Annotated in this window: 57 protein-coding genes (2 of these 57 cut by a window edge); 28 read left to right on the forward strand and 29 right to left on the reverse strand. The window is 66.1% G+C overall.

All coding sequences use genetic code 11. The features are described 5' to 3' along the window. From ARTH_RS16280 to ARTH_RS16290, 3 genes are all read left to right on the forward strand, one after another. On the forward strand, positions 1–1,591 hold the 3' portion of the coding sequence (locus ARTH_RS16280; protein WP_156810694.1) for a DUF4012 domain-containing protein. It extends 275 nt beyond the left edge of the window; the window shows 1,591 of its 1,866 coding nt (coding positions 276–1,866); its start codon lies off the left edge, out of view; the stop codon is at positions 1,589–1,591. Positions 1,592–1,763: 172 nt separating this feature from the next. Next, positions 1,764–2,366, forward strand: coding sequence for an LPXTG cell wall anchor domain-containing protein (locus ARTH_RS16285; RefSeq protein WP_011693036.1), 603 nt, complete (start codon positions 1,764–1,766; stop codon positions 2,364–2,366). 345 nt (positions 2,367–2,711) lie between these two features. Next, positions 2,712–3,134 carry a VanZ family protein gene (locus ARTH_RS16290; protein WP_156810695.1) on the forward strand — a complete coding sequence of 141 codons (423 nt, stop codon included), beginning with the start codon at positions 2,712–2,714 and terminating at the stop codon, positions 3,132–3,134. Between the two features lie 6 nt (positions 3,135–3,140). Here the strand turns inward: ARTH_RS16290 and galU are convergent, their stop codons facing one another. Further along, entirely contained in the window at positions 3,141–4,034 is an 894-nt protein-coding gene (gene galU, locus ARTH_RS16295) for a UTP--glucose-1-phosphate uridylyltransferase GalU (RefSeq protein ID WP_043429985.1), read from the reverse strand. 142 nt (positions 4,035–4,176) lie between these two features. Between galU and ARTH_RS23225 the strand changes: the two genes are divergently transcribed. Further along, complete coding sequence (locus ARTH_RS23225; RefSeq protein WP_011693039.1) at positions 4,177–5,184, forward strand: hypothetical protein; 1,008 nt, start codon at positions 4,177–4,179, stop codon at positions 5,182–5,184. Between the two features lie 15 nt (positions 5,185–5,199). Here the strand turns inward: ARTH_RS23225 and ARTH_RS16305 are convergent, their stop codons facing one another. Genes ARTH_RS16305 through paaA form a run of 6 tightly spaced genes read right to left on the reverse strand, consistent with a single transcriptional unit; the run spans position 5,200 to position 10,073 of the window. Further along, positions 5,200–5,982 carry an enoyl-CoA hydratase/isomerase family protein gene (locus ARTH_RS16305; RefSeq protein ID WP_011693040.1) on the reverse strand — a complete coding sequence of 261 codons (783 nt, stop codon included), beginning with the start codon at positions 5,980–5,982 and terminating at the stop codon, positions 5,200–5,202. Positions 5,983–6,023: 41 nt separating this feature from the next. Further along, a complete protein-coding gene (gene paaE / locus ARTH_RS16310) occupies positions 6,024–7,250 on the reverse strand; it encodes a 1,2-phenylacetyl-CoA epoxidase subunit PaaE (RefSeq protein WP_011693041.1) in 1,227 nt (408 codons plus the stop codon). 15 nt (positions 7,251–7,265) lie between these two features. Then, complete coding sequence (gene paaD / locus ARTH_RS16315) at positions 7,266–7,826, reverse strand: 1,2-phenylacetyl-CoA epoxidase subunit PaaD (RefSeq protein WP_052309806.1); 561 nt, start codon at positions 7,824–7,826, stop codon at positions 7,266–7,268. An 11-nt stretch (positions 7,827–7,837) separates the two neighbouring features. Further along, the gene (paaC, locus tag ARTH_RS16320) at positions 7,838–8,770 is read right to left on the reverse strand and encodes a 1,2-phenylacetyl-CoA epoxidase subunit PaaC (RefSeq protein ID WP_011693043.1); all 933 of its coding nucleotides are present in this window, start codon (positions 8,768–8,770) and stop codon (positions 7,838–7,840) included. Next, on the reverse strand, positions 8,767–9,069 hold the full coding sequence (gene paaB / locus ARTH_RS16325) for a 1,2-phenylacetyl-CoA epoxidase subunit PaaB (RefSeq protein WP_011693044.1): 303 nt from the start codon (positions 9,067–9,069) through the stop codon (positions 8,767–8,769). Before paaB ends, paaC begins: the two co-directional genes overlap by 4 nt. Further along, positions 9,066–10,073 (reverse strand): 1,2-phenylacetyl-CoA epoxidase subunit PaaA, encoded by a 1,008-nt coding sequence (gene paaA, locus ARTH_RS16330; RefSeq protein ID WP_011693045.1) that lies wholly within the window; start codon positions 10,071–10,073, stop codon positions 9,066–9,068. The genes paaB and paaA overlap by 4 nt, the downstream gene beginning before the upstream one ends. Before the next feature lie 179 nt (positions 10,074–10,252). Here paaA and ARTH_RS16335 point away from each other — a divergent pair, with 179 nt between their 5' ends. Then, positions 10,253–10,660: a VOC family protein gene (locus ARTH_RS16335; RefSeq protein ID WP_011693046.1), complete on the forward strand. Its 408-nt coding sequence runs from the start codon at positions 10,253–10,255 to the stop codon at positions 10,658–10,660. On the opposite strand, the gene ARTH_RS16340 is transcribed toward ARTH_RS16335, so the two are convergent. The 5 genes from ARTH_RS16340 to ARTH_RS16360 all read right to left on the reverse strand — a co-directional run bounded on the left by ARTH_RS16340 (position 10,629) and on the right by ARTH_RS16360 (position 15,396). Continuing rightward, complete coding sequence (locus tag ARTH_RS16340; protein WP_232223535.1) at positions 10,629–11,600, reverse strand: nucleotidyltransferase family protein; 972 nt, start codon at positions 11,598–11,600, stop codon at positions 10,629–10,631. The genes ARTH_RS16335 and ARTH_RS16340 overlap by 32 nt on opposite strands. An 8-nt stretch (positions 11,601–11,608) precedes the next feature. After that, complete coding sequence (locus ARTH_RS16345) at positions 11,609–13,198, reverse strand: polysaccharide biosynthesis tyrosine autokinase (RefSeq protein ID WP_011693048.1); 1,590 nt, start codon at positions 13,196–13,198, stop codon at positions 11,609–11,611. Positions 13,199–13,299: 101 nt separating this feature from the next. Then, positions 13,300–14,589 carry a hypothetical protein gene (locus ARTH_RS16350; protein ID WP_011693049.1) on the reverse strand — a complete coding sequence of 430 codons (1,290 nt, stop codon included), beginning with the start codon at positions 14,587–14,589 and terminating at the stop codon, positions 13,300–13,302. Positions 14,590–14,614: 25 nt separating this feature from the next. Next, positions 14,615–14,893 carry a PqqD family protein gene (locus ARTH_RS16355; protein WP_011693050.1) on the reverse strand — a complete coding sequence of 93 codons (279 nt, stop codon included), beginning with the start codon at positions 14,891–14,893 and terminating at the stop codon, positions 14,615–14,617. 2 nt (positions 14,894–14,895) lie between these two features. Continuing rightward, positions 14,896–15,396: a hypothetical protein gene (locus ARTH_RS16360; RefSeq protein WP_232223536.1), complete on the reverse strand. Its 501-nt coding sequence runs from the start codon at positions 15,394–15,396 to the stop codon at positions 14,896–14,898. 360 nt (positions 15,397–15,756) lie between these two features. Here ARTH_RS16360 and ARTH_RS16365 point away from each other — a divergent pair, with 360 nt between their 5' ends. Next, entirely contained in the window at positions 15,757–17,442 is a 1,686-nt protein-coding gene (locus ARTH_RS16365) for an HNH endonuclease signature motif containing protein (protein ID WP_011693052.1), read from the forward strand. A 108-nt stretch (positions 17,443–17,550) separates the two neighbouring features. Here ARTH_RS16365 and ARTH_RS16370 read toward each other — a convergent pair whose 3' ends face one another. Further along, the gene (locus tag ARTH_RS16370) at positions 17,551–17,856 is read right to left on the reverse strand and encodes a hypothetical protein (protein ID WP_043429988.1); all 306 of its coding nucleotides are present in this window, start codon (positions 17,854–17,856) and stop codon (positions 17,551–17,553) included. 620 nt (positions 17,857–18,476) lie between these two features. On the opposite strand from ARTH_RS16370, the gene ARTH_RS16375 reads away from it, so the two are divergent. Then, positions 18,477–19,100: an arsenate reductase/protein-tyrosine-phosphatase family protein gene (locus ARTH_RS16375; RefSeq protein WP_011693054.1), complete on the forward strand. Its 624-nt coding sequence runs from the start codon at positions 18,477–18,479 to the stop codon at positions 19,098–19,100. 52 nt (positions 19,101–19,152) lie between these two features. Beyond that, on the forward strand, positions 19,153–20,286 hold the full coding sequence (locus ARTH_RS16380) for an LCP family protein (protein ID WP_011693055.1): 1,134 nt from the start codon (positions 19,153–19,155) through the stop codon (positions 20,284–20,286). Between the two features lie 181 nt (positions 20,287–20,467). Here the strand turns inward: ARTH_RS16380 and ARTH_RS16385 are convergent, their stop codons facing one another. Further along, complete coding sequence (locus ARTH_RS16385) at positions 20,468–20,782, reverse strand: hypothetical protein (protein WP_011693056.1); 315 nt, start codon at positions 20,780–20,782, stop codon at positions 20,468–20,470. Positions 20,783–21,308: 526 nt separating this feature from the next. Here ARTH_RS16385 and ARTH_RS16390 point away from each other — a divergent pair. Further along, entirely contained in the window at positions 21,309–23,528 is a 2,220-nt protein-coding gene (locus ARTH_RS16390; protein ID WP_011693057.1) for a S9 family peptidase, read from the forward strand. 99 nt (positions 23,529–23,627) lie between these two features. On the opposite strand, the gene ARTH_RS16395 is transcribed toward ARTH_RS16390, so the two are convergent. Beyond that, positions 23,628–24,812: a metallophosphoesterase family protein gene (locus tag ARTH_RS16395; protein ID WP_011693058.1), complete on the reverse strand. Its 1,185-nt coding sequence runs from the start codon at positions 24,810–24,812 to the stop codon at positions 23,628–23,630. 224 nt (positions 24,813–25,036) lie between these two features. Between ARTH_RS16395 and ARTH_RS16400 the strand changes: the two genes are divergently transcribed. Together ARTH_RS16400 and ARTH_RS16405 are read left to right on the forward strand one after the other, a co-directional pair. Continuing rightward, entirely contained in the window at positions 25,037–25,741 is a 705-nt protein-coding gene (locus ARTH_RS16400) for a hypothetical protein (protein WP_043430965.1), read from the forward strand. 36 nt (positions 25,742–25,777) lie between these two features. Beyond that, entirely contained in the window at positions 25,778–28,216 is a 2,439-nt protein-coding gene (locus tag ARTH_RS16405; protein WP_011693060.1) for a hypothetical protein, read from the forward strand. Positions 28,217–28,343: 127 nt separating this feature from the next. On the opposite strand, the gene ARTH_RS16410 is transcribed toward ARTH_RS16405, so the two are convergent. Then, positions 28,344–28,901, reverse strand: a complete 558-nt coding sequence (locus ARTH_RS16410; RefSeq protein WP_011693061.1) for a GNAT family N-acetyltransferase — start codon at positions 28,899–28,901, stop codon at positions 28,344–28,346. Positions 28,902–29,024: 123 nt separating this feature from the next. Between ARTH_RS16410 and ARTH_RS23955 the strand changes: the two genes are divergently transcribed. Then, positions 29,025–29,246 (forward strand): hypothetical protein, encoded by a 222-nt coding sequence (locus tag ARTH_RS23955; protein WP_156810696.1) that lies wholly within the window; start codon positions 29,025–29,027, stop codon positions 29,244–29,246. Positions 29,247–29,271: 25 nt separating this feature from the next. On the opposite strand, the gene ARTH_RS16415 is transcribed toward ARTH_RS23955, so the two are convergent. After that, positions 29,272–29,622: a hypothetical protein gene (locus tag ARTH_RS16415; RefSeq protein ID WP_011693062.1), complete on the reverse strand. Its 351-nt coding sequence runs from the start codon at positions 29,620–29,622 to the stop codon at positions 29,272–29,274. Between the two features lie 195 nt (positions 29,623–29,817). Here ARTH_RS16415 and ARTH_RS16420 point away from each other — a divergent pair, with 195 nt between their 5' ends. Both ARTH_RS16420 and ARTH_RS16425 read left to right on the forward strand, forming a co-directional pair. Further along, on the forward strand, positions 29,818–30,024 hold the full coding sequence (locus tag ARTH_RS16420) for a DUF2945 domain-containing protein (protein WP_011693063.1): 207 nt from the start codon (positions 29,818–29,820) through the stop codon (positions 30,022–30,024). A 4-nt stretch (positions 30,025–30,028) separates the two neighbouring features. Continuing rightward, entirely contained in the window at positions 30,029–31,231 is a 1,203-nt protein-coding gene (locus ARTH_RS16425; RefSeq protein ID WP_011693064.1) for an NAD(P)/FAD-dependent oxidoreductase, read from the forward strand. A 100-nt stretch (positions 31,232–31,331) separates the two neighbouring features. On the opposite strand, the gene ARTH_RS16430 is transcribed toward ARTH_RS16425, so the two are convergent. Continuing rightward, the gene (locus ARTH_RS16430; RefSeq protein WP_011693065.1) at positions 31,332–32,492 is read right to left on the reverse strand and encodes an acetate kinase; all 1,161 of its coding nucleotides are present in this window, start codon (positions 32,490–32,492) and stop codon (positions 31,332–31,334) included. 123 nt (positions 32,493–32,615) lie between these two features. Here ARTH_RS16430 and ARTH_RS16435 point away from each other — a divergent pair, with 123 nt between their 5' ends. Then, positions 32,616–32,879: a hypothetical protein gene (locus tag ARTH_RS16435; protein ID WP_011693066.1), complete on the forward strand. Its 264-nt coding sequence runs from the start codon at positions 32,616–32,618 to the stop codon at positions 32,877–32,879. Positions 32,880–32,917: 38 nt separating this feature from the next. Here ARTH_RS16435 and pta read toward each other — a convergent pair whose 3' ends face one another. Together pta and ARTH_RS16445 are read right to left on the reverse strand one after the other, a co-directional pair. Continuing rightward, on the reverse strand, positions 32,918–35,029 hold the full coding sequence (pta, locus tag ARTH_RS16440; protein ID WP_011693067.1) for a phosphate acetyltransferase: 2,112 nt from the start codon (positions 35,027–35,029) through the stop codon (positions 32,918–32,920). A 48-nt stretch (positions 35,030–35,077) separates the two neighbouring features. Then, positions 35,078–35,989 carry a helix-turn-helix transcriptional regulator gene (locus tag ARTH_RS16445; protein ID WP_052309720.1) on the reverse strand — a complete coding sequence of 304 codons (912 nt, stop codon included), beginning with the start codon at positions 35,987–35,989 and terminating at the stop codon, positions 35,078–35,080. Between the two features lie 135 nt (positions 35,990–36,124). On the opposite strand from ARTH_RS16445, the gene ARTH_RS16450 reads away from it, so the two are divergent. Further along, entirely contained in the window at positions 36,125–37,402 is a 1,278-nt protein-coding gene (locus ARTH_RS16450; protein ID WP_011693069.1) for a multidrug effflux MFS transporter, read from the forward strand. Between the two features lie 22 nt (positions 37,403–37,424). Here the strand turns inward: ARTH_RS16450 and ARTH_RS16455 are convergent, their stop codons facing one another. The 3 genes from ARTH_RS16455 to ARTH_RS16465 all read right to left on the reverse strand — a co-directional run bounded on the left by ARTH_RS16455 (position 37,425) and on the right by ARTH_RS16465 (position 39,109). Then, positions 37,425–37,676: a hypothetical protein gene (locus ARTH_RS16455; protein ID WP_011693070.1), complete on the reverse strand. Its 252-nt coding sequence runs from the start codon at positions 37,674–37,676 to the stop codon at positions 37,425–37,427. Between the two features lie 115 nt (positions 37,677–37,791). After that, positions 37,792–38,481, reverse strand: coding sequence for a PAS and ANTAR domain-containing protein (locus tag ARTH_RS16460; protein WP_011693071.1), 690 nt, complete (start codon positions 38,479–38,481; stop codon positions 37,792–37,794). A 97-nt stretch (positions 38,482–38,578) separates the two neighbouring features. Further along, complete coding sequence (locus ARTH_RS16465) at positions 38,579–39,109, reverse strand: flavodoxin domain-containing protein (RefSeq protein ID WP_011693072.1); 531 nt, start codon at positions 39,107–39,109, stop codon at positions 38,579–38,581. 228 nt (positions 39,110–39,337) lie between these two features. Between ARTH_RS16465 and ARTH_RS16470 the strand changes: the two genes are divergently transcribed. The 4 genes from ARTH_RS16470 (at position 39,338) to ARTH_RS16485 (ending at position 43,076) form a co-directional block, all read left to right on the forward strand. Further along, a complete protein-coding gene (locus ARTH_RS16470) occupies positions 39,338–39,856 on the forward strand; it encodes a hotdog fold thioesterase (protein ID WP_011693073.1) in 519 nt (172 codons plus the stop codon). Between the two features lie 15 nt (positions 39,857–39,871). Next, the gene (paaK, locus tag ARTH_RS16475) at positions 39,872–41,206 is read left to right on the forward strand and encodes a phenylacetate--CoA ligase PaaK (RefSeq protein ID WP_011693074.1); all 1,335 of its coding nucleotides are present in this window, start codon (positions 39,872–39,874) and stop codon (positions 41,204–41,206) included. A 322-nt stretch (positions 41,207–41,528) separates the two neighbouring features. Further along, positions 41,529–42,134, forward strand: a complete 606-nt coding sequence (locus ARTH_RS16480; RefSeq protein WP_011693075.1) for a TetR/AcrR family transcriptional regulator — start codon at positions 41,529–41,531, stop codon at positions 42,132–42,134. Between the two features lie 90 nt (positions 42,135–42,224). Continuing rightward, positions 42,225–43,076 carry a DUF427 domain-containing protein gene (locus ARTH_RS16485; protein ID WP_011693076.1) on the forward strand — a complete coding sequence of 284 codons (852 nt, stop codon included), beginning with the start codon at positions 42,225–42,227 and terminating at the stop codon, positions 43,074–43,076. On the opposite strand, the gene ARTH_RS16490 is transcribed toward ARTH_RS16485, so the two are convergent. Both ARTH_RS16490 and ARTH_RS16495 read right to left on the reverse strand, forming a co-directional pair. Then, positions 43,068–43,439: a hypothetical protein gene (locus ARTH_RS16490; RefSeq protein WP_011693077.1), complete on the reverse strand. Its 372-nt coding sequence runs from the start codon at positions 43,437–43,439 to the stop codon at positions 43,068–43,070. The two genes, ARTH_RS16485 and ARTH_RS16490, sit on opposite strands and share 9 nt — an antisense overlap. 113 nt (positions 43,440–43,552) lie before the next feature. Continuing rightward, positions 43,553–43,960: a VOC family protein gene (locus ARTH_RS16495; protein WP_011693078.1), complete on the reverse strand. Its 408-nt coding sequence runs from the start codon at positions 43,958–43,960 to the stop codon at positions 43,553–43,555. 229 nt (positions 43,961–44,189) lie between these two features. Between ARTH_RS16495 and ARTH_RS24305 the strand changes: the two genes are divergently transcribed. From ARTH_RS24305 to ykgO, 3 genes are read left to right on the forward strand one after another with little or no spacing between them, the layout of a single operon-like run. Then, positions 44,190–44,897 carry a hypothetical protein gene (locus tag ARTH_RS24305; RefSeq protein ID WP_232223537.1) on the forward strand — a complete coding sequence of 236 codons (708 nt, stop codon included), beginning with the start codon at positions 44,190–44,192 and terminating at the stop codon, positions 44,895–44,897. Continuing rightward, complete coding sequence (locus ARTH_RS24310; RefSeq protein WP_232223665.1) at positions 44,885–45,322, forward strand: GTP-binding protein; 438 nt, start codon at positions 44,885–44,887, stop codon at positions 45,320–45,322. Before ARTH_RS24305 ends, ARTH_RS24310 begins: the two co-directional genes overlap by 13 nt. Continuing rightward, a complete protein-coding gene (ykgO, locus tag ARTH_RS23585; RefSeq protein WP_011693081.1) occupies positions 45,319–45,441 on the forward strand; it encodes a type B 50S ribosomal protein L36 in 123 nt (40 codons plus the stop codon). Before ARTH_RS24310 ends, ykgO begins: the two co-directional genes overlap by 4 nt. 137 nt (positions 45,442–45,578) lie before the next feature. Here the strand turns inward: ykgO and paaZ are convergent, their stop codons facing one another. Continuing rightward, positions 45,579–47,690, reverse strand: coding sequence for a phenylacetic acid degradation bifunctional protein PaaZ (paaZ, locus tag ARTH_RS16505; RefSeq protein WP_011693082.1), 2,112 nt, complete (start codon positions 47,688–47,690; stop codon positions 45,579–45,581). A gap of 184 nt (positions 47,691–47,874) precedes the next feature. On the opposite strand from paaZ, the gene ARTH_RS16510 reads away from it, so the two are divergent. Together ARTH_RS16510 and ARTH_RS16515 are read left to right on the forward strand one after the other, a co-directional pair. Further along, positions 47,875–48,291, forward strand: a complete 417-nt coding sequence (locus ARTH_RS16510; protein WP_043430976.1) for a PaaI family thioesterase — start codon at positions 47,875–47,877, stop codon at positions 48,289–48,291. Positions 48,292–48,398: 107 nt separating this feature from the next. Further along, the gene (locus tag ARTH_RS16515) at positions 48,399–49,106 is read left to right on the forward strand and encodes a DUF4397 domain-containing protein (protein WP_011693084.1); all 708 of its coding nucleotides are present in this window, start codon (positions 48,399–48,401) and stop codon (positions 49,104–49,106) included. Positions 49,107–49,231: 125 nt separating this feature from the next. On the opposite strand, the gene ARTH_RS16520 is transcribed toward ARTH_RS16515, so the two are convergent. Continuing rightward, positions 49,232–49,822: a ferritin gene (locus ARTH_RS16520; protein ID WP_011693085.1), complete on the reverse strand. Its 591-nt coding sequence runs from the start codon at positions 49,820–49,822 to the stop codon at positions 49,232–49,234. Positions 49,823–50,020: 198 nt separating this feature from the next. Here ARTH_RS16520 and ARTH_RS16525 point away from each other — a divergent pair, with 198 nt between their 5' ends. Further along, positions 50,021–50,596, forward strand: coding sequence for an RNA polymerase sigma factor (locus ARTH_RS16525; protein WP_011693086.1), 576 nt, complete (start codon positions 50,021–50,023; stop codon positions 50,594–50,596). After that, positions 50,583–51,563 carry an anti-sigma factor domain-containing protein gene (locus tag ARTH_RS16530; RefSeq protein ID WP_011693087.1) on the forward strand — a complete coding sequence of 327 codons (981 nt, stop codon included), beginning with the start codon at positions 50,583–50,585 and terminating at the stop codon, positions 51,561–51,563. The genes ARTH_RS16525 and ARTH_RS16530 overlap by 14 nt, the downstream gene beginning before the upstream one ends. Positions 51,564–51,704: 141 nt before the next feature. On the opposite strand, the gene ARTH_RS16535 is transcribed toward ARTH_RS16530, so the two are convergent. Together ARTH_RS16535 and ARTH_RS16540 are read right to left on the reverse strand one after the other, a co-directional pair. After that, positions 51,705–54,176: a S1 family peptidase gene (locus ARTH_RS16535; protein WP_011693088.1), complete on the reverse strand. Its 2,472-nt coding sequence runs from the start codon at positions 54,174–54,176 to the stop codon at positions 51,705–51,707. A gap of 19 nt (positions 54,177–54,195) precedes the next feature. Further along, positions 54,196–54,909, reverse strand: coding sequence for a tyrosine-protein phosphatase (locus ARTH_RS16540; protein ID WP_011693089.1), 714 nt, complete (start codon positions 54,907–54,909; stop codon positions 54,196–54,198). A gap of 195 nt (positions 54,910–55,104) precedes the next feature. Here ARTH_RS16540 and ARTH_RS16545 point away from each other — a divergent pair, with 195 nt between their 5' ends. Then, a protein-coding gene (locus tag ARTH_RS16545; protein ID WP_011693090.1) for an SGNH/GDSL hydrolase family protein crosses the window boundary here: on the forward strand, positions 55,105–55,243 show its start. It continues 758 nt past the right edge of the window; the window shows 139 of its 897 coding nt (coding positions 1–139); its start codon is at positions 55,105–55,107; the stop codon falls past the right edge of the window.

Below are 55,243 nucleotides of genomic sequence, written 5' to 3' on the forward strand. Positions count from 1 at the left end.
AAAAGCGGCACGCGAAGCCGTCGAAGACCCAATCTGGACATTAGCGTCCGTGGCACCCGGTGTTGGCCCGAACTTCAGTGCAATCGCTGAAGTTGCTCGCTCAGCTGACGACGTATCAACATTGGGCGTCGCCCCACTGGTCAGGGTGTTTGATTCGCTCAACTGGGACAGCCTTGTTCCGAGCAGCGCAGGGACCGACTTGAGCGGCCTCCAAAGGGCATCGCCCAGTATCGTGTCAGCGGCTCATGCTGTTCGCGTATCGGCGGATCGGCTCGAGCGAATCGATGCCGGCAATCTCTTGCCCCAGGTCGCTGAACCACTAGCGCAAGCTCGCGAGCAGCTCGAGGCAGTGACCGGAGCGCTGGACGCTTCGGCCGATGCCTCACAGATTGCCCCCGACATGCTGGGGGCACAAGGCCCTCGGAACTACTTGCTGATGATCCAGAACAACGCTGAAGTCCGCGCTTCTGGCGGCATTCCGGGAGCTCTTGCCGTGCTGACCCTCGACCAAGGAAAACTGTCGCTGGGTGCTCAAAGCAGCGCTGCAGAACTTGGCATAATGCAACCGCCTCTGCCTGTTGACGCCGAACAGCAACAGATCTACTCGGGGCGCCTCGGCAAGTACATGCAAGACATCAACCTGACTCCTGATTTCCCCACTTCGGCCAACACGGCACAGGCGATGTGGGAGAGAAAAACAGGACAACGAGTGGACGGCGTAATCTCAATGGACCCCGTCGCCCTAGGCTACATCCTGGACGCAATGGGCCCTGTGAAAATTAGCAACCCCGAATCACTAGCATTAACGGACGGGCTCCCGACAGAGCTGACCGGCAAGAATGTTGTGCCAACCCTACTCTCTGACGTCTATGCCAAGATCGAACAGCCTGAGCTTCAAGACGCCTACTTTGCCGGTGTTGCCCAAGAAATCTTCGCTGCTCTCTCCAGTGGAAAGGGCGATGCCAAGGCCCTTGTCGACGGCATGACGCGCGGAACGGCAGAGGGGCGAGTAGTCGTATGGTCCGGTAAGACCGATGAACAGGACATCATCGCGAAGTATCCACTCAGCGGCTCAATCGCGGGCTCCAGCGTCTCTCCCGCCCAATTCGGCGTCTATTTCAATGACGGCACTGGCGCCAAGATGGACTACTACGTGAAGCGCACCGTGCAACTCGTCGAAGGATGCACGGGTGATGAGTACGGGCAAGTAAAAGTCCGGATCACAAGTACCAACACCGCCCCCGCGGACGCCGCGAGCTCCCTGCCCGCTTACGTGACCGGAGCCGGAGTCTTCGGTATCCCCCCGGGTACAGTCCAGACAAACGTCATAGCTTATGGTCCTGTCCAAGCCAACGTTGAAACGGCAGTGGTTGACGGCAAGAAGACGGATTTTGCCGCATACAGACACAGCAACAGGCCCGTTGGATCCGTGACGGTCTCCTTGGCCCCCGGACAAAGCAGCACCGTAGAACTCACATTTGGGAAGATCGTCCAGCACGCCGAACCTAACTTGGTTGTCACACCCACAGTCCAGGCCGTCAAAGACGTCATACTTGGCACCAAGTCAGCAGAATGCGTTCCGGGGAAGTAGACATCGCGTTAACAGTATGTAAAGCGACTTGATTCACTTTGGTAACACCCGTCACGGGATGTTACCGTTTACTCGGGCACATCAAATGAGATTTCAACCTACGGTCACTCGGGGGATCGGAAATCTCCACCACATCACGTGACACATCGTAATTACGGTCTCAGGGGGACTCATGAAGAAATCACTTGCAGCAATCGCACTTGCAGGTTCCATCGCACTTATCGGCGCAGCTCCTTCCATGGCTGCAACCTACCCGGCACCGCCGGCCAACGCCGCAGTTTCTGACGGCACCGTTGGCCCCGGCGAGCAGTTCGTCTTCCGCGGCAACGGCTTCCTGGCCGGCGAAGGCCTGTCCATCACCGTGACCCCGGGAAGCGCTCCGGCAGCAACCGGCTCCAGCGTCTCTAACGGTAGCCGCACGGTACCCACCAAGATCACCCTGCCGCTGGCACCGCAGACCTTCTCCACAACGGCTGACGCCAACGGCGCTTTCGCCTTCCCGCTGACCATCAGCGAAACGGGCACTTACACGCTGACCGCAACGGGCCTCACCTCCGGCAAGACCGCAACCGCCGTCGTTACCGTTGCTGGTACGGGCACCGGTCTGGCAAACACCGGCGGTGCCCCGCTGGCTAACACCGGCGCCGGCCTGGCCAACACCGGTGCAGACGCAAGCCTGGTTCTCTGGTCCCTGGTAGGCGCCGGCGCACTGGCCGCAGGCGCAACCTCGGTAGTTGTGGTTCGCCGCCGCGCCAAGGCTGAGGCCGCAGCGTAAGGCTAAGCCAACAAGCACCAAAGAGGGTGGGTGGTTCTCCGGGAAACCGGAGAACCACCCACCCTCTGCTTTTAAGGTTTCGACAAGCTCAACTACCGACGCGGCACTTACTCAACCACCGCAATGTGGTATTCATAAGAGTTATGGGGAGACATTGGCGCAGACCACGCTGGCAGTTCGACTTCGCGGTGCCGCTTCCTCCTCCACAGGCACTCCCCTACATCCTCTTGGGGCTCCTAGCCATCGCTGCGCTGGGAGTGGCAGCCCTGGCACTCCTCCGGACAACCTGAGGCCCGTTTGAGGCGCCTGGACCAGCCGCGGCTATGGCGGGGAGTCCTTCTCGCAATGCTGGTACCGCTGGCGACGGTCGCCTTCTGGCCCAGCCCCGTAGACAAACCCGTGCAGGGCGAACTCGCGGGCGTCCTCATCCTTATCCATGCCCTCGGAATTCCGCGATGGGTCAATTACTCCTTTATAGAGGCCGCAGCAAACATAGTGCTGTTCGTACCAGTGGGCGTCGTTGCTTCACAAGCCTTCCCGAGCAAGCACATTTGGCAGCTTGGCTCCTTTGGGCTGGCGGTCTCCGGCTGCATGGAACTGGGGCAACAGCTATTTCTTCACGACAGGTTCGCAAGCCCGCTGGACCTTGTCACTAATACCGCAGGCTGTGTCATAGGTGTCTTGGCAGCCCGGATTGGTATCCGTGAGCTTAAACGCCAACAGGCTCACCGCCAACTGACGATGAGCCTGCCGAAAAACACTCTGTGAACCGGCTTAGTCGTTCACGAATTCCTTCATCCAGGCCTTGAGGTCCTCGCCGAAGTCGACGCGCTCCGAGGCGATGGAAATAACCGCCTTGATGTAGCTGAGCTTGTCTCCGGTGTCGTAGCGGCGCCCGCGGAACACCACGCCATAAACGCCCCCGCCTTCGCCGTCAGACGTTGCCAGGGTCTGCAGGGCGTCCGTCAGCTGGATCTCACCGCCGCGGCCCGGCTCGGTTTCTTCCAGCACATCAAACACGGCCGGGTGCAGCACGTAACGGCCGATGACTGCCAGGTTGGAGGGGGCTTCGTCTACAGAGGGCTTTTCCACCAGGCGGTTCACCTGAAAATAGTTCTCGCCGTCCACGGGCGTGATGTCCGCGCAGCCGTAGGCGCTGATCTGGGACGGGTCCACTTCGATCAGTGCGATGACGGAGCCTCCGGTCTTGGCCTGCACGTCGATCATGGTGCTCAGCAGCTCATCCCGTTCGTCGATGAGGTCGTCACCAAGCAGGACGGCGAACGGCTCGTCCCCCACGTGCTGGCGCGCGCACAGCACCGCGTGGCCCAGACCCTTGGGATCTCCCTGGCGCAGGTAGTGCAGCGGAGCGAGGCTGGAGGCGTGCTGGACAGCCTCCAGCCGGTCCAGGTCGCCCTTAAGCTCCAAGGTCCGCTCCAGGGCAGGTGCCCGGTCAAAGTGGTCCTCCAGGGCCCGCTTCTGGCGTCCGGTGATCATCAGGAGGTCCGTCAGCCCTGCCTTGACGGCTTCCTCCACCACGTACTGGATTGCGGGCTGGTCAACAACCGGCAACATTTCCTTCGGCATCGCCTTGGTGGCGGGCAGGAAGCGAGTTCCCAAACCGGCAGCAGGAATGACGGCTTTTCTTACTGATTTCCCCAAAGTCATAGCTGAACCATACAAATCGTTTGAGGAAACTGGCAATTCACGGCCAAGATTACGCGGCTCATGGGGAGGCCTGCCCATCGCAGGGGTCCTTCCTTTTGGGACATACTTCTGGTTGCAGCTTTCACAAATATTGGGGGACATCTTGAATAACGACCAGCAGCCCGGCGAACCGCAACAGCCGGAACACAACGCATGGCAGCAGCCCGGCCAGCAGAACCAGCAGGGGCAACCGGGCTACCCCAACCACCAGGGCCAGCCCGGCTACCAGGGTCAGCCCGAGCAGCCGGCATATGGCCAGCCGCCCTATCCCCCGCGCGCGGACCAGTACAACGTCAACCAGCCGCCCTACGGCGAGCCCGGGCAGGGCCAGTACAGCCAGCCTCCATACGGCCAGCCGGGACCCGCACAGTTCGGCCAGGCCCCGCCCAAGGGCGGTTTCCCCGTCTGGGGCTGGGTGGCAAGCGGCATCGGTGCAGTGGCAGTCCTGGCAGTGGCCGGCGTGATGGTGCTCGGCGGCCTCGATTCAAACAAACAACAAGAAGCCGCTCCTGGCCCCACAGAGACATCCGGCAGTTCGGAGTCGGCCGGGGCAACCGACGGCGCATCTGGCGAGTCCTCGGCCGCAGCCTCGGGCGAAGAGGACCTCTACATCTTCCAGGACGCCGACTTCACCTCGGCACCTGTCTGGTCCACCAAAATGCCGGAAGGCTGGACCATGTCAGAGGTCAAAGGCGGGACCATCCAGTACCGCAGCAAAGAGAGCCCCTGCAACTTCACCACGCACCAGGCCATCCTGCCGCCCCGTGATGAAACCACCGACGAAGCAGCCACCAAAGCCTCGATGCAGCTCGAAATCGACGGCATCAAGTCAACGGTGGGAAAGCCGGTCACGGTCGTGACCGACGCGGACTCGCTCTACACCAAGCTGCGGAACGCCGATGGCCGCGTCATCGAACTGCAGGAAGCCGAGCTTCGGTTCAAGAACAAGAGCGACGTGGACGTGGTGTACCGCATCGCCGTGCGCTCCATGCCGGCCGGCGACGGCCTGATGGAACTCATCCTTGCGTGCCCGGCAGACCTGCCCACGGAATCAGAGCTCTGGACGGAACTGACAGACAGCGTCACCATGGTTGACGATCCCGCGGCCTGATTTCGGCGGGCTCAATCACCGGTTCCTGAAGACCGGGTTCCGCTTCTCCTGGAACGCCTTGAAACCTTCTGAATAGTCCTCCGACTTGCACAGCCGGGCCTGCTCCGCGTTTTCCTCTTCCATGGCCTCCCAGAGGCCAAGGCGCTGGTCGCGGATGTGGGCCACCAGGTCCTTGCTGGCGTTGAAAGCACCCGTGGCGCCCGTGGCAACCTTCGCCACGACGCCGCGGGTGTTTTCCAGCAGCTCGCCCTTGGGCATCGCCCGGCTGAACATCCCCTGCGCCACGGCCTCGGCGCCGGTCATCAGCTCGGCCGTGTAGATCAGGTCCAGCGTCCGGTGCATGCCCAGCCGCTCCGTGAAGTACCAGTGGCCGCCGGAATCCAGCGTGGCGCCCAGCTTGGCGAACGGCGAGCCGAACTTGGCGTCCTCCGCCACATACACCACGTCCGTGGCCAGCAGCAGGCCCAGCCCCACGCCCAGGCAGGCGCCCTGCGCCGCCGCGAACGTAGGCGCCGGGAACTCGGTCATCTTCTTCAGCAGCGGCTGCAGCAGGCCGCCCAGATACCCCTGCACGTCGTCGGTTTCCGGCGTCACGCCGGCAATGTCCCGGCCCGCGCAGAAGGCGCGTCCCTCTCCCCTGAGCAGCAGCGCCCGCACCTCACCGCGGGAGGCGGCGTCAGCGGCGTCGTCGTACGCCTGTGTTAAATCCTTCAGCGCCTGCTCGTCCAGTGAGTTCAGCTTGTGCGGTGCGTTCAGCACAACCTCGGCGATGCCGCCGGCGATGGAGAGGGAGATCATGGGGCTCCTGTTCGTGGCCGTGACAGCCGGGTTGAAAAGGCTTAGACGTCGAAGTCGACGGTGACTTCCGGGGTGGTGGGGTGGGACTGGCAGGTGAGCACGTAGCCCTTGTCCAGCTCATCCTGCTCCAGGGCGTAGTTCTCGTCCATGGTGACGGCACCCGTGACCACCTTGGCGCGGCAGGTGCCGCACACTCCCCCGGCGCACGCGAACGGCACATCCGGACGCACACGCAGGGCGGCGTTGAGCAGGGATTCGCGGGCATGGGTGGGGCTCTCCACCTTGCCCTCGAGGCCGTCCAGCTTGAACGTGATCTTGTAGGTGTCCTTGGACTCGTCCGCGATCACCGGACGCCCGATGTTGCCTTCGGGGCGGTCCGGCTTCCCGGAGGTAAAGAGCTCAAAGCGCACATGCTCGGGCTGCACGCCGCGGGCTGCCAGGGTGTCCCGGCACAGCTGCACCAGCTCGAACGGCCCGCACAGGAACCACTCGTCCACATCGTCCGCGTGGATGGCGGTGCCCAGCAGCGCCTGGAGCTTCTCGGCGTCGATCCTTCCGCTCAGCAGCGGCGCAATGCGCTGCTCTCGGGAGAGCACATGGTGCAGGGCCAGGCGGGACGGGTACTTGTCCTTCAGGTCCGCCAGCTCCTCCAGGAACATCACGTCCATGGCGGCCTTGTTGGCGTAAATCAGGTCGAAGCGGGTCTCCGGGTTGGCCGCCAGCAGCGTGCGGGCAATCGCGATCACCGGGGTGATGCCGGAACCGGCGGCGATGGCCACGAAGCTGCCGGGCTCCCCCACCAAATCCTCCGGATGGTTCATGGAGTTCATGACATTCTGCTCCACAGCCTTGCCGTCGCGGCCGTGCTTCGAGACGAACGCGCCCATGGGGCTCATCACGTCCAGCTGGTCGCCGGGCTTCAGCTCGGCGTTGGCCCACGTGGAGAAGAGCCCGCCCAGGTCCTTCTTGATGGCCACGCGGATCTCGCTGCTGCCGTCCGCGAAGCTGCGCGGCTCGGCGCAGATGGAGTAGCTGCGGCGCACCTCGTGCGGCTGGCCGTTCTCATCCGGCATGGTGGTCCGCAGGGCCACGTACTGCCCGGGCAGGTAGTCGTACTGGCCGGCAAGCTCCGCCGGGACCCCGAACGTCACCTCGATGGCATCGTCCGTGAGCCGGCGGACTTCCGCCACCGTCAGCGTGTGGAAGGACGCACGACGGCGGCCGGTGGCCGTTGCCTGTTCGGCGGCAGTCTGGCGGACAACAGTCATGGGAGCACCTGTTCCTTACAAAACTTTGAAGTAGTCGAACGGTTCCTTGCAGTCCTGGCAGACGTACAGCGCCTTGCAGGAGGTGGAACCGAAGCGGGTGAGTTCCTTGGTGTTCAGGCTGGAGCATTGGGGACACTTCACAGCCATTTGCAGGCGGATCGGGCCTGCGTGGCGGGCCGCGTCCGAGCGGCCGGTGGGCGGCGCAATGCCGTATTCCTTGAGCTTGGCCTTGCCGGACTCGGTCATCCAGTCCGTGGTCCACGCCGGGGAGAGCACCAGCTCCACGTGCACGTTGGGGTAGCCCTCCTTCGCGAACGCCGCGCTCAGGTCATCACGGATGGCGTCCATGGCCGGGCAGCCCGAGTACGTGGGCGTAATGGTGACCTGCACGGCGGGCACCATGCCGCCGTCGTCGAACAGCCTGACGTCCCTCAATATGCCCAGGTCCGCGATAGTGAGAACAGGAATTTCGGGATCGCACACCGTGGCGGCGAGGTCCCAGGCCTTCTGCTCCGCGGACCTGGTGTCCGCAGTGTTCGCGGTGTCGTTGTCCGCGGTGGGGTGGCTGACATACATGTCCGGCATGGCTACCAGCTCGCTCCGGGGTGCTGGCGGGCCAGTACCTGCATCTCTGCCAGCATGTATCCCAGGTGCTCGGAGTGCTTGCCCTGGCGTCCGCCGCCGAGGGCGGCCGGAACCCGCGGAAACTCGAGTTCCGCCTCGGCCAGGACCTCGCCGGTGAGCCGGTCAAAGTCCGCGCGCAGGCTGGAAGGTTCGACGGCGGCACCCGCCGCCGCGAGGCGGGCGGTGAGGTCGTCGTCGCGGAACAGTTCGTCCACGTAGGGCCAAATGACCTTGAAGCCGTGGATCATCCTGCGGCGCGATTCGTCCGTGCCGAGGGCCAGGCGCAGCACCCACTGGGCGCTGTGGTCACGGTGGTAATCCACTTCCTTGACGGCCTTGGCGGCGATGCCGGCCAGGGTGGCGTCCGTGGACTTGGTCAGCCGGCTGTAGAGCTCGAACTGGTAGTAGCTCACCACGAACTGCCGGGCAATGGTGACGGCGAAGTCCCCGTTGGGCTGCTCGAAAAGTTCGATGGAGCGGAATTCGTCCTCGGAGCGGAAGTAGGCAAGATCGTCCTCGCTCTTGCCGTTGAGGCCGCCGGCGTAGCTGAGGAAGGAGCGGGCATGGCCCAGCTGGTCCAGGGCGATGTTGCCCAGGGCGATGTCCTCCTCCAGCTCCGGTGCCCGGGAGATCCAGTGGCCCAGGCGCTGGGCCAGGATCAGGGCGTCGTCGCCCAGGCGCAGTGCGAACTCGGCCACGTCCTCGGAGGGCTTGGCGGTGCCGCGGCTGACGGCGAGCGCGATATCCTCCGGGCGGAGGGCGTTGCCCGGCGTGATGCGGGTGGCGCTGGCGGTGGCGTCACCGCTGGTGCCGGCAGTGGCGACGCCCACGGAGATGTCCCCGTGGCCGCCGTCGTGCGTTGTTTCTTCGGTGGTGGTTTCGGGTGAGGTGCTCACAGGTGCTTCACGCCCTCGCTCTTGGTGTAGTACGTCGCGTGCCGGTAGTCCTTGCCCTGGGGCGATTCGAAGAAGGCGCCCTTGGCGTCCGGATCGCTGGACGCGATGGCCTCCGCGGGGACAACCCAGATGGACACACCCTCGTTGCGGCGGGTGTACAGGTCGCGGGCGTTGCGCAGCGCCATCGCTGCGTCCGGCGCGTGCAGGGATCCGGCGTGCACGTGGGACAGGCCGCGGCTGGAGCGGACAAAGACTTCCCAGATGGGCCAGACGTTGCCGGCGGGGGTTTCGGGGCTCATGCTGCGGATTCCTTCTCTGCTTGCTTGCGGGCGTACGCTGCGGCCGCTTCGCGCACCCAGGTACCGTTCTCGTGTGCTTCGCGGCGCCGTTCCAGGCGCTGGGCGTTGCAGGGGCCGCGGCCCTTCAGGACTTCGTGGAACTCGTCCCAGTCCAGCGGGCCGTGCTCCCATTTCTTGGTTTCTTCGTTGAAACGGATGTCCTTGTCGGGGAGGGTGAGCTCCAGGACCTTGACCTGCTCCATCATCATGCCGACGAAGCGGTTGCGGAGCTCATCGTTGCTGAAGCGCTTGATGTTCCAGGCCATGGACTGCTTGGAGTTGGGTGAATCGTCATCCGGCGGGCCGAACATCATCAGGGCCGGGGCGTACCAGCGGTTCACGGCTTCCTGGGCCATCTGCTTCTGCTCCGGGGTGCCGTGCGAGAGTTCCAGCAGGATCTCGAAGCCCTGGCGCTGGTGGAAGGACTCTTCCTTGCAGACGCGGACCATGGCCCGGCCGTAGGGGCCGAAGGACGCGCGGCACAGCGGGACCTGGTTGGCAATGGCGGCGCCGTCCACCATCCAGCCGATGGCGCCCATGTCCGCCCAGGTGCGTGCCGGGTAGTTGAAGATGGAGGAGTACTTGGCCTTGCCGTCCATCAGGTCCTGCATCATCTGGTCGCGTGGCTGGCCCAGGGTCTCGGCGGCCGAGTACAGGTACAGGCCGTGGCCTGCCTCGTCCTGCACCTTGGCCATCAGGATGGCCTTGCGCTTCAGGCTGGGTGCACGGGAAATCCAGTTGGCTTCCGGCTGCATGCCGATGATCTCCGAGTGCGCGTGCTGCGAGATCTGGCGGATGAGGGTCTTGCGGTAGGCAGCGGGCATCCAGTCGCGGGGTTCGATGCGCGAATCCTCCGCCATAACGCGGTCAAAGTACGCCTGACCTTCTGCCTCGTGCCGGGCTGCTGCCTCAAGCTGTTCAGGTGTCAGATCAGCGGGCACTGACTGCAGGGTCTGCGATGCCATGGTTGCTCCTATGCATATCCGATAAATAATTACCGACCGTTCGTTCAGGATATGCGGAAGCCGTGAGATGCGTCAAGCACATGCGGCGTTTGGTGGGGTAGTTTCGGGGCGTGAACGGAACCGGCGACGGAGCGCGCGCGTCTCACCGGCCACGAAATCCGCGTGTGTAGGCTGTGGGCATGACGGCACCGCAGATCTATGTCAGTTTCCCCGGCACGGCCCGCGAAGCACTCACCTTTTACCGTGACGTCTTCGGTGGAGAGCTATCGCTATTCACCAAGGAGGACTTCGGTAGCAGCGACGGCCCGCCGGACCACATCGCCCACGGAGTCCTCAGCGGCACTGTGGCCCTGGCCGGATCGGATGCGCCAGCCGGTGGGAAGACGGTCCGGTTCGAAGGCCTCATGCTCTCGTTGCTGGGGACCGCCTCACCCGAGACCCTCCACGAGTGGTTCGACAAGCTCGCGGGCGGCGGCCAGGTGGTGGATCCCCTTGCCCCCAAGCCGTGGGGTGCATCCGATGGCCAAGTGATCGACCGGCACGGACTTCACTGGCTTATCGGCTACGAACCCGGCGGAGCTGACTGAGGTCTTTGACCATCTTTGGTGCCGACCGCAGGAACCTGGCCCACCGGGCACGGTGCTGCCGGAGGCGGCCCCGGAGCGACATGTCCGCGTAGATGTTGCCGGTCAGGAACACTTCCGTAGGCGGAAAGACCGCACGGAACAGCATCTTTGGTTTTTCGCGCAGCGGGGCCTGGGCAATCGCAATGATCCGGGCGCTGCCCGGCTCCTTGGACAGCAGGCGGTTGCGCCATTCCGTGGACGGTTGGGGCCACGCTATTGCCGCTTCCTTCTGCGGCAGGCGTTCCTCGAGGAAGGGGCGCATTGCTGCCAGGGAGCCGGTGGCGTCGGAGATCTCCAGGATGGCGGCCGCGAGTGATTCCCGTTCCGTGAGCTCCGCCAGGTAATCGAGTTCCTGCCGGCACGCCGGCAGGTGGGGCGAGCGAAGGGCATGCAGGGCAAGGATGAGGATGCCCAGCGCCTTTGACGGGACCCGCACCTCCTGCCCTGCAAGTTCAAGGGCCTCCGTGTGCGCCCACATCGCCTCGAAGCAGTCCCCGGGGGAAGCTTCCATGCCGGGGAACCGGAAGTGGACGTCGATGCAGCAGGGCCATTCGGGATGATCGATGGTGACGGAGTGCTTCGGAAAAGTCCTGCTGTCCGGGTCCACCGGGCGGTCCCGCCAGCCCCGCGCCCGGAGGCCTGCGAGCAGCGGTTCCAGGTCCGCCGGGGGCACAAAGACATCCACGTCCACGGAGATCTTGGGCAGGCGCAGGCCCTGGACCACGCTGGCCGGGCCCTTGATGAAGAAGGCCCTGATTCCCAGGCTGTCCGCCACCCGCTGCACGAGGGCATGGCCCAGGAGCACGGCTTCGGGAACGCTCAGCTGCGTTTCGTCGGCGGGGTCCTCCGTTACGTCGGCCCGGTTCCCCATGGTCCGGTTCTGCATGGCGGGGGTCTGCATGGCGGGGCCTAGGCCCGTGCGCGGCGGCCGGCCGCGGCGGGTTCCAGGACGTCGTCGTGTTCGGTGTCCCACTGCGGTTCGTGCGCCACGGCGTCGGGATGGGCGAGCTCCGGGAGGTCCTGCGTTTCAGGAGCCGAGGTGTACGTCCCGTAGTAGGAGTAGGCGTCCGTGCCCTTGGTGGGCACGTAGTTCAGGACGGCGCCCAGGATGCGGCCCTTCACCTTTTCCAGGTTGCCCAGGGACTGGCCCAGTTGCTCCTGGGTGGTCCGGCCCGTCCGGATCACCACGATGGCGCCGTCCGCCACGCGGGAGAGTACCGCAGCATCCGTGACCGGCAGCAGCGGCGGGGCGTCGATCAGCACGATTGCGTTCTCTGCCAGGGCGTTGAGCATGTTCTTCATGGCCTTGGAGCCCAGCAGTTCGCTGGGGTTCGGCGGAATGCGGCCGGAACCGAGGACCGAGAGGTTCGGCAGGGCACCCCAGGGCTGGAGGACATCCTCCAGTTCAGCGGTGCCGGTGAGCACGTCGGTAACCCCGACTCCCGGAACCAGGTTGAAAACGTCCACCAGCGTGGGGCGGCGGAGGTCGCCGTCGACCACTACGACGTTCTCGCCGGCGGCCGCCATGGTGACCGCCAGGTTGGCGGTGACGGTGGACTTTCCTTCGGCCTGCATGGAGCTGGTGACCACGATGATCCGCGGCGGCTGGTCCACGTCCAGGAAGCTGAGGTTGGTGCGCAGTTCGCGGAGGGCCTCGGCCATCGCCCCGCCGGCGTCGTGCAGCTGGGCTGCGGCTCCAGCGTCCAGGATGGTGCTTTTCTCGTCCAGGCGGTGGTCCACGGGGAGGGTGCCGATCACCGGGACGTCGAAGAGCCGTTCGATTTCGGTGGCGTTGCGGATGCGCCGGTCCAGGTGCCGGCGGACCAGGGCATAGGCCACGCCGAGGGCCAGACCGATGAGTGCACCGAGCGCCAGGGTGAGCTTGACGTTCGGGGACACCGGGCTGGTGGGAAGGACCGCTTTGCCCAGCGGGAGGATCCTGACGGCGGAGGCCGTCGCCGCTGGTGCGGTGGCAGCGTCCGGCGAGGTGCCGGCGTCGGGCGTTGCTGTTCCGGGTGTGGCTGTTTCGATCGCTTCCACCTGGGCGGCGAGGCCGTTGACCCAGGCATCGGCCACGCGCTGGGCGGTTGCCGGATCGGGCGACTGGGCCGTCACCCGGATCTCGGCGGTATCCAGCGGAACCTTGACGCTGATGGTGCCGAGTAGCGCGTCTGCGGTTGTTTTAAGTTCCAGGGAGGCGATGACCCGGTCAGCCACGAGGCGGGACTTGGCCACGGACTCGTAGTTCTTGACCTTTGCCTTGGCCAGGCTGTCCCCGGCCAGTGAAAGGCTCACGTTGTCCGAGCCCGGTGTGACCACAATGCCGCTGGAATCGGACGAGTAGATCTTGGGCTGAAGGACGGTCCAGCCGAACGCCGTCAATGTGGCCAGCAGGGTGAAGGCGACGATGGCCTTCCAGTACACCCGCACCACCCGAAGGTAGTCTGCCAGGTCCAGGCCGGCAGGTGCTTCTGCGCCGGCCGCAATGTTGACGCTCATGGTGGATCCTTCCAAGTTTGTATGTTTCTCTGCCCGGTCTTCGTTGCCGGGTTACTGCGTCGAGTGGTCCCCCACGGAGTGGTCTCCCACACGGTCGGCGGCTAGTCGCCGCCCTGCTCCAAGACTGATTTGGCGATGAGCTGCCCCGCGGCTGCGGCGACGGCGGCCCGGTAGTCCTCCGGGCGGCCGTGCACTTCGCCTACTTGTTCTGCCAACTGGTCCAGCGGAACTGCGCTGGCCGTGGCGTCCCAGATGGCCGGTCCGATCCCGCTCAGGCGCACGATCTCGGATTCCAGCATCACCAGCAGGTCGCCCTCGACAGCCACGGCATCCAGTGGTTCCACCCGGCGGATCCAGCCGTCCGGAATCTCTCCCGCTTCGGCTTCGGCTGCCGCCGCTGCCGCGCGGGCTTCCCACGCGGGCTTCGAGCGGCGCTGCTTTTTGAAGAGCGGTTCCAGGGCCTGGGTCAGGTCCGCGGCCTCCGAGTACGTTACTTGCCAGACTCCGCCCACACGGTCAATCAGCCGGCACAGTGACTGCAGCGGCTCGTCAATCTCGGCCTGCGAGGACGAATCCGGGATGAGGGCGAGCAGTGCGTCCGCCAGTGGGAGTTGGCGGAGGGTTGGTTCGTGGTGCGCTTCTTGGTGTGCTTCTTGGTCTGGTTCAACCCGGTTGAGGTCGATCCGGTCGAGCTCGATCCGATCGAGCAGGACGATGGACTGGATGAACGGCTTGGGCGGTGCCGGCTGGAGCCCCAGCTCATCCGGACCCACCTGATGCTTGGGTGAACCGGGCCCCCGCTTCACGGACAACGGCTTGGGGTAGGGCAGCACCGAACCGTCGGGCCCGATGGCGACCGTTTCGTCCGTGACATACCCGTACGTCCCGGCCAGCACCGAGGCCGCGGTGGTCTTTCCCGTTCCGGATTTGGCAACGAGCGCCACCACGGCGCCGGTAGCCAAGTCCGCGACGCCGCAGGCGTGGAGCATCATGAACTCGCCCGCGTTCTCCAGGATGGCCGCGACCGTGAGCCGGGAGGTCAGGTTCTCAGCCAGCTCCTCAAAGGAGGCTGCCTGCAGGGGGAACGTCCCGCCGTCGTGCATTAACGACAAGTACGAAACGGAGGCGGAGAACGGAAGGGATTCCGTGGGCTCCTTGGCGAGCGGCGGGATCAAGGCGTCCCGGGTGCTGGCACAGCGCGACCAGGCCGAGCGCATGCTGTGCTGCTGTTCGAGGGTGACCGAGCGGCCCCAGCGGACGGCGAACTGCGTGCCCAGGACGTCGACCCTGAGCAGTTCGCCGCCGCCCTTGAGGTCCTCAAAAATCCACTCGCCGGGGAAGTCCCAGTCGAGCTGCGGATTGGCTCCGCGCTCTTTGTCCTCGCCTTTCATGACTCCCCCATCAGTCCTGCCGGTGTTAGTTTGCGGTGGCTGCGGTCTCGATGAGGCGCTGGGCCTCAAGGCTGGCCAGGAAGGCTTCGACCTGAGGCGCCAGCTCGCCAGCCGCGTCCTCGAAGGCGGCTTCCAGTTCGGCGATGACGTCCGACTGGTCGCGACGGCCGTCGATCAGTTCCCAAATCGTTGCCGCCGTACCTTCGAGGACCACCGGCTGGGTTGCGTCCAAGTGGAGCAGGGCAACCCTGTTTGTTGACTCGGTGCGGACTTCGGCGACGAGGGTGGAGTGGTGGTAGATCATGGCTAGTATGTGACCGTCAGGGCGCCCGTCATTACCCGGTCCGTGCCATCCGGAAGCCTGAGGGTAATGGTCAACGTGTAGGAGAACTGCGTACCCTTCTTGGGTGCCGGGTTCACAGACTGGTACTGGAATGCGACAGGGAAGTTTGCGGTCTGACCGCTCGCTATGTTTACCGCCGAGGTGAAGGAACCGCTGTAAACGTGCGCGGCCGAATAGGACGGCAAAGTCGGCGGCACCTGTGAAATGGACTGCATCCCGACACCCGCATCGACCGTCCCAGCGGGAGTGATGTTGATGGTTCCACTTATCGAGCCGTTAATGGCACTGCCGGTGTTTTGGATCTGGAAGCCCGTGGGACCCGTACCCGAGCGGTTGGTGCCCGAACCTGTGCCCGCTGAACTGACATACGTGATGATCGAAGCAGGGCCCACCAATGCTGCGGTGGCACTAATCCCCGACGCCGCTGCGGCCGGAGCCGCGATGGCCGTAACGATAACGGGCACTGACCAGGCCACACCTTTTACTACCCTGCGGCGGCTGAACCCGCCCTCTTCGATGCTCGTGACCTTTGAGTTCAGAACCTCAGACAATTGCGCCCCCACATAGATCTCGACTGGGGCCAGCCCTCATGGACCGGCCAGATGCTTTCACCGCGTTTCCGCCGGTTGCACCCACTTTCCCCAACGACGCCAAAGGTTCACGCAACCGTTTTGAAAGATTCCGTCAAGGTTTTCTGTGCATGGAGAATTGAGCGTTAGGGCGGAATTGAGATTTCACCGCCGCCAGGACGGGCCACGGCTTTCTCGGTTTTGCACCGCGATGAAGCGGGCTTAAATGTCGGACCCCTTTGGCAGAGTTATCCCATGGAAGCCGTTGGAGAATTCGCCCCGAACCAGGCCTTGCGCCTAGGGCGGATTTCCGACGCGCCTTTCGAACCGGCCGCGCCGAAGCGGACGCTGAGGGCCGTGCCGCCGGCTGAGCTCACCGTCGGCCGGCCAAAGCCGTTAGCGTTCGACGGCGGCGGGTCCCGTGGTCTGGCCAGGTGCCTTGCGCTGCTGGAGGCCATCAGTTCGACGGCGGTTGCCGACGCTGCGGGGATGCGCTTCCCGGAGGCTGCTGACTTCGCTGCCAGGGTGGAGGACATCTCCCGCGCCGCTGAATATTTGCAGGTGGTTGCTGCCGGGGCTGTGGACCGGTCCCGGCGGGAGGCTATTTCTGCTGCTGTGCGGGCTGGTGCGGGCCGTGGCGCGGCGGTTGGCTGGACCACCGGGTGGGGCAACGAGACGGCTGTTCACGGGCCGATCGGCTGGGCGGCCGGAACGGAGGCCCAGCCCGCGGACGCCGGAAGTGACGCGGCTGAAGGGATACCTGCGGCAACGCCGAAGACGAACGATCCGGATCCGGCCGATGACGGGTGCCGGAACACTACCGGGTTCCTCCGTATGAGGTTGCGGATCGGTGCCGGCGAAGCCCGCCGCCGGCTCGCCCTCGCCGAAGCCGTGTTGCCCCGGGCCGGGATCACCGGCCACCCCCAAGAACCGGAACGGCCCGAACTGGCAGCGGCCGTCGCATCCGGGTCCGTGGGCTCCCGGTCCGCGACCATCATCACCCTCGCCCTGGACCGGGTCCGCCACCACGCCACCGAAGACACCACGGCCCGGATGGAACACGCCCTGACCCGCACCGCGGCAGAGCACGACACCGATTTCGTGACCCGCATCGCCCGGCAGTGGACAGAGGCGATCGACCAGGACGGCAGCGAACCCTCCGAGGAGGAACTCCGCCACCGGCAGGGCGTGTTCATCCGGAAACCCCGCCGCGGACTACAGCACGTGGAATTCTTCGCCACCCCGGACCAGTACGAACCCCTCCTGACCGTCATGAACACCGCCACCAACCCCCGCACCCAACCAGAAGCGGCTGAAGGCAACGACGGAACCATTAGCGGCGAGGGCGGCCTGGACCGGCGGACCCGGCCCCAGCAACTCCTGGACGGCCTCGTCAGCGCCGCCAAAACCGCCCTCGCCACCGGATCACTTCCGGCTGCAGGCGGTTTGCGTCCCCAGGTCATGGTCACCATCGACTACCGCGACCTCCTCGACACACTCGAACAGGGCACCCCAGGCAGGGGCACCGGCTCATTCACGTTCACCGGGCCCGTCACCGCCGCCACGGTCCGGAAGATCGCCTGCGACGCCGACATCATCCCCGTCCTGCTCGGCGGCCAGGGCCGCGTCCTGGACATCGGCCGCACCACGAGGATCTTCCCGCCCCACATCCGCAAAGCCCTCACCGCCCGCGACCAGGGCTGCGCCTTCCCGGGCTGCACCATCCCCGCCCCGTGGTGCGAAGCCCACCACACCACCTACTGGTCACACGGCGGAACCACCAGCACCGACAACGGCACACTGCTCTGCTCCCATCACCACCACCTGATCCACAAAGAGCAGTGGCACATCCAGGTCAAAACCGGGATCCCCTGGTTCATCCCGCCACCCCACATCGACCCACACCAACAACCACGAAGGAACAGCTACTTCAGATGCTGATCGTTCAGGCGCTGAATAGAGGACTCAGCACGGGCTCCTTCAAGGAAGCCTGAGTGGCTACCGCCTAATCCCGGACCTTCGTCGTGGGGTGTTTACGGTAGGTCGCGGCTACAGGTGGAACAGGGCACTGGTAGCCAGAACCGTCGGCTCCTGCTTGCCGTGCTCTTGGAAAGTCACCTCGGTGGTCAGCAGGAAGTCGCCGCGGTCGCTGTTCCTTCCACGGTAGCTATGGCCGCCGAAGTCGAAGTCCAGCTGCGTTGAACCGGGTGCCACAACGCAGGTGAAGTCAGCGGTGAACGTATTACCCGCGCGCTTCAGCGTCGGCGGAAGGGATACCGTTCCCACATCCACATATGAAAACGCCACCGAGACATCACCGGTGGCCCGCGTGACCGGGCTGACGGTCGTGCGCACGCTTACGGAACCGGTAACGGCTCCGAGTCCAGCCAGGCTGAGCCGAACAGGCACTTTGACGGCAGGGCGGAGATGGGCGGTCCCATGAGGATGCGACGTCGAAGGGAGGGGCCGAATACCCGAATGGAACACAGCCGACGCCTCCGTGGCCGCGGCCGGAGCCGGGATCCGCTCGGCAGGAACAGGGGTGACCTGAGTGGGCGGGGCCGGGATCAGCCCGGCGGGAACAGGGGTGACCTGAGTGGGCGGGGCCGGGATCCGTCCTTCGGCACCAGGGAGGACCGGGGCCTGTAAGGGCCGTGCGCCTCCCCATACCCGGGTTCGGCGGCTGACTCCGGCATGTTCCTTTGTGCGATAGGCGATCTCTGACATCTTCGTCCCCCCGTAGCATTCGGTTGGGCCTCCCCCGCCGGGCCGCCCAGCTGCTTTGGCCGTGTTCTTCACCGGTTGACCCCACTGTGCCTCTTAGGCCTCTACATTCCCGCAACCGACCGGCAAGATTCGATCAAGATCTGCCGGTTCTCCTTGGCGGTTTGCCCCCGGACAGGAACAGTCTGCATGTTAAGTTGAAGATCAGGGATCGCACCGATCTGACAGCAACTCTGGAAAGAGCCCTCACCGTGGAATCGCCAACGCCCGTACGGATCCTCACAGTCTGCACGGGAAACATCTGCCGCTCCCCCGTGGCCGAACGCCTGCTGCAGGCGGGCCTGGACCAGGTCCTGCCCGGCGGCTTCGAAGTCCGCAGCGCCGGCACCCGCGCCATGGTGGGCAACCCCATCCAGCCGCTCTCCGCCGACATCGTGAACATGTACGGCGGCACGGACAAGGGTTTCACTGCCCGGCAGCTGACCCAAAAGATCCTCCGGGACACGGACATCGTTCTGACCATGACCTCCAAGCACCGCGGCGAGGTGCTGCAGCTGGATGCCTCCCTGCTCAAGCGCACCTTCACCATCCGTGAATTCGCGCGCATGCTGGAAGCACTCGAAGAACGCGACGCCGCGGGCGAAGCCACCGGCACGGCAGCCGCCGAAAAAGCGTCCGACGCCGGCACGATGTGGCGCGGCCTGCCCGCCCGCCTCGCCTCCGTCCGGCACCTCGCCCTGGCAGCGGACAGCGCGGACAACGAAGTGATCGACCCCTACAAGCGTGGCCCCGAGGTGTACCGCCAGATGGAAGACGAGCTGGCCCCCGCCATCCTCACCATCCTCCGCTACGCCCGGCTCAACACGCCCGCATAGACAGGACTTTCGGCGTCGTCCTTTTCCGCATCAGCGGTGGTAGCGTCCGGTTATGGACAACCAGTCTGATCCGGAAGGAACGGCTGAAAGCAAGCCGCCGCAGGGAAATTTCGCATGGCTCCCCGCCTGGCTGCGCCGGCAGCCCACCTGGCTCAAGGCGGTCCTGGCGATGGTCCTGGTGATCGCCCTGGGCAGCACCGCCTACGCCTTCTCGCAGTTGGGCCGCGGCGGACAGCCCGGACCCGCCGCCAGCGGAATTACGACGGCGGAAGGCGGCACCGCCTCCCCGTCGCCGTCCGAGCCGGCACCAGCGCCCGCGCCCGCCCCGCCGCCGGCACCTGAACCGCCAAACGTGGCCATGAACGTCCTGATCATCGGCAGCGACAGCCGCGGGGACTCGCGGGCAGAGGAGGCCCAGGCCGCCGCCGGAACACCGGCCGATCAGCGCGGCGACGTCCTGATGCTCATCCATATCCCCGCCGACCGGCAAAAGATTTACGGCATCTCGATCATGCGCGACATGTGGGTGAACATCCCCGGCTACGGCGAATCCAAGATCAACGCCGGACTGGAACTGGGCGGCATACCGCTGATGGTCCGGACTGTTGAGTCGGTGTTCAACACGCACATCGACCACGCCGTGATGGTGAGCTTCCCCGGGCTGTGGGCTGCCACCGACGCCCTGGGCGGCGTGGACGTGAACGTCACCGTGCCCTTCCAGTCCACCCACGACACCCGCCAGAACTTTCCGGCGGGCGTCAACCACCTCACCGGCGGCCAGGCTTTGGAGTTCGTCCGCGAGCGCTACGCCTTTGCCGACGGCGACTTCCAGCGCATCCGCAACCAGCAGACGTTCCTCAAAGCCGTCATCAGCAAGTTCATGAGCTCCGGCACCCTCACCAACCCCCAGACGGTGCTGGACGTGGTCAACGCCGTGCGTCCGCACTGGACCGTCAGCCCGGGCCTCACGGTGGAAACCATGGCACGGCTGGGCTACAGCCTGCGTGATGTGGGGCCCGAGGACGCCATTTTCTTCCGGCTGCCCGACGGCGGTTTCGGCACCAGTACCGACGGGCAGTCGATCGTTCTCCAGAATCCAGCCGCGATTGGAGCTGTATCCGCAGCACTCGCCAGCGGCACCCTGGCCGACTACGTGGCGGCCAACGGCTTCCAAAACGGGAACTGAGGGCTCCTCCACCACGCACAGGTACAACTGCAGGCGATTAGGTGCCTACACAGTTGGCTGGTGGGTGGGACGATGCTGGTGAGCCGGACAACGGTGGCGACGTGCCGCCGTCGTACTTCCGCCGTTTTAGTTCTGCCGTTTTAGTTCTGCCGTTTTAGTTCTGCCGTTGAACGCCTGCCGCTTAGGCGGCGAGGCTCATGGGTGCCCAGCCCGTCGGAGCCAAAACGCTGATGTTGCATTCCGACTGCAGCGGATCAATCGACTCCGGCAGGTGATGGGATTCCGAACATGCCTGCAGCTGCTCCATTGCAGCCGGCTCAACACGTGCGTGGCTCACATCCACCACCAGGTGGAGTCCTTCCTTCAAATGATTTGCCCTCTTCACAACCACATACAGTGCCTGGATGCTTTTGGCCGTCACATGGCCCTGCGCTGCTACTTCTGCCTCTCCGCAATCGAGGTCGAGCCGTACTAAAACCTTGAGTTTGTCGTTCAAGTGTTTCCCCTATTCCTGCATGGCCGCGACGCTGCGACCGCCATCAGCCTATGGAGCGAATGTGACCTACGCAACACTCCGCGTCACATGCGGACCGACCGGCGTTATGAACGGCGCGGACCGTTGAACCCGGCCGCGCCGTGGGGTAATGGGTGGTAGTCACGCAGAGACCCTGGTGGAGCCCGTTGGCATGGTGGCTCATTTCACGTGAGCTAAGGGCCGGCGGCGCCTGGGGAAGCCTCGGTCTCAGAAGGCTTGTCACCGCCGGCCCAGCTCAACGTGATCCGGATCGTTGTCCGGGCCAGTTATCGGACTGGCGGGAGTTCCCAGGGGGACCAGGTCCTCCGCCGACCGACTCCTAAAGACTATTTACCGTCAACATCCTGTGCGTGAGTGGCCACTACTTGTCTTTATGTTGCTCGAGTAACGCGATGTGCAACGCGCTACGCAGGGCATAAGCGGACCACTCTATCCCCCGGTAGCGAACGCGTGTGCCTCTGGCGGAATAGCTTTATATATTGAGTCAATGACCCAGACTCCAGTGCAGCACCCAGCCGACAACACCCCTGCGGCCGCCGCCCCCGTAGCCAGGAAGGTCCCGTTCGAACGGACCCACCACGGCGACACTTTCGTGGACAACTACGAATGGCTGCGGGCCAAGGACTCCGCGGATGTGGTGGAGCACCTCAAGGCGGAGAACGCCTACCAGGAGGCGGTCACCGCCCACCAGGAACCGCTGCGCGAAGCCATCTTCCAGGAAATCAAGGGACGCACCCAGGAGACAGACTTGTCTGTTCCGAACCGCAAGGACGGCTGGTGGTACTACACCCGTTCGGTCGAAGGCAAGGAATACGGCATCCAGTGCCGCGTCCAGGCCCAAAATACCGGGGATCCGGTGGCCGACTGGACGCCCCCGGCGGTGGAGGCCGGCGTCGAACTTTCCGGTGAAGAAGTCCTGCTGGACTGCAACGTCGAAGCCGAAGGCAAGCCGTTCTTCGCGGTCGGCGGCACCGCCGTGACCGTGGACGGCAACCTCTACGCCTACGCCGTGGACAACGCCGGCGACGAACGCTTCACGCTGCGCTTCAAGGACCTGCGCACCGGCGAGATGCTGCCGGACGTCATCGAGAACATCTTCTACGGCGTCTCCTTCTCCCCCGACGGCACACGCCTGTTCTACACCGTGGTGGACGACGCCTGGCGCCCCTACCAGGTGAAGTCGCACGTGCTGGGCACGCCGGTCACCGACGATGAGGTGATTTACCAGGAGGACGACGTCGCCATGTGGCTGGGCTTCGACCTCTCCTCCGACCGGCGGCACCTCGTGCTGAGCATCGGCTGCTCCGAGTACAGCGAGACGCGGCTGCTCCGCTTTGACGATTACGACGCCGGACTCAGCACCGTGATCTCCCGCGACGAACGCGTCCTCTACGAGGCCGAGCCGTTCCTGCTGGATGGCGCAGAGAAGATCCTGGTCACCCACAACCGGAACGCCATCAACTCCATGGTGTCGCTTGTGGACGCCTCCGAGCTCGCCAAGCCGCTGGCCGAGCAGCAGTGGACCACCGTCGTCGAACATTCCGACCAGGTGCGCGTCAACGGCGCGGGCGTCACGTCCACGCACGTGATTGTGTCCGTCCGCAAGGACACCATCGAGCGCGTCCAGGTGCTGGCCCTGGCCGGACTGGGCACGCCCGCGCAGGGCGATCCGGTGGAGCCTGCATTCGACGAGGAGCTGTACACCGCCGGCGTCGCAGGCTCCGATTACGAGGCCCCCGTGATCCGGATGGGCTACACCTCCTACTTCACGCCGTCGCGCGTGTACGACTTCGTGCTTCCCACCCCCGAGCAGCCGGCGGGCGAGCTGCTGCTCCGCAAGGAGAGCCCGGTGCTGGGCGGCTACTCCCCGTCCGACTACGTGGCCACCCGGGAATGGGCGACCGCGGCCGACGGCACCCGCATTCCGCTCTCGGTGCTGCGGCACGCGTCAGTGTCCCGCGATTCCTCCGCGGCCGGGCTCGTGTACGGATACGGCTCCTACGAGCTGAGCATGGACCCGGGCTTCGGCATCCCGCGGCTGTCCCTGCTGGACCGCGGGATCGTGTTCGTGATCGCGCACATCCGTGGCGGCGGCGAGCTGGGCCGGCACTGGTACGAGGACGGCAAGAAGCTCCACAAGAAGAACACGTTCACGGACTTCATCGCGGCCACGGACTGGCTCGCTTCGTCCGGGTGGGTTGATCCCGCGCGGATTGCGGCGATGGGCGGTTCCGCGGGCGGGCTGCTGATGGGCGCCGTGGCCAACCTGGCGCCGGAAAAGTATGCGGCCATTGTGGCGGCCGTGCCGTTCGTGGACGCGCTCACCACCATCCTGGACCCCGAGCTGCCGCTGTCCGCCCTGGAATGGGAGGAATGGGGCAACCCGATCACGGACCCCGAGGTGTACGCGTACATGAAGTCCTACACTCCCTACGAGAACGTTGGGCCGCTGCCGTATCCGAAGATCGCCGCCGTGACCTCGTTCAACGACACCCGCGTGCTGTACGTGGAACCGGCCAAGTGGGTGCAGGCCCTGCGCTCTGAAACCACCGGGGCGGAGCCGATCGTGATGAAGATCGAGATGGACGGCGGCCACGGCGGAGCGTCCGGCAGGTACGTCCAGTGGCGCGAACGGGCCTGGGACTATGCCTTCGTGGCCGACTCCGTAGGCGCGACGGAACTGCTGCCGGGGGCCGGGATTAAGTAGGGGTTCCGGCCTAGCCGCACGGACCCCCGCGATTTGACGATTTTGGCCGCTATGCGAGGTGCATAGCGGCCAAAATCGTCAAATCGATGAGTGTGCGGGTTACCTCTGCTCCGGCCCCAACGGGAGCGGAACGATGGGCTGGTCGTTGGCCGCGAGGTCGATGCCGAAATCCTTCGCGAAAACGAGCCGGGTGTCCTTGTAGATTCCCGGGTGGTTCTCGTCCAGCTCGAAGACCCGGGCTCCGCGCAGACGGTTACGGTCGGCGCCAGGCAGTCCATAGGCACCGAACCCTGTTCCGGGGGCGTAGCCCAGCTGAACGCCATAGTAGTTACCCATGTACGTGTTCACGTGATCGTGCCCCACGAAGTATCCGAGCACGTCCCCGCGTTCCAGGAATGCGTTGAACAGGCCGGAGTTGATGGGCCCGGGGCATTCGTCTTCGTTGCGCTCCCCCACAATGCTGTGCTTCGTGAGTGCCCGGGCGTGATCAGCGTCGGTTCGTGAGTCAAGGCTGGAGAACCACATGTTGCGGTGCTCATGAAGCGCGATGTGGCCCCACATGAGAGACGGTACCTTCTTGCCGTATTTCTGCTCGGTTGCGATGGACAGATTCCGGTACCAGCTCACCTGATCCATGCGTACCCAGTCCCAGTCCGGGTAGCCCTCGAAGTCCTGGCCGTTGATGGTGTCCGGAGCGTAGCGGCCGGTGTCGATGAGCCACAGCCCAAAGGCCGGAGCCTTGGACCGCGAGGACTGCACCAGCAGCTGCGAGTTGGAGGTGCCGGTGAGCTCCGGGGCGGAATCAGCGTTCACATTGAACTCGTAGCTCTGCAGGAACTGCAGCATTTTGGCTTCGGTCATACCCGTTCGCTGCACTGAATCTTCGTCGTGGTTGCCGAACGTCACGGCCCACGGGATCTTCCGGATTTCCATGGGCTGGACCACGTGGTTGAGTGCCTGCTTGACCTCAAGTTCCGAGTCGCAGCCGCCGTTGATCACATCTCCGTTGATCACCACAAAGTCCGGCTTCTCGGCTTCCAGGGTCCGGTTCATCAGCTCGATCGTGCGACGGTCCGTCTGCTCGTCGTCCTGGGTGTCGTTGAACTGGACAATCTTGAACCTGCCGTCCGGGCGGAAGAGCAGGCTCGGCTTTGGCGCCTTCGCACCCGGCGCCGCCTGGCTGCCGGCCGCTGCGGCCACGGTGATTCCCAGCGCGCCAAGCGTTCCGGCAGCAGCGAGTGCCGCTCTCCTGCTGAGTTTGGGCTGGTCGATACTGGTGTTCATTGAGACCTCTCGTTGCTGATGCTGCACAGAGGCGGCCGCAGTTCCGGGCCGCCGTTATGCCCAGACAGTAGGAGAGGCAGACGTCGCGCCCTGAAACGCGCGGTGAACTGCCGGTGTGTACCCAAAATATGATCATCATGCTTACTATTGACTGGCATTAGGCACATCGGTGTAGAAACTGCTCACTGGGGGCAGCAGAAACCGTGCCGGAACTGGAGTTATTCGTGAGCACTGAACAGGGTTTGACACCGCTTTCCGACGACGAACTGATGGCACAGGGCGGCACCGCGCTTCCGGACAAGGAAGTGGCCTCCGTCCTGGACCTGAATGCCGACCTTGACCTGGGCATCAACGCTGCAGCACCCATCGACCTGGCCGTGGCAGCCAACGCCAACGTGGCGGCCCCGATCGACGCGGCAGCCTCCGCAAACATCCTCTCCTACGGCTCCGAGTCCCAGGCCCTCGCAGACCAGGGCGTGATCATCGATCAGGGGATCACCGCTGACGCCACGGCGGATTCCACCCAGGACAGCACCATTGACCAGGCGCCCGACAGCACGGGCGCCGATTCCACCGACGGCGGTGCTACTGACGGAACCACCGCTGACGGAACCGCCGACGGCACCCTGCCCGAGGGCTCAACGTCCGACGTCGGCGCCTTGCCGGTGGATCCCTCTGCAGCCCTGGACGGGGACCTTCTGAACGTCAATGTGGACCTGGCCGCCGACGCGGACATCGCAGCCCCGATCAACGGCGCGGTTGCGGCCAATGCCAACGTGGCTGCACCGATCGACGCGGCCGTGGCCGCCAACATCGGATCCATCGACAGCGACGCATTCGCGGTGGCCCAGCAGGATGCCATCATCAGCCAGCACATTGACGGCGAAGCCACCGCTACCGCCGACCAGCAGTCCGATCTCCGCCAGTAACGCCCGGAATCCGACGTCAATGATGAGCACGTCCTCATGAGTACAGTGCACGGCGGGCCGTCCCGGTTGGACGGCCCGCCGGCCTCTTACGCGCCCACCACCGCCGGACGCCAGCCGGAAGACTCCGGGCCCGCTGTTGATTTGCCCGACGTTCCCTTCCGGGCCGACGGCATCGAGCTGATCGGCGAAACACAGGGATCCGGCTACCGCGAGCCGCCCTCGCTGGTGAGGCGCGCCGACGGGCAGGCCATCCAGCTCACCCGCCTGCTTTACTTGGTACTCGAGGCGATCGACGGCAACCGCAGCGTCGACGAGGTTGCAGAGCATGCCAGCGCCCGCTTCGGCAGGCTGGTCAGCCCGGACAACGTCCGCACGTTGATCAGCTCGCAGCTGCTGCCCCTGGGACTGCTCCGGCTGGCCGACGGTTCGCAGCCGGAGGTCAGGAAAGCCGACCCGCTGCTGGGGATGCGCTTCCGCTACACCGTCACCGATCCGGACCGCACGCGGAAACTGACCGCCCCGTTTGCAGCGCTCTTCAATCCGCTCATCATCGTGGCGGTGTGCGCAGCGTTCCTCGCTTCCTGCTGGTGGGTGCTGATGGTCAAGGGACTCGGCTCCGCCACGCACGACGCCTTCGCCAACCCGGCCCTGGTGCTGCTGGTCCTGGCCGTCACCGTTTTGTCCGCCGGCTTCCACGAGTTCGGCCATGCCGCCGCCGCACGCCGTGGCGGTGCCACGCCGGGAGCGATGGGCGCCGGCCTCTACCTGATCTGGCCCGCTTTCTTCACCGACGTCACCGACTCCTACCGGCTGGGCCGCGGCGGCCGGATCCGCACGGACCTTGGCGGACTGTATTTCAACGCGATCGTGGCCGTGGCCATCATGGGTGTCTGGTGGGCCACCGGTTTCGACGCGCTGCTGCTGGTGGTGGTCACCCAGATCCTGCAGATGGTCCGGCAGCTCCTCCCCCTGGTCAGATTCGACGGCTACCACATCCTGGCCGACGCCACCGGGGTCCCGGACCTCTTCCAGCGCATCAAGCCGACCCTGTTGGGACTGCTGCCCTGGCGCCGGTCGGACCCGGAGGCCCAGGTGCTCAAGCCTTGGGCCCGGGCCGTGGTGACCATCTGGGTGCTGGTCACCGTGCCGCTGCTGTTGTTCAGCCTGGCAATGATGGTGATCTCACTGCCGCGGCTTCTGGGCACGGCGTGGGCCAGCGTGCTCAAACAACAGTCCCAGCTGACCGACAGCCTCGCTGCCGGGGACGTCGCCGGCGCCGCCGTCCGCGCCCTGGCGATCGCCGCCGTCGCGCTGCCCGTGGTGGGCATCTTCTACGTCCTGCTGCGCCTGGTCCGTCAGCTGACCACGGGGCTCTGGCAGAAGACCCGCGGCAAGGCAATCCAGCGCGGGGTCGCGATGGCCGCCGTCGCTGCTGTGACCGCCGGCCTGGCCTGGGCGTGGTGGCCCGGAGCGGACACGTACCGGCCGGTGCAGCCGTACGAACGCGGCACCCTGGCTGACGTTACGACGGCGGTGTTCCCCACGGCGTCGTCCACAACGCTTCGGGAAGGACGCGCGGGAAAGACTGTGGCACTGTGGCCTGCGGGTGCAGCCAAGCCCACGAGGGAACAGCCCCAGCTGAGCATGGTGATGGTGCCCCGCACGGGTCCAGCCGCCGCCGGCACCCCGGACGCCGGCAGCGGTGCCGCCGCACCGCCGTCGTGGGTGTTCCCGTTCAACCAGCCGGCCGCACCCGAAGAGGGCGACAACCAGGCGCTGGCGGTCAACACGCAGGACGGCTCGGTGGTGTACGACGTCGCCTTCGCGCTCGTCTGGGCCGAGGACGGCGAACCGGTGGACACCACCAACGAGGCCTACGCCTTCGCCAGCTGCTCCGACTGCGCCGCGGTGGCAGTGGGTTTCCAGGTGGTGCTGATCGTGGGCCAGGCGGATGTGATTGTTCCGGAGAACCTGTCCGCAGCCGCGAACTACAACTGCGTCCGGTGCCTCACGTATGCGCTGGCCAACCAGCTGGTGCTCACGCTGGACGGACCGCTCAGCGGTGACGGCATGGCCCGGCTCAACGCGCTGTGGGCCGAGATTGCCGAATTCGGGCGGAACCTGCAGAACGTTCCGCTGTCCGAAATCCAGGGACGCCTCGAAGGATTCAAGGAGCAGGTCATGGAGATCGTCCGGAACGACCCCAGCGCCACCAAGGGCGCCGCGACGTCCGCGACACCAAGCTCCACGGCTACCGCGACCCCCGGATCCAGCCAGGCCCCCTCACCCGGAGCCACGGCGGCGCCAACGGTCCCCGCAGGAGCGACGACGGCGGATCCGGCGCCCGCTGCTCCCGCCACCGGAGGTGCGGCAACGGAGACACCAGCTGCGACTGCGGAGCCGACGATCACGCCGACCGTGACGCCGACGGAACCGGCACTGGCCACACCTGGACCCACGTCGAACGGCGAGTAAGGCTGTCCGTCGAGTGGGCCTGACGGTGGATGAGCCTGCCGAAGCCCCGGGCGATTTGCCGATTTTGGCCGCTATGCGAGGTGCGTAGCGGCCAAAATCGTCAAATCGATGAGTGTGCGGGTTACCGTCAACGCGTCCGTGCAGCCCATTCGTCACGCAGGATGGCGTAGACAACTTCCGTGGCCCACTCCCCCTTGTACCGCCACTTGTCCACATGCTTGGCCTCGAGGCGCATGCCCAGCCGCTCGCAGATGGCTGCCGATGCCGTGTTCAGCGCATCCAGCTTGGCGTCGATCCGGTGGAAGTTCAGGCCCTCAAAGCCGAGCTTAAGCACCGCCTCGGCCGCTTCGGTGGCGTAGCCGTGGCCGCGCGCTCCTGGGGCCAGGCTCCAGCCCACCTCGGCCTGCCCGAAGCCCGGTAGCCATTTGAGCACCACCTCGCCGATCAGGCCGGGCGAGTCCGCGGCCTCGATGGCCAGCGCCACCCAGTCGCCCTCCTGGTCGAACACAAAATTGGCGTACTTGCCCACCCGTTCCATGCACTGCGTGTAGCTCTTGGCCTCCCCTGGCAGGAACCGCGCGGTGCCGGGCAGCGAGTGGTAGGCATGGAAGGCGTCAAGGTCCGCGGCTTCGAAGCGGCGCAGGACCAGGCGTTCGGTGCGGATGGGCAGTCTGATGTCCGGCATGGATTGAGCGTACCCTCCTGCAATTCGCCTGGCTTGCGGGGTGCGGCCACCCACTTACCCCAACCCCGGGAACCGGGCAGTCCCGGTCCGGAAGCTCCCAAGGGCTCGGCACTGAACAGTGCCTTGACCGCTCTCCGCGTCGGCCACGGACTTGCACTGGCCCGACAGGTCGACCGTTTGGCCGGGCTCTACAGTCTCCGCTCGGACGAGGTGGCGGCCTTCATGGTCCGGCAGCGGGCATTCAGGATCGGCTCGGTCACGATGAAGGCGGCCGCACGCACGCCCAAGGGGCGCAGGTACTCCTCTTCGAGGCCGAACACCTGGGAGCGCACTTCGGCGGACTGACGTCCAGTCCGATGTCCGGCAAGGCCTATGAGCCGCTGGGTCCGAGCGGTTGAGGCGCCTGACTGTCCGCGGGCCGGGCAGAACCCTTGAGCTCAACAAAAAAAGTGTGAGTTTCGGTTTCCCCGATGTTTTCTCCGGAATGATCCTGCGCGGGCAGCCAGCGGACCACCCCGGGCGGCAGCTCCACTTCCACGGAATTCCCGTTTGAGGTAATACGACGGCGGAAAGCACTGAGCGTAATCATCACGCTGTCGGGATGGCTGTGCTCAGTGGTCTTATGCCCGGGTATGTCCGTGTACTCGAGGACGCGGACCAGCTCGTTTTCGAAAGCCACCCGGTAATTCTCCGGATTCGTGTCAACAGGATCGTTCGCCATGGACGGACTTTACGCCTGCGCAACTGCTCAGACCAGAGACCTGGGATCCCCCGGTTGCCCCAGCCCGTGACCGCCGCCGGCGACGCCAGGAAGCTAACCATGCTTACTATTGTGTGCACCTCGTTTCCAGCCGGTTCAATTGGCAGAGGTTCAATTGGCCGGTTCAGCTGTCAGGGTCACACCGAAGGAGCAGTCATGGCGCTACGCAAGGGAACATCCGTGGAGTGGAACACGCCCCAGGGGCCCACCCACGGCAAGATCGTGGAGAAAAAGACCAGCGACTTCGACCTGGACGGAAACAAGCACCGCGCCAGCGAGGAAGAACCCCAGTACGTGGTGGAGTCCGCGAAGACGGGTGCACGCGCAGCCCACAAGGCATCCGCCCTGACCGAGAAGGGCTAGGGCCGTGCCCGCGCGGGAGCACCACGACGTCCTGATCATTGGCGGCGGCAATGCCGGAATCTCCCTGGCGGCGCGCCTGCACCGCTACGGCGTCAAGGACGTGGCCGTGGCCGAGCCCAAAGACCACCACCTCTACCAGCCGCTGTTCTCCCACATTGCCGGCGGCCGGGCCACCGCCTCCGAGGCCATCCGGCCGCAGGCTTCCGTCACCCCGCGGGGAGTGACGTGGCTGCACGGCGCTGCAGCCGGCGTCGACGCCGCCGCGAACACCGTCACGATGGCCTCCGGCGCCAAAATCACCTACGGCCACCTGGTGGTATGCCCCGGCCTGCAACTCGACTGGGACCAGGTTCCCGGCCTGGCCGAGGCAGTCCACTCGCCGCATGGCGCTTCCCATTACGAGTTCGAGCTGGCGCCAAAGGCCTGGACCCTGCTCAGCACCTTGAAGTCCGGCACCGCGGTATTCACCATGCCGGCCGGGCCCATCAAATGCGGCGGCGCCGCCCAAAAGCCCATGTACCTGGCCTGCGACTACTGGCGGGAACAGGGCGTCCTCGATGACATCCGTGTGGTGATGGTCCAGCCCTACCCCACCGTGTTCGGCGTCCCGGGCGTGGACGAGGAGCTGGACCGGAAAGTGGCCGAATACGGCATCGAGCTGCGGCTCAACAGCGAACTGGTCGCCGTGGACCCGGCGGCCCGGACGGCGCACATCCGGAACAACTCCGATGGCGGCACCGAGGAACTGAGATACGACGTCCTGAATGCGGTCCCGCCGCAGTCGGCGCCGGACTGGCTCAAGCGCAGCGACTTGCCCGCGCCCGGCGACGCGGGCGGCTTCGTGGAGGTGGACCCGGAAACCCTGCAGCATGTCCGCTACCCGAATGTCTGGTCCTTGGGCGATGCCGCGGGCACCACCAACTCCAAGTGCGGCGGAGCGTTGCGCAAGCAGGCCAAAGTGCTGGCGAAGAACCTGGTGGCGGCCCGGAAAGGCAAACCGCTAAAGCAGAAGTACAACGGCTACGCGGTGTGCCCGTTCACCGCCTCCCGGTCCACCGTGATCTTCGCGGAATTCGACGACCAGTACCGGCCGATGCCCACCATCCCGCGTGTCCCCACCTGGAAAGAAAGCCGGGCTTCCTGGGTGGTGGACCGCGACATCTTCCCGCAGGTCTACTGGAACCTCATCCTCAAGGGCCGCGCCTGAGCTGAAACGATTGCCACAAGTGAGAGAGCGTCCCGGGAAAGGCGGCCAAAAGTGAGAGAGCGTCCCGGGAAAGGCGGCCAAAAGTGAGAGAGCGTCCGGGTCAGGAGGCGGAATGCACGACGGCGGCGGTTGCCTCCGCGATGGCGCGCTCCTCGTCGGTGGGCACCACCAGGACAGGGATCAGGGACGCCGCGGTGGAAATCACGCGCGGTTCCTTGGACCGCTGACTGTTCAGCCCGGCGTCGAGCTCTACGCCCAGCGCCCCCAGCTTGTCCCCCACCAGCGCGCGGAACAGGTGCGAGTTTTCGCCGATGCCGGCGGTGAACACCAGGGCCTTGGCTCCGCCCACGGCCACGTGGTAGCCGCCGATGTACTTGGCCAGACGGTAGGACGCGACGGCGAGCGCCGTGGCCGCGCGGGCGTCGCCGGCTTCGGAGGCCTCCACCACGGAGCGCATGTCGTTGTTCCCGGCGAGGCCTTTGAGCCCGGATTCGCGGTTGAGCAGCGAGTCGATGTCCTCGGTGGACCAGCCGGCGCGGCCCAGGAACACCAGGATGGAGGGGTCGAGGTCGCCCGAGCGCGTGCCCATCACCAGCCCCTCCAGCGGGGTGAAGCCCATGGAGGTGTCCACGGACTTTCCGCCGCGGATGGCCGTGACGGAAGCGCCGTTCCCCAGGTGGGCGATCACGCCGTCGAACTCTTCCACCGGAAGGTCCAGCAGCGCCGCCGCCTGGTGGGACACGTACTCGTGCGAGGTGCCGTGGAAGCCGTAACGGCGGATTCCGTGGTTGGTGTACAGCGAGTCCGGCACCGCGTAGCGCCAGGCGTGCTCGGGCAGCGTGCGGTGGAAGGCGGTGTCGAACACGGCAACCTGCGGCATGTCCGGCCACTTCTTGGCGATGGCGCGGATGCCCAGCACGTTGGCGGGGTTGTGGAGGGGCGCCAGCGGGTTGAGCCGCTCGATGGCGCGGGTGATCTCGTTGTCGATCAGCACCGGCTCGCCGAAGCGCTCGCCGCCGTGCACCACGCGGTGGCCCACGGCATCCAGCGTCCTGTCGCCCAGCACTTCGTGGATGGCTGCGTCCACCTGCTCCAGAGCCTCCGCGTGGTCCCGCGGGCCCTCGATCTCGCCGTCACCTTCACCGCCGTTGCCCATGCCGATCTTTTCGATCAGTCCCTCGGTGAGGACGCTGTGCGATGCCACATCACGAACCTGGTACTTGAGCGAGGACGAACCGGAGTTGATGACGAGGACGAGCACTGGGCCTCCTAAGCCTTGGCTGCTGCGGTGGTCGGTGGAAGTTCGATCGTAGCGCCATTGCGAAAGGTTCTGCGGGCGCTTAGAGTCGGCGGACAAATTGGACTACGCAAGGAGGGCCTTTCCATGACCGACAACGCCAGCGAGCCGGACACCACTGCGGCGGACAACACTGCGCCGGACACCGGGGCGAAGAAGCCGGATCCCACCGGCGTCGAAGGCGCCAACCCGGCCCTGGACGACACCGGCAACGTCAAGGCAGCCGAGGTGGGCGACTCCCCCGAGCCGCCCGAGAACGTGGAGGACCTGGACCTCACCCCGGAAGGCCTGGCTGATGAGCCGGCCAAGCAGGAAGACCCGGACAGTCCCGCCGAGCCGGAAAACAGCTAGCGGGAGCCAGCTGACCGGCGCCGGGGCCGGCACCTCGGCTACGCGTGCGCGGCCGCGGCGGCCGGCTCTTGGACCGGCGCCACGGACTGCGCCTGCACCGCGGTGATGGCCACCGTGTTCACGATGTCCTCCACCGTGCAGCCGCGGGAGAGGTCGTTCACCGGCTTGCGGAGCCCTTGCAGGACGGGCCCGACGGCGACCGCCCCCGAGGACTGCTGCACCGCCTTGTAGGTGTTGTTGCCGGTGTTGAGGTCCGGGAAGATGAACACGGTGGCCTGCCCGGCCACGGACGATCCGGGCATCTTGGACTGCGCGATCGCTGCGTCCACGGCGGCGTCGTACTGGATGGGGCCTTCGACGGCGAGGTCCGGGCGGCGGCCCTTCACCAGTTCGGTGGCCTGCCGGACTTTGTCCACGGCCTCGCCTGTTCCGGACCCGCCGGTGGAGTAGGACAGCATCGCCACGCGCGGCTCCACGCCGAACTGCGTGGCCGTCTCGGCCGAGGCCAGCGCGATGTCTGCCAGCTGCTCCGCGTTGGGGTCCGGGTTGACCGCGCAGTCGCCATACACCAGCACCCGGTCCGGCATCAGCATCAGGAACACCGAGGAGACGATCTTCACGCCGTCGCGGGTCTTCACGAACTCCAGCGCCGGACGGATGGTGTGGGCGGTGGTGTGCGCGGCACCGGACACCATGCCGTCCACCACGCCCAGCTGCACCATCATGGTGCCGAAGTAGCTGCCGTCCAGCATGACCTCCAGGGCCCGGGCCAGGTCCACGCCCTTGTGCGCGCGGAGCTCCGCATACTTCTCGGCAAACTGCCGGCGCAGTTCGGACGTGGCGGGATCCACGATGGTCATGCCGGAGAGGTCAATGCCCTGTGTGGACGCCAGCTCCCGGACGTCCGACTCGTTGCCCAGGATGGTGAGGTCGCAGACGTCCCGCCGGTGCAGGATCTCCGCCGCCCGCAGGATCCGCACGTCGTTTCCCTCGGGCAGCACGATGTGCCGGCGCTGCAGCCTGGCCCGCTCAATCAGGTCGTGCAGGAACCGCAGCGGCGTCATCCGCTCCAGCCGCGGCAGGTGCAGGCGTTCCACCAGCTCGGCCTCGTCCACCCGCCTGGCCCACAGCCCCAGGGCCGAGGCCACCTTGCGTCGGTGCCCGGACCAGATTTCACTGCGGACCTCGGACACCCGCTTGGCCGTGGTGTAGGTGTCGTCCGGGCTGGCGAACACGGGGAACGGCGCCTGCGCCAGCATCGAGTAGATGTTCGGTTCCGGGGCCAGGCCGCCGGTGAGGATCAGTGCTGACGGCACCGGGAACTCCGGCGAGAATGACGACGCCAGGCACGCGACCATCACGTCCGCACGGTCACCCGGCACGATCACCAGCGCGCCGTCGTCGAGCACGTGCAGGAAGTTGGCCACGCTCATGGCCGCCACCTTGATGGAGTGGACGTCGCGTTCCATGTCCTGCCGGCCGGCCACCTGGCCGACCCCCAGGGCCGTGGCCACCTCGCCGGTGGTGGGCCGGGCAATGTCCTCCAGCTCCGGGAACACATAAACGGGCCGGCCGGAGGCGCCGGGCTTCACGGCGGCCACGATCCCGTCCACGTCCTCCGGGTCCGCGCGGTTCACCATGATGGCCAGCAGGCTGCAGCGTTCCGCTGCCAGTTCCTTGCGGGCCACCTCGACGGCGTCAGCCGCCTCCTCGACCGTCCGCCCCTTCGCGCCGACCACCGCCACGATGGAGGCGGCCAGGTTGTTCGCGAGGCGTGCATTGAGGTCGAATTCGACGGCGGCGTCCTGGCCGGTGAGGTCGGTGCCCTCCACGATCACCACGTCGCAGTGCCGTGACATTTCGGCGAAGATCTCCACGCAGCGGGCGTCGATCTCCGCCCGGTTTCCCTCGGCCAGCAGGGCGCGGACCTCGGCATACGTCAGGCCGCCGCGGCAGCGGTCGTCGTCGAGATCGAAGCGGGACTTCATCAGCGCCACCATGGGGTCCGACGCGGCGTCGGGGCCGTGGACCACGGGCTTGAAAAAGCCGATACGGTCCGCATGCCGGTGCAGCGTGTCCGCAAGCCCCAGCGCTATGAGCGACTTACCGGATCCCGGTGTGGTCGCGCTGACGTAAATCCCCTTGGCCATGGTCCGCCCTTAGGTAGTGACGTGGTGGTGCTACGTCCCTCCATACTTTCACTTGTTGGCCGGGTTTCTCCACGAGGCTTGCGGGGCCGCCCCGAGAGCCAGTTCGGCGATTCGCTCTGTGGCGGCCCAGCTGGCGAGCAGCCGCAGGCGTTCGTCGGAGGGCGATCCGGGCACGGCCGGATAGACCGTGAGCCGGCAGCCCGGGTCCTCGGCGAGATCCATGGCTTCGTACGTGAGCTCAAGCTCCCCCACCACCGGGTGGTGGAACACCTTGGTGCCGGCGTAATGGCGGCGCACGTTGTGGGCTGCCCAGCGGGTCCGGAATTCCTCGCTGCGCGTGGACAGTTCACCGACGAGGTCCGCCAGGCGTTTGTCGAAGGGGTTCTGGCCGCTGTTGGTGCGCAGGATTGCCACGTTGGTGTTGGCCGCCAGTTCCCAGTTGGGGTAGAAGTCCCGGGCCTTGGGGTCAAGGAAGATGAAACGGGAGTGGTTGGCCGGCCGGGCGGGCCCGCGGTACATCTCGGAGTACAGGGCGTAGCCGAGCTGGTTGGCGGCCATAATGTCCATGTGCTGGTTGCCGATGAAGGCCGGCGCCCCGGTGATGGCGTCCAGCATGAACTGGAGGGCGGGCCGGACGTTCCCGCTCTGGATTGGGCGTGGCCTGCTCCTGCCGGAAGCGCCGGCCGCACGCGCAAGGTTGTAGAGGTGGTCCCGTTCGGCCTCGTCCAGTTTCAGTGCCCTGGCGATGGCGTCAAGCACGCTTTCGGAGGTGCCGGACAGGTTTCCACGTTCCAGCTTGGTGTAGTAATCCACACTGACCCCCGCCAGCATGGCGACCTCTTCCCGGCGCAAGCCGGGGACCCGCCGTCGTCCGCCAAAGAGCGTCAGTCCGGCCATTTCCGGGGTGATCTTGGCGCGTCTTGAGGCGAGGAATTCCCGCACCGCCATCCTGTTATCCACCCGTTCACGCTACACCGGGGCGGGCCGGCCGAGGGAGGTACTGCCAGAACCCGGATAAGGAGAGCCGTCGCTAGGAGCGGCGCAGCCCGGTTGACTTGGAATCCAACCCGAAATCATCACTGGAACGGAGCCAGCATGACCGCCACCGGCACCCCTGCGCACGCCACCGCACCCGGGCCAGCCCCCGCACCCGGGCCAGCTCCCGCACCCAAACAGGCCGTCGGCCGGCCGCTGGCGGTGGTCCTTGGCCTGCTGACAATTTTCGGCCCGATCTCCATGGACCTCTATCTTCCCGTGCTGCCGGCCCTCACCTCCGAGCTCAACAGCACAACGTCCGTGGCGCAGCTGACCATCTCCGCCTGCCTGCTCGGCCTGGCCATCGGCCAGGTGGTTTCCGGCCCGCTCTCTGACCGGTTCGGCCGCCGGCCGCCGCTGCTCATCGGTGTGATCGCCTACACCGTCACCTCGGTGCTGTGCGCGCTCAGTCCCACCGTTGAAACCCTCATCGCCGCCAGGTTCGTCCAGGGCCTCGCCGGCGCCGTGGGCATCGTCATCGCCCAGGCGGCAGGCCGGGACGTGTACTCGGGCGGGAAGCTGATCCGGTACTACGGCCGCCTCACCGTCCTGGGCGGGCTGGCCGCCATCATCGGCCCCGTGATCGGCGGCCAGCTGGCAGCAGTCACGGACTGGCGCGGAGTCTTCCTGTTCCTCGCGGCGGTGGGTGTGGCCATCCTTGCGGCGTGCCTGATGATCTTCCACGAGACGCTGCCGGAAGGCCGGCGCAGCACGGGAGGCCTCTCCCACACGTTCAACGACTTCCGCCGGCTCCTTGCCGACCCGATGTTCGTGGGAGCGGTCCTGATCACCGGTTTCACCTACTCCGCCATCTTCGCCTACCTCAGCGGGGCAACTTACATCCTGCAAGGCATGTACGGCCTCTCGCCGCAGGGCTACTCGTTCGCGTTCGGGCTGAACTCCCTGGGCTTCGTGATCTTCGGGTTCATTGCCGGCCGCCTGGCCGAGCACTGGTCCGAGCGGGGAACCCTTGCCGCCGGCCTGGCCATGACCCTCGCCGGTGCGCTGGGCCTGCTGGCGACCGCGATCCTGCACCTGCCCCTGATCGCCATCATCCTGTCCCTGTTCACCATGGTCAGCGGGGTGGCCGTCACCAGCCCGCCGGCCACCTCGCTCGCGCTCAAGGGATACCCGGACATCGCCGGCACAGCCTCGTCGCTCCTGGGCCTGGCGCGGTTCGCTTTCGGAGGCCTGGCCGCTCCCCTGGTGGGCATCGGCGGCGCCAGCGATCCCGTGCCGTTCGGCATCGTCGCGGCCGCAGCCGCAGCGGCGGCCGCGCTCTGCCTGGGACTGCTCCGCCGCCGTCGAAAGCCCGTCGGCGAGGGTCAGGCTTCGTGACGGCCTGGCGTGGCTACGAGCGTCAGGCGGTTTCCGAATCCGAATAGGGTGCCCGCGGCCGCCACAGCGGCTCCAGCGCAAAATCGTTCACCGCCACGGAAACCATGTCCCGTTCCTTGACCGGCAGCGGCCCGCGGCCCTGGACGTAAGCCAGGACCGGTTGATACTCGAGTTTCCCGCCAATGCTCAGGTAATGCATCCAGAGCGTAAAAGGATCGATCGCCAGCTCACGGATCACTGTGGCAGTGAGAGCTTGTTGATCGTCTTCCTGCATACCCGTACCTCCCCGGTTCCAGAGATTCAAAATTTCCCCGGAAGAGGTTCGGAACGGTGGCGGAATAGGATGGGTCCGAGTTTTTCGCAGATGGTTTATGGGCGTCGGACCGCGCTCAGCCGTGCGGGCGGCCCCAGCGGGACGGAGGGTCCGGGCGCTGGTGACGGGCCTCGCTCAGTTCCTGAATGAAGCGCCCCAACGTTCCCGTGTCCGCAGGGTTGTCGGCAAGGGCCACGAGCCCGCACGCGATGCCGGCGAGCTTGATATTTCTGTTGTTGCTGTAGTTGGTCAACAACTGGAAAGCCTCGGCCGACCCGATGCCCAGCCGCCCCATGAGAATGCCTTCGGCTTTGGTGATGGTGCTCCGGGTACCCATTGCGCCCCGGACGGCTTCCCGGGCGGCCAGCTCCGTTTCCCGATGGATCGTCGACGTCAGATCAAGCATGACTCCCGAAACAGTCGACAGGTTCCCGGCGTCGTCCAGCACCGCCTCCCCCGCCGTCAGCACCTTGCGCTCGCGCGACGCGGCATCGATCACGCGATGATAAATGGCCACGTGGCCGCCGCGCGCATAAACCTCAGCGCTGATCTGCTGGATCCGCGGAAGGTCCTCAGGGTGTTTGTGCGCCAGCAACAGCTTCTGGGTAGGGACGACTTCCCCGCGACGATAGCCGTGGATGGCGTAGAGCTCATCCGACCACTCCATGGTCCCGGCTTTAACATCAAAAATAAACGTTCCGGCCAGCAATTTGGACGCACCCAACACACTGGAGTACGTCTCCGCCCGCCCCAAAATTCCATCCATTGGGCCCCTGTCGTGGGTCGGTTTCCCCGGCTCTGATCGTACCCTGACGAGTGCAGCTGCGGCACCCGCCGGACCGGCCAACTCATGCCGTTTGCGATCAGGACTTGAGCGCCGCCGCGATCTCCGCCGTCCAGGCGTCCACCGCGTCCCAGTCCCGGAAATCCCCGGCGGGCAACGCATCTTTTGCGGCCGGCATGAGCTTCATCAGCTTCTCGGCCACCCCGACGGGTGGCGCTTCCGGATCCCAGGCTCCGAAAAACACTTGCTCCCCGCGGGCGTGCACAAGCCCGGATAGCTTCTCAAACTCCTTGGGCCTGGTGGACTCAAGGACATCGTGGCCCTGAGCATCAACGCGGTCCGTGCCCAGCGGTCCGCTGCTGAACAGCCAGACAGGCCTGTCCGACAGGAGGACTTCATGGGTCTTGACGAAGGCAGTGACATCCTTCATGACATGGGCCATGTACGTTGCCCCGCCGATGACGAAGGCGTCGTACGGGGTTGCATCGAAGTACTGGCTCACCGAGCGGGCTTCGGCGTCCAGTCCGGCCGTCCCCAGGCCGGCAGCAATCCGCTCGGCAATCCCGGCAGTTGCGCCATGCCGGCTCGCATACGCCACAAGCACCTTCATCGGAGTTCCCCTCTCAGCGTCCACACAGCAGCGTCCTGCAGCGGGTGGTGGTCGTTTCATGATGGCGTCAGCGGCCGCCGGCAGCTAGGGGCTTCCGGCCCGGCCGGCGGGAACAACCCCGCCTGAACGCCGGGATCAGCGCCGAAATCAGCACCGGCCCTTGACAGCATGCCCCAAAATGGGATTACCTAATGAACATTCGGTAAATAAAGCTGGAGGCAATGACGCATGGCTGAAGCAACACTCTCCGGGGCCACCCACCCCATCCTCGAAAACGACTATGCCTCCGAATGGATGGGCATCGAAGTCCTCAAAGTGGACGACGGTCACGCCACCATCCGCATGACGCTCCGGCAGGAAATGCTCAACGGCTTCGGCATGGCCCACGGCGGAATGATCTTCGCCTTCGGCGATACCGCATTCGCCCTGGCCTGCAACCCGGCAGACCCGCAGGCCGGCGCGGACACGATCACCGTTGCCTCCGGCGTCGACATCAATTTCCTCAAGCCGGCCTTCACGGGCCAGGTGATCACCGCCGTCGCAAACCGCCGCGCCCATGCCGGCCGCAGCGGTCTTTACGACGTCCAGATCTTCGCCGCAGATCCCCACCCCGCCGCAGGTGACTACACAGGCGGCCACACCGCCAGCTCCCCGGCGGAACCACCCGCCGGCGCCGGCCCAGAAGAAACCCCGGGCGAGCTCATCGCCGAGTTCCGCGGCCGCTGCCGCACCATCTCCAAGAAATAGAAACAGGGACCCCAGATGACCCTCCACGCCACTGAACCAGCAGCCGCCACCGACGCCGTGCTGGACCGCGAAGAAACCATATCCCGCGACGAGCTGGAGGCACTGCAGCTGAGCCGCCTCCAGCACACGGTCGCCTACGCCTATGACCGCGTTCCGCTGTACAAGCGCAAGTTCGACGAGGCCGGCGTCCACCCCACGGACCTCCGCGAGCTCTCCGACCTGGGCAAGTTCCCCTTCACCACCAAGGAAGACCTGCGCCTGGAGTACCCCTTCGGCATGTTTGCCGTGCCGCAGCACGAGGTGGCCCGCATCCACGCGAGCTCCGGCACCACCGGCCGGGCCACCGTCGTCGGCTACACCAAGAAGGACCTCGCCGACTGGGCCAAGCTGGTGGCCCGTTCCCTCCGCGCCTCCGGCGTCCGCCCCGGCATGAAGGTCCACAACGCCTACGGCTACGGCCTGTTCACCGGCGGCATGGGCGCCCACGCCGGCGCCGAGGCACTCGGCTGCACGGTCATCCCGATCTCGGGCGGCCAGACCGAACGCCAGATCACCCTGATCCAGGACTTCAAGCCCGACGCGATCCTGGCCACCCCCACCTACCTGCTCACCATCGCCGACGCGATGATGAAGCAGGGCATCGACCCGGCCTCCACCTCGCTCAAGTACGCCGTGCTGGGCGCCGAGCCGTGGACCGAGGAGATGCGCCACGAACTCGAAGTGACCATGAACATCAAGGCCTGCGACATCTACGGGCTCTCCGAGGTCATGGGCCCCGGCGTGGCCGGCGAAGCCGTGGAAACCCAGGACGGCAGCCACATCTGGGAGGACCACTTCCGTCCCGAGATCATTGACGCGTTCGACCCCACGAAGGTACTGGGCGACGGTGAACACGGCGAACTGGTGTTCACCTCGCTGACCAAGGAAGCGCTGCCCATCATCCGCTACCGCACCAAGGACCTCACGCGCCTGCTGCCCGGCACCGCCCGCCCGGCCCACCGCCGCATGGGCCGCATCACCGGCCGCAGTGACGACATGATCATCCTGCGCGGCGTCAACCTGTTCCCCTCGCAGATCGAGGAAATCGCGTTGCGAATCCCCGAGCTGAGCCCGCACTTCCAGCTGGAACTCACCCGCCCCGAGGGCCAGCGCATGGACCAGCTCACGGTGAAGATCGAACGCCGGGAATCGGTGACCATTGAGAGTGTCGCCCCGGCCGCCAAGATGCTGCAACAGCAGATCAAGATCCACGTCGGGTCTTCCTGCACCGTCGACGTCGTAGAGCCCGGCTCCTTGGAGCGCTCAAACGGCAAGCTCCGCCGGATCTACGACCTGCGCCCGAAGGCGTAGCTTCCGAACATGTAGCTTCCGAACATAGGGATGGTCCCCGGCTGCTGTAGCCGGGGACCATCCTTTTACGGGAGGCATTCAGTGCACTGCTGCCAATGCGCGACAGCGCTGTGACGTGCCGATGGCTAACCGCCAGCCGGGCAGCCCGAGGTGCCTGATCCCGTCCCGGTCTATGAAGTTCTTTGAGTCTTCGCACCGGCCCCCGCGCCGGTGGTTACTCCTATACGTTTTTCTAGCACCGGAGCACGGGGCAGGCAAGGGATTTCGGGTACATGACACCGGATGCGCCTATTGACCGAACGTTCATGAGAAAATAGCCGGTATGTCTCCAACTGATGCACCAACCAAGCGCGGCCGCCCGGGATACGACCAGCAGTCGGTGCTGCAGATCGCCGTCGAGGTCTTCAACCGACACGGCTACGACGCCACGTCCATGGGCATCCTCGCCGAAAACCTGGGGATTTCCAAGTCGGCCATCTACCACCATGTGCCGTCCAAGGGCGATCTCCTCAAGCTTGCCCTGGAAGAGGCGCTGGGCGGGCTCGAGGCCATCCTGGAGCAGCCGCGGGCCCAGTCCGGCAGTGCCGAGGCGCGGCTGGAGTTCGTGCTCCGCGAGACGATCTCCGTGCTGGTGGAACGGCTTCCGTTCGTCACCCTGCTGCTGCGCCTGCGCGGCAACACGGACATCGAGCGCGACGCCATGGAACGCCGCCGCACCTTCGACCACAAGGTGGCGGCCCTGATCTCCGCCGCCCGCGACGAAGGCTCCCTGCGCGAGGACATCGATCCCCGCACGGTCACCCGGCTCCTCTTCGGCACCATCAACTCGATCGTCGAATGGTACAAGCCGGGCGGCTCGCTGTCGCCTGAAAAGCTGGCCGACGACGTCATCACAATGGCTTTCAAAGGGCTCAACGCGACACCCTAGGTCTGTTCCTCCCCATGGTCTCCGTCCGGCCGCCGAACAGCTGCCGGGGCGGTCATTGACGGCGGGAAAAGTGGCGTTCACCCTGTAGTCATGGCCACGAAGTTATCAGACGTCATCTTCGGCGCGTTCCCGGATTTGCGCTACCAGCCCACCCCGAAACGGGTCCGTGCCTTGGCGGGCGGGAACGCCGTCGTCGACACGAACTACGCACTCCTGGTGTGGGAGCCCAAACGCATCACCCCCGTCTTCGCCGTCCCCGAAGTGGACCTGCGGGCAGAGCTGGCGCAGCCCGCGCAGGTGCCCGGCGACACCCCGGAATACGGGGTACAAATCATGCTGGACGCGCCGCCGTCGCTGGATCCGCGCACCGGTTTCGGCCGGCACACAGCGGCCGGGGAGGAGTTCGACGTCGTGACTTCCGACGCGAGGCTGCCCCGCGCCGCCTTCCGGCCGGCTGATCCGGACCTCGCCGGGCACGTGGTGCTGGACTTCAACGCCTTCGACTGGCTCGAGGACGACGAGGAGATCATCGGCCATCCCCGCGATCCGTTTCACCGCGTGGACATCCGGGCGTCGTCACTCACCGTTGAGATAAGGCTCGACGACGTCACGCTGGCCGCCACGAACGCTGCGCAGCTGCTGTACGAGACCATGCTGCCGGTGCGCTACTACATCCCTCCGGCGGACGTGCGACTGGACCTCATGGAGGCCAGCGACAAGAAGACGGTGTGCCCCTACAAGGGCACGGCAAGCTACCTGAGCTACCCGCCTGCCGAAAACGGCCGGAACGTCGCGTGGATGTACGACCAGCGCTTCCGCGACGCCGCGCAAATCCACGGGCTGGTGTGCTTCTTCAACGAACGCGTGGACATCACCGTGGACGGCGTCCGGCAGGAGCGGCCGGTCACGCCGTGGTCCACGACGCCGGCCGGGTCACCCTGACGAGTGCAGGGCGGTGTACCAGCCCGCGTAGGCCAACACGGCGGAGAGCAGGACGGCGGCCAGCCCCAGCAGGATCGCGTGGTCCTTCCTAAAGAGCAGAGCCACCAGGTTGACCACCAGGACGCCTGCCACCACCAGGGCCTGGAAGAGGCTATTCGCAGCAATCACCCGGGGCGACTCGAACATGCCGCCCGCACCAACCAGAAACGAGATGAGGAACCAGGACGGCAGGACCCATGCCGGGAAAGCCAGCATGACGAGGTCCAGGATCCCCGCCACCTTGCCGATCCTGGTCCGCGGCAGCCACTGAAACCCGCGGCGGAGCGGAACCGGGGGCGGTTGCCCTGGCTGCGGGTCAGTCATGGTGCTGCACCTCGCGTCGGTTGAAAAGGGGCGGCTGAAAGGGAGAGTTAACGGAGAACAGCGCCCCGACGGGCGGGGCGCTGTTCCTCAGGCAGGGTGCCAGGAGCTGCGGGTCAAAGCTGGTAATCCGCCATCGTGCTGATGTTCTCGTGCACGCAGAGGATGTTGTGCTCGGAGTCCATGAACCAGGCGCACTTCTCGGATTCAGTTGTACAAATGTGGTTTTCGGTCTTGAGATCCGGGAGATCGTAGTCCTGGAATGCGACGCCCTTGGCTTCCATTTCCCTGACCGTGCGTTCGATCTCGCTGACTTCGAAACTCAGGGTGGTGTGCTCTGAATGCTTACCATCCTTGACCGGCATCAGCTGCAGCATCGGGCCGCCCTCCGAGCCGAACAATTCGCTTCCGTCATCTGCCACGCCCCGGTGCGGGAGCCCCAAAGTGTCCGCATAAAAATGCCGGGCACGCTCTACATCATCGACTGGCAGGACTGTTGTGGCTTTGTTGAGAACTAGGGACATTTCGCCACCTCCTACGCTGAAAATTTTACGCCGGGGCGGCCCGGAAAGATCTTACGAAACCCTCTCTCACTTCTGCCCCCAAAACACCCAACCCTCTCTCACATCCGCCCCCAAAACACCCAACCCTCTCTCACATCCGCCCCCCATCTGCTGAACGCGATCGCGGACGTCAGGATTTTGACGCCCTTTGCAAATGAGAATGATTCTCATATACTCTCGAATCATGAATGTGACAGTTGTAAGTTCCCTGGATGGCTTCTGCCGGCAACAGGCCTGCGCAGCCCTGGCCGCGGATTCGCCCGGCGCCCTAGTTGTATTCCACGACCTGCTCGAAGACGGGTTGGTCATTCGCCGGATCTTCAGGGATGGCACACGGATTGACCGTGACGAATCGCTACTGGAGCACGGCTGCCTCAGCTGCACCGTGCGCCTGCATGTTGTGCCCACCGTGGGCGGTCTGTTGGAGGAGGGCTCCCACATTATTCTGGGCCTGCCGCCCGCCGTGGCGTCTGCGACGGCCGTGGACGCACTGTTGAAAGGCCTCGGGGCATCAGTCACAGTCGATTCGGCAGTGCTTGCCTGCGCTCCCGATGCAGTGGAGGACCAGATCTGGGACCACCACACCTTGTTCGAGTCCGGTTTCACTCCGGTTGCGAGCGATGACCGGACGCCGGGGGAATTCCTGGTCGGGGAACTCGCGTTCAGCGACACGGTCCTGCTGGCCGACCCCGCCCTGGTGCCAGTGGATCCCGGTGCCCGGGAACGTGGCATGCAGCTCATCCGGGAATTGGCCCCCCACGCGAGGGTGACCACTGGCGACGGCGGCGTCCGGCCGGGACGGCATGACCCTTCGGAGGCAACGGCCAGGACCAGACCCGGCTCAGTGCGGTACCCGCGCAGTCTTGCACACCGTTCAGCACTGTGGTGCAGCGGATAGAGCGGCCCCTTCATCCTGAGCGCTTCCGGCACGCCCTGGCGGCGCTTGCGGAGGGATGCTGCTGGCTCCGTGGGCGGCTCTGGATGGCATCAGCTCCCGATTGCCGGATCGCCATCGAGGGTATCGGCCCGCGCGTGTGGCTTGAAAACACTGGACCCTGGCAGGCCGGCCGGGCATCCCGCCCGTCCATGCCTCCGGAGGCCGGCCCCGACTCCGCACTCGACTGGCACCCGGACTTCGGCGACCGCGGGACCGTCCTGGCCGTCACGGGCGACGAGGCCGACGCCGCAGAGGTCGCCGCGTTGCTTACGGCGTGTGAGCTGTCAGAGACGGAAATGTTCTCGGGCACAGCCTCATTCCCTGCATTCCCTGATCCATTCGGCCTTAACCACCCAACCGAAACATCGCAAAGGAGCACATCATGAAAGTTCGGAACTCGCTGCGGGCACTGAAGAAAATACCTGGAGCCCAGATTGTCCGCCGTCGCGGCCGCACCTTCGTTATCAATAAGAAGAACCCTCGAATGAAGGCCCGCCAAGGCTGAACTTCAGCCAAAACCCCAACGCTCTCTCACCCGGATGGTGAGAGAGCATTGGGGAAAAGCCCGCCACAAGTGAGAGAGCCTTGGGGAAAAGCCCGCCACAAGTGAGAGAGCGTCCCAGGGGTTGTGTTGTCTCCGGGTTACTTCTCGACGAGGGTGAGGACGTCGTAGGTGGCTACGATTTCGTCGTTCTGGTTGGTCAGGACCGCATCCCAGGCCACTTCGCCGTACTCGTCGGTCTCGCGCGGGGTGATCTTCTTGGCGGTCAGGGTGACGCGGATGGAATCGCCCGCCGCCACCGGGGTGATGAAACGCAGGCTCTCCAGGCCGTAATTGGCCAGCACAGGGCCCGGGGCAGGCTCCACGAACAGCCCGGCGCCCCACGCCAGCAGCAGGTAGCCGTGCGCCACAATGCCCGGGAAGAACGGATTGGCCTCCGCAGCCTCCTGGTTGGTGTGGGCGTAGAACGTGTCGCCCGTGGAGTTGGCGAACTTGGTGATCTCGTCCAGGCTCACTTCGCGCAGCTCGGAGCGGATCGCGTCGCCAATGTGCAGCGTGCTCAGGTGCTTCCGGAACGGGTGCTGGCCTTCGGTCTCGAGCGTGAAGTTACGGTCGGCCCCCGTGTGCCAGATGCCTGTGACGGCGGTGAGCATGTTGGGCGAACCCTGGATGGCGGTGCGCTGCATGTGGTGCATCACCGAACGGATGCCGCCCAGTTCTTCACCGCCGCCGGCACGTCCCGGGCCGCCGTGGACCAGGTGCGGCACCGGCGAACCGTGACCGGTGGAGCTGCGGGCGTCCTCGCGGTTGAGCATCAGGACGCGGCCGTGGTGCGCGGCGATCCCGGTGACCAGCTCGCGGGCAACCTCGGGATCGTTGGTGCACACCGAAGCCACCAGAGAGCCGCCACCACGGGCGGCCAGGCGCACGGCGTCGGCCAGGTCGGTGTAGCCAATCACGGAGGACACCGGGCCGAAGGCTTCCAGGGAGTGGACTTCCTCGGCTTCGGCGTCCGCCCAGCTGAGCAGCACCGGGGACATGAAGGCACCGTCTTCGACGACGTCAACTCCCCCGTCCGCCTTGGTCACCCTGGGCGAATCGAGCGTGCCGTACGCAAGCTCGCCGCCGGCGTCGAGCATTGACTGAACAGCGGCGCGGACATCGGCCAGCTGCTCAAGGGAAGCGAGCGCACCCATGGTGACGCCCTCGGCACGGGGATCACCCAGCACCACGCGTTCCTCGATGCGGGCACCCACGGCGGCAACGACGTCGGACACCATGCTTTGTGGCACGATGGTGCGCCGGATGGAGGTGCACTTCTGGCCGGCCTTGACGGTCATTTCGGTGACCACGGACTTGATGAAAGCGTCGAACTCCGGGGTGCCCTTGACCGCGTCCGGGCCCAGGATGGCGGCGTTGAGCGAATCCGTCTCCGACGTGAAGCGGACGCCGCCCTTGACCACATTCGGGTGCGACTTCAGTGAATTGGCCGTGGAGGCCGAGCCGGTGAAGGACACCAGGTCGCGGTAATCGAGGTTGTCCAGGATGGTGCGGGCCGAGCCGGAGATGAGCTGCAGCGAGCCCTTGGGCAGGATGTTGGACTCGATCATGGCCTTGACCACGGCCGCCGCCACGTAGCCCGTGGGAGTTGCGGGCTTGACGATGGTGGGAACACCGGCGATGAAGGCGGGCGCAAACTTCTCCAGCATGCCCCACACCGGGAAGTTGAAGGCGTTGATCTGCACGGCGACGCCCGGGATGCGGGTGTAGATGTGCTCGCCGGCGAAGGAACCGTCGCGGGACAGCACCTCCATGGGGCCGTCCACCACCACCTGCGAGTTGGGCAGCTCGCGGCGGCCCTTGGAGCCGAAGGTGAAGAGCACGCCGATTCCGCCGTCGATGTCCACCATGGAATCGATCTTGGTGGCGCCGGTCTGGGCGGACAGCTCATAGAAGTGCTCGCGGCGGGCGTTGAGGTACTGCGCCAGTTCCTTGAGCTTGAGGGCGCGCTGGTGGAAAGTCAGCGTGCCGAGTTCCTTCTGGCCGGTGGTGCGTCCGTAATCCACGACGTCGGCAAGGTCCAGTCCCTCGGTGCTCACCTTGGCGAGGAGCTCGCCGGTGCTGGCGTCCAGGACGGGGACGGCGGAAGCCGTCGCTCCGGCGTCGGGCGTCCACCAGGCGTCCCGGACAAAACTGGGAACAGTCTCCACAGTGTCCAGCGAGGATTTCGGAGCAGTTGCAGTGGTGGTCATCGTTGACGGGTCCTTCCAGCGCGGGGCAAGATCATCACGGCCAGTGCATTACTGACCGTCCGTTCGGTAATATGTCTACAGTACATGAATGTGCCTTGCTGCACACTAGAGAAGCCGGACTGGTTCCAATGCCGGTCCCGCCCAAGCAAGCCGTCCGCGGCACCCTAAGGAAAGAGAAGTGACCATGCAGCCCGAAACCGGCAGCGCCGAACTGTGGAAGATCACACTGGGGGAACTCGACGAGAAGATGGGCGTGAAGATCGTCGAGGAATCCGTGGAACGCGTTGTTGCCACGATGCCGGTGGAGGGCAACCGGCAGTCGTTCGGGCTGCTGCACGGCGGTGCCTCCTTGGCCGTGGGCGAGGCCGTGGGCTCCTGGGCCGCGGTGATCCACGCCAGCACCATGGGCAAGACCGCCGTGGGCGTGGACGTCTCCGCCACCCACCACAAGTCGGCGCGCGAGGGCCAGATCACCATCACGGCCACACCCATCCACCTGGGCGGAACGCTGACCACGCACGAGGTCCTGCTCACCAACGAGGCCGGGCAGCGCCTGTGCACCCTCCGGATCACCAACCTCCTGATGGACCGGAAAAACTGACGCCAAAAAAGATCCATGAGTTTGCATCCAAAGAGGACGTCCCGCAGGTAGTAAGGGCGTAAGCACAAACACAGCCCGTTACCGGGCGTCCCTCTGAGGAGTTTGAAATGCGCAAAACAACGTATGCCGCCGGAGCACTGTCGCTCGCGGCCGCACTGGCCTTCGCAACCCCGGCACAGGCCGGCGGCTGGCACCACGACGACGACCCTGCCAAGCTCTCGGTCCTGCACGGCGTGCCCGGCCTGACCGTGGACGTATGGGTGGATGGCAAGCTCACCCTGGATGATTTCACTCCCGGAACCCTGGCCGGCCCGCTGGAGCTGGATGCCGGCGACTACGAAATCGCCATCACCGCCTGGAACGCCACCAGCGCCGACAACCCGGTGATCGGTCCGGTGACCGTGGATCTGGAGGAAGGCGGCAACTACACCGCGGTGGCCCACCTCGACGCCGACGGCGCCCCCACGGCCACGCTCTTCACCAACGACACCAAAGCTCCCCGCAACGACAAGAAGGGCAAGCTGACGGTCAGGCACGTAGCCGCGGCTCCCGCCGTCGACGTCCTGGCCGGCGGATCGGCAGTGATCGAGGGACTCAGCAATCCGGACGAGGCAACCCTGAAGCTCAAGGCCGGAACCATCTCGGCGTCCGTGGCCGCGGCCGGGACCACCGATCCCGTGATCGGGCCGGCTGACATCACCGTCGAGGGTGGCAAGAACACGATCGTCTACGCCTGGGGAAGCCTGGCCGACGGTACCCTGGGCGTGGCCGTCCAGGTTGTTGACTCCGAGGACCGGTGGCACGGCCGTCGCTGAGGCGGCCCGCAGGAACGACGTGCGCCATCACTGATCGCCAATACCGGCGGGGCCGCCTGACAGGCGGCCCCGCCGTCGTTTCCACGCCGCGCCCGGCCGCGAACGCGACGTCCCGCCGTCGTGCTTCAGAGCGCCCCGCCCGCCGCTTCCGGCGTTCCGGAGTCGTGGCCTCCGCCGCCGTGACCCCCATGTCCGCCGCCATGGTGGCCGCCATGACCGGCGCCGCCGCCGGCGTCACCCACCCGCTCGCGGGCCAGGAACATCTCGACGTCGAAGAGGTTGTCCGCCCGGCGCGCGACGTTCAGGAGGGTGGACATGGACGCGACTTCTTCCACCTGCTCCTTGAGGAACCAGAGCATGAACTGTTCGCCCAGGGGGTCGTTTTCGGCCCTCGCCGCGGCGAAGAGCTCCTTGATGCGGTCCGTGACCTCAATTTCCTGTGCCAGGGCCAGGACCAGGGGCTCCTCCGCCGAAGTGAAGTCGTTCCGGACCGGGTCGATGCCGGGAATCGAAATCCTGATGCCGCGGTCCAGGATGTACCGGACCATCATCATCGCGTGGTTCCGCTCCTCCAGCGACTGCCGGTAGAAGTGCTTGGCCAGCCTGGGCAAATCCTGCCCGTCGAACCACGCCGCAATGGCGATGTACTGCTGGGATGCTGCGAATTCATTGCCCACCTGTTTGGCGAGCAGGTCATTGAATGTTGCGGTGCTCATGGGGCTCTCCTCGAGTCGGGGGTCAAGGCTGAGGACCTGCGGCACGGAGGCTCTGCGGGGCCCGGGGTTGCCGGAGGGCCTTCCTTGAGCTTGCTCCGCTGCGGAGTCGGCGGTCAAGGCCCCGTACTATGGCCTAGCGCCAGCGGGCACGGCATAATGTGGTTCCACAGGTCTCACTGCCGCTCGAAGGAGCCATTGATGACGCCTCCCGGCCCGCACGATTGGGACGCCGCTCTCGATCATGCGTTCGCGGCCGGGCAGGAAGCGGCCCTTGCCGAGGCCTACCGGCGGCTGAGCCCGCTCGTCTACACGCTGGCGCTGCGGTCGCTGGGGGAACGCGCAGCGGCCGACGACGTCACGCAGGAAGTCTTCATCCGCGCCTGGAAGTCACGCCTCAGCTACCGGCCCGAGGCCGCGCGGCTTCCTGCCTGGCTGGTGGGGATCACGCGTAATGCCATCTCCGATGCGCTGTCCGCCCGGATGCGCCGGCAGGAGCTGGAACATGCTGCGGGGCAGTTCGTCGGCGATGAGCGCGGCGCCGGACCGGTGGCTGCTGACGTGGAAGCCGTGGCCGACCGCATAACCTTGGAGGAAGAGCTGGAGCGGTTGGGCGATCCACAGAAGGCGATCATGAAGCTGGCGTTCTACGAGGACCTCACGCACGATCAGATTTCGTCGCGCCTGCAGCTGCCACTCGGCACCGTCAAGAGCCACATCCGTCGCAGCCTTTCGCGGATGCGCACCCGCCTGGAGGTGGGCCATGAAGCATCTTGACGATGAGCAGCTGAGCCTGATGGCCCTCGGTGAACCCGCCCTCACGCCGGCCGAGGCTGACCACCTGGCGTTCTGCCGTGAATGCGCGGGCACTCTGGCGGCCCTGGAACGCACCGTCCGCGCCGCCACCGTGGATCCCGCGGAAGTGGAACTGGCCACGCCCGGACCGCACACCTGGGCAGCCATCCATCAGGCATTGGGCCTCTCCCCCGAGCAGGCGCAGGACCCGTTAAGCAGGCCGGCCCCCGCCGGAGGCACGACGGGGAGCACGACGGCGGCGGAAGGCACGACGACGGAACGGACGACGACGGCGGGAAGGACGACGGCGGGCGCCGGCTCGACGGCGACAGTCGCCACCGTGCCTGCCACCGCGGAACAGGTCAGAGCGGAGCAGGCGGCCTCGGAGCCTGTCGCCGCGCCGACGCCTCTCCGGCGGCGCGCCGGGGGCGCGAGGCCGGGTTCGGCAAGGCGGAACGGATCCCCCGGAACAGCTTCGGGTGCCCGGCGGTGGGTGGCCATGGCCGCGGCCGCAGGGATCGTGGTGGGCGCTGCCGCAGTGTGGGCCGGCTACAACGTCCTTGGACAAGGGCCGGAAGCAGTGCCTTCACCTACGCCGACGGCCCCGCAGGCAGTGGTCATTGCCCAGGCTCCCCTGCAGCCCCTCAAGTCCTACACCGCCAGCGGCAAGGCCCTGGTGGAGGAGCTTCCCGACGGCACACGCCAGCTGGTGGTGCAGCTCTCGGAGGGGCAAATCAGCGGTTACCGTGAGGTGTGGGTGATCTCGCCGGACCTCTCCAAGCTGGTCAGCCTTGGCGTGCTGGACGGCGAGCCCGGCGTCTTCGCCATCCCCGCCGGCCTCGACCTTGCCCAGTACCCCATCGTTGATGTGTCCAACGAGCCGTTCGACGGCAACCCCGCGCATTCATCGGACAGCATTGCGCGGGGTGAATTGGCCGCGGAAAGCTGAGCAGCCACGCCGCCGAGTATTTACCTCTGCGGCCCGTTTACCTTCGTGAAGCCGGCCCGGACCTTTGGCAGGCCGATTTCCAGTAACGGCTTCCGGCTCAAGGGGCAGGTTCGGGGGACGGGTTCAGCGCCGGGGGGCTGCCTACCGGCGGGAGCGTCGCCTGGCAAGGACCAGGACAACACCGCCGAGCAGCAGCACGCCTGCCCCGACACCGGCCGCAGTGAGCAGGCCGTCGGCGCCGGTGGCCGGCAACTGCCCTGAGATGGCTGCCGGGGTTATGCCGGCGGGAACAACCACCGGTGCCGGGTCAACCACGAAGGTGAGGTTCACCGGCGCGGAAGCCACGCCGTCGACCGATTGGCTGACTGTCACGTTGTGGGTGCCGGTCGCGAGCCCCGCCGGCAACGGCGCGCTCCAGGTCCCGTCCGAGGCGGCCTGCACCGGGACGCCATCCACCGTGACGGTCACTGCCGCGCCCTTCAGCGCTGACCCGGTGATGTTCCGGGGAACGGCGTCGTGGGCGAAGTGCTGACCGTCGCGGATGCTGGCAATCACAGGCGATGGCGGCATCACCGTGAACGTCCGGCTCGCCGCCGGGCTCGCGGCGACGCCCCGGGCGGTCTGCACCGCGTTGACGGTGAAGGATCCGTACCTCGCCTCGCCTGTCACCGGCACTGCCCATTTGCCGTCCAGCCCCACCACGGCCTGCCCGGCGGCGTCGCCGGAAAGTTCCACCGTGGCACCGGGCGTTCCGGTGCCCTCAATGCGTTCCAGGGCCGTGAGCGCGGCACCCGCGGCCGGGCTGGCAATGGCAGGGGCCGGGAGCTCCGAAGGCAGCACTGTGACGTCGAAGCTGCTGGCTCCGGAGTGGCTGAAGCCGTTCACCGTTTCGGCGGTAAACCGCAGCCGGCCGGCCGGTGAGGGGGCTGTGAACTGCCATTGCCCGGCGGCGTCCACGGGCACCTCCACAGGTTCCTGCCCGGGCACGGTGATGCGGACCTTCGAACCCGCGGCGACGGCGGAGGCGGGGGCCGCGGGGACCTTCCCGGTGATGGCCTGGCCGAGTGCCACTCCGCCGCCGTCGGCCGGCTCCGTGAGCAGGGGTTTGTTCAGGAACAGCTGAAGCTGCACGCCGGGAAGCCGGGTCATGGCATCCTCCAGCGTGGTGGCAACGGCAAAGTTGTTGATCGGCTGGCCGGGAACGACCTGGTCCCCCGCGGAGTGGGTGCCGACGGCGAAATTACCGCTGATCCAAGGTCCGCCGGAGTCGCCGCCGCTGGACTGGACGGAGGTGGACAGGAAGCCGCGGAAGGCCCGGAGGTCGGACGGGTCGGCGGTGAAACCGCCCACGACGTAGATGCCCACTTCGTCCACGGTGCCGCAGGACCAGCGGGCGGTCCGGCCGGACCGGCAGACGGCTTGTCCGGGGGACGGCGATGCGGTTCCGATGATCTTCACGGCCGTGGATCCTGGATCCGTGGGCGCATCCCAGCGGGTGGTTGCGGGCTGGACGTCGAGGCCCGGCCGGATGTCCCCGATCACGGCGATGTCCGTGCCCACGTTTCCGGGGTTGGCCTCGTCGCCGGTGATCCACGAGTTGCCCGGGCCGCCGAACTGGCTGTAGCCCAGGGTGCCGAGCAGTCTGTTAGCGGGCGATTCCGGACTCTCCACGTTGGCTGTTGTGAGGGTGCCGTCTTCGGTGCAGTGGCCGGCAGTCAGGACCAGCGGTTTCCCGTCCGGGCTGTACGCACCGTAACCGGCGGAGCAGATGACGCCGTTGTTGAGGACATAGCCTTGCCCGCCGAAGAAGTCCTCCTCCGGGGCAAGGGGTGCGCCCTCCTCCAGGCGGACGTTCGAGTAGCGCGCCACGAATTCGGACGGTGAAGGCGAGGCCGCTGAGGGTCCGGGGTTGGCCGGGTTGGCCGGGGCGCCTTCGGCCTCCGGCTGGTTGGTGCCGCCGGTGCGGATCACAAAGCTGCCGTTGGCGTATGCCACAGCCTGAAGGCCTGCGGCGCCGACCTCGCGGACGTAGTCCTTGAACAGCTGGTCCGTGCTGGCCGCGACGCGTTCCGGTGCGGCCGGAGGCGCAGGCGCCGCGCTGGACGCCACAAGCACAAAATCCCCGGGTCCCGCGGCGTTGAGTTCAGCCATCCGGGTTTCGAGCTCCGGGCCGCTGCCCTCGACCACAATCCGGCCGTCTTTCAAGCTGATTCCCACGTAGCCGGGCAATCCGCGCAAGGAGGCGACGGCGTCGGCCGCGCGTTTGCCCTGGTCACCGGCGGCGTTGAACTGCTCCAGTGTCATGCCCAGGTCGCGGAGGATGGCCTCCGTCAGGCCGGCGTCGCTGATGGCGGGTGCGGAACCGCCCGCGGCGGGCGGTGCGGTCGCGGCGGTGGTAGCAGTCGCCGCGGACGCAGGTGCAGGCGCGGCGGTGGTCGGGGTGGCTGGGTGCGGGGTGGCTGCGGCCGGCGCCGACACGGAGGGGTCGGGAACCGGCGAACCGGACTCTGCGACGGCGGGAACAGCCAGGAAGGTGCCGCCGAACGCCAGGGCGGCACAAGCGGCCAGCCCCAGGGCGCGGTTGAACGGGTTCCGGCCGGAATGATGCGTCAAGGTGTCCCCCATTGTGTGTTTACGTCGTCACCCTTGCTGCCAGCCGCGAGCGGATGGCAGCAAGCTCGGCCACGGTGACCCCGTGCCGCAAGAGATAGTTCCGGGTATCAAGGCCGCGGACGAATTCCAGGACTCCGCCGCCGCGCTTCTCCAGGAGCGGCACCAGCACCTCCTCCGCCAGGTAGCGCTCGTGCTTGTGCGGCGGACCCACAAGCCGGTGCCGCTCATTGATGCCCCGCATGGCCGCCTGGTAACCGGACACAATCTCATGGTCACCGGCACCGGAAAGGTCCTGGAGCATCGCCGCCACCATTCCGCTGCGGTCACGGCCCGCCGAGCAGTGGACCACCACACCGGCGGGGGCCGCGGCAACCGCCTTGAAGACGGCCACGAGCTTTTCCGGAAATAGCCGGGCGTTGGCCGCGTAGCAGGCAGGATCATTGAGGTACGGGGAGCACAACTCTTTGAACTCCGGGTGGTCCGGATCCTCCGTGGGCGCATGCACCACGTCGAACGCCGCCAGCACCTCCGCGCCAACGGCGGGGTCCGTGTCCCTCAGTCCGTGTTCCGAGGGGTTCCGGAGGTCGATCACGGTGCGGACGCCGTCGTCGTACGCCTGTTTCCAGCCCGTCTCGGTGACCCATTCCCGGCGCCCCATCCGGAACACGCTGCCGGAAATGCGCCATGCATTCACGGCTCCGTCCCAGTTCACGGGCTGTCCAGGCTGTTCCATCCAGACAGCTAATCACAGACCCCCGGCATCCGGCACGGGTACCGGCCGGAAAATGGGGTGGCGCCCGGCGAATAAACGGGTATTCCGGCCTGTGTCCGGCGGGCGGGCGGCCGGGTACCGTTGGGCGTACTTGCGGCTTGGCCGCGGCCCGCGGCCCAAAAGCCCGGTGCACAGATCAGAACAAAGGGGAAACTGATGAGTGACCGGATATTACGACGGCGGCACGCGGCGTACGCTGCCGGCCTGGCAACGCTGGCCCTGGCCCTGGGAACCGCGGCAGGGCCCGCGGGAGCGGTGCCTGCGGGGGGACTTGATTACATCGCGGTAGGTGACT

This window comes from Arthrobacter sp. FB24 (assembly GCF_000196235.1).
Taxonomy (GTDB): domain Bacteria; phylum Actinomycetota; class Actinomycetes; order Actinomycetales; family Micrococcaceae; genus Arthrobacter.

Bases quoted from the DNA above. Each gene is read 5' to 3' on its own strand.
- ARTH_RS16285 (WP_011693036.1), top strand. From the start codon at position 1,764: ATGAAGAAATCACTTGCAGCAATCGCACTTGCAGGTTCCATCGCACTT.
- ARTH_RS16290 (WP_156810695.1), top strand. From the start codon at position 2,712: ATGCTGGTACCGCTGGCGACGGTCGCCTTCTGGCCCAGCCCCGTAGAC.
- galU (WP_043429985.1), bottom strand. From the start codon at position 4,034: ATGACTTTGGGGAAATCAGTAAGAAAAGCCGTCATTCCTGCTGCCGGT.
- ARTH_RS16305 (WP_011693040.1), bottom strand. From the start codon at position 5,982: ATGATCTCCCTCTCCATCGCCGGCGGCATCGCCGAGGTTGTGCTGAAC.
- paaE (WP_011693041.1), bottom strand. From the start codon at position 7,250: ATGACTGTTGTCCGCCAGACTGCCGCCGAACAGGCAACGGCCACCGGC.
- paaD (WP_052309806.1), bottom strand. From the start codon at position 7,826: ATGTATGTCAGCCACCCCACCGCGGACAACGACACCGCGAACACTGCG.
- paaB (WP_011693044.1), bottom strand. From the start codon at position 9,069: ATGAGCCCCGAAACCCCCGCCGGCAACGTCTGGCCCATCTGGGAAGTC.
- paaA (WP_011693045.1), bottom strand. From the start codon at position 10,073: ATGGCATCGCAGACCCTGCAGTCAGTGCCCGCTGATCTGACACCTGAA.
- ARTH_RS16335 (WP_011693046.1), top strand. From the start codon at position 10,253: ATGACGGCACCGCAGATCTATGTCAGTTTCCCCGGCACGGCCCGCGAA.
- ARTH_RS16340 (WP_232223535.1), bottom strand. From the start codon at position 11,600: ATGCAGACCCCCGCCATGCAGAACCGGACCATGGGGAACCGGGCCGAC.
- ARTH_RS16345 (WP_011693048.1), bottom strand. From the start codon at position 13,198: ATGAGCGTCAACATTGCGGCCGGCGCAGAAGCACCTGCCGGCCTGGAC.
- ARTH_RS16350 (WP_011693049.1), bottom strand. From the start codon at position 14,589: ATGAAAGGCGAGGACAAAGAGCGCGGAGCCAATCCGCAGCTCGACTGG.
- ARTH_RS16355 (WP_011693050.1), bottom strand. From the start codon at position 14,893: ATGATCTACCACCACTCCACCCTCGTCGCCGAAGTCCGCACCGAGTCA.
- ARTH_RS16365 (WP_011693052.1), top strand. From the start codon at position 15,757: ATGGAAGCCGTTGGAGAATTCGCCCCGAACCAGGCCTTGCGCCTAGGG.
- ARTH_RS16380 (WP_011693055.1), top strand. From the start codon at position 19,153: ATGGACAACCAGTCTGATCCGGAAGGAACGGCTGAAAGCAAGCCGCCG.
- ARTH_RS16390 (WP_011693057.1), top strand. From the start codon at position 21,309: ATGACCCAGACTCCAGTGCAGCACCCAGCCGACAACACCCCTGCGGCC.
- ARTH_RS16395 (WP_011693058.1), bottom strand. From the start codon at position 24,812: ATGAACACCAGTATCGACCAGCCCAAACTCAGCAGGAGAGCGGCACTC.
- ARTH_RS16405 (WP_011693060.1), top strand. From the start codon at position 25,778: ATGAGTACAGTGCACGGCGGGCCGTCCCGGTTGGACGGCCCGCCGGCC.
- ARTH_RS16410 (WP_011693061.1), bottom strand. From the start codon at position 28,901: ATGCCGGACATCAGACTGCCCATCCGCACCGAACGCCTGGTCCTGCGC.
- ARTH_RS16415 (WP_011693062.1), bottom strand. From the start codon at position 29,622: ATGGCGAACGATCCTGTTGACACGAATCCGGAGAATTACCGGGTGGCT.
- ARTH_RS16420 (WP_011693063.1), top strand. From the start codon at position 29,818: ATGGCGCTACGCAAGGGAACATCCGTGGAGTGGAACACGCCCCAGGGG.
- ARTH_RS16435 (WP_011693066.1), top strand. From the start codon at position 32,616: ATGACCGACAACGCCAGCGAGCCGGACACCACTGCGGCGGACAACACT.
- pta (WP_011693067.1), bottom strand. From the start codon at position 35,029: ATGGCCAAGGGGATTTACGTCAGCGCGACCACACCGGGATCCGGTAAG.
- ARTH_RS16450 (WP_011693069.1), top strand. From the start codon at position 36,125: ATGACCGCCACCGGCACCCCTGCGCACGCCACCGCACCCGGGCCAGCC.
- ARTH_RS16455 (WP_011693070.1), bottom strand. From the start codon at position 37,676: ATGCAGGAAGACGATCAACAAGCTCTCACTGCCACAGTGATCCGTGAG.
- ARTH_RS16460 (WP_011693071.1), bottom strand. From the start codon at position 38,481: ATGGATGGAATTTTGGGGCGGGCGGAGACGTACTCCAGTGTGTTGGGT.
- ARTH_RS16465 (WP_011693072.1), bottom strand. From the start codon at position 39,109: ATGAAGGTGCTTGTGGCGTATGCGAGCCGGCATGGCGCAACTGCCGGG.
- ARTH_RS16470 (WP_011693073.1), top strand. From the start codon at position 39,338: ATGGCTGAAGCAACACTCTCCGGGGCCACCCACCCCATCCTCGAAAAC.
- paaK (WP_011693074.1), top strand. From the start codon at position 39,872: ATGACCCTCCACGCCACTGAACCAGCAGCCGCCACCGACGCCGTGCTG.
- ARTH_RS16480 (WP_011693075.1), top strand. From the start codon at position 41,529: ATGTCTCCAACTGATGCACCAACCAAGCGCGGCCGCCCGGGATACGAC.
- ARTH_RS16485 (WP_011693076.1), top strand. From the start codon at position 42,225: ATGGCCACGAAGTTATCAGACGTCATCTTCGGCGCGTTCCCGGATTTG.
- ARTH_RS16490 (WP_011693077.1), bottom strand. From the start codon at position 43,439: ATGACTGACCCGCAGCCAGGGCAACCGCCCCCGGTTCCGCTCCGCCGC.
- ARTH_RS16495 (WP_011693078.1), bottom strand. From the start codon at position 43,960: ATGTCCCTAGTTCTCAACAAAGCCACAACAGTCCTGCCAGTCGATGAT.
- ykgO (WP_011693081.1), top strand. From the start codon at position 45,319: ATGAAAGTTCGGAACTCGCTGCGGGCACTGAAGAAAATACCTGGAGCC.
- paaZ (WP_011693082.1), bottom strand. From the start codon at position 47,690: ATGACCACCACTGCAACTGCTCCGAAATCCTCGCTGGACACTGTGGAG.
- ARTH_RS16510 (WP_043430976.1), top strand. From the start codon at position 47,875: ATGCAGCCCGAAACCGGCAGCGCCGAACTGTGGAAGATCACACTGGGG.
- ARTH_RS16515 (WP_011693084.1), top strand. From the start codon at position 48,399: ATGCGCAAAACAACGTATGCCGCCGGAGCACTGTCGCTCGCGGCCGCA.
- ARTH_RS16520 (WP_011693085.1), bottom strand. From the start codon at position 49,822: ATGAGCACCGCAACATTCAATGACCTGCTCGCCAAACAGGTGGGCAAT.
- ARTH_RS16525 (WP_011693086.1), top strand. From the start codon at position 50,021: ATGACGCCTCCCGGCCCGCACGATTGGGACGCCGCTCTCGATCATGCG.
- ARTH_RS16530 (WP_011693087.1), top strand. From the start codon at position 50,583: ATGAAGCATCTTGACGATGAGCAGCTGAGCCTGATGGCCCTCGGTGAA.
- ARTH_RS16540 (WP_011693089.1), bottom strand. From the start codon at position 54,909: ATGGAACAGCCTGGACAGCCCGTGAACTGGGACGGAGCCGTGAATGCA.